The sequence below is a fragment of the Sporosarcina sp. NCCP-2716 genome (genome assembly GCF_023707985.1).
In the GTDB taxonomy this organism is placed as follows: Bacteria; Bacillota; Bacilli; order Bacillales_A; family Planococcaceae; genus Sporosarcina.
Genome location: NZ_BRCF01000007.1, coordinates 56,452 through 113,032, shown reverse-complemented (window position 1 = coordinate 113,032; position 56,581 = coordinate 56,452). Strand labels below are relative to the sequence as shown.

Below are 56,581 nucleotides of genomic sequence, written 5' to 3'. Positions count from 1 at the left end.
CGGGAATTCAGAACCTTATTGAGCTACTAACGTCTCATAGGGAAGCAAGACAACTAACTGGGTGCTCACCAAAGTATCGCAAGGGGAACCGCTGCAGTGAAGACTTACTTATCACATCAGGAATCAGGAGGAGTTGTATTGCAGAATAGTACGAAAAAAGAAATCATGTCTTGGGTGAAACCGATGGCACTAGCAGTTATCTTGGTCGTCATTTGCCGGCAGTTTCTATTTAGCCCGGTTACGGTGCATGGAGTTTCCATGGAGCCGACGTTCGACAACAATCAACGGGTCATCGTGAGCAAAACCAGTTCGGCGGAGCGGTTTGACATGATTGTATTCGGGGCACCGGATGCACCGGGAAAACAGTACGTTAAACGGGTCATCGGCCTGCCAGGCGACCGGATTGAAATGAAAGACGACAAGCTGTATGTAAATGGGGAATTTCAAGAGGAACCTTATGTAAACAGGATAAATGACCTTGGAGTGAGTAAAATAACAGGTGATTTTACGCTGCAAGAACTGACAGGAGAGACAACCGTACCCGAGGGAACCCTGTTTGTTCTAGGCGACAACCGATTGAAAAGCAACGACAGCAGAGCCTACGGTTTTGTTGAAGCTGACTCGATTTTCGGCGTCGTAAAACTTCGAATTTATCCGATTAAAGAAGTGGGTATTCCTCGATGACTGGATCAAGTGCGGACGAAGAAGGGGGTTATTAGCTCAGTATATAGGAATGGAAACGAATCAGGACGGAAGATTGCAGATTCCAATTATAAAGAAAGCACTGCCGGGGGATGGCAGTGCTTTTCTGTGTTGTCATCCAGACATTGACAATTAGCCGACTACCACCTCTATACAATTACCGGACGGATCCTCGGTAACGTAAGAGTCATTTTTTTTGCTGATCGGTACACCGATGGTTTCGAGCTGTCTGATCACGCGTTCTCGGGCTGCTTCGTCAGGATAACAAATGGAATACGACTGGAGCCCGGCACTCGACGCGGAAGGCGCTGGGGCACCGATTCCAGTCCATGTGTTAACAGCGATATGATGATGATAGTGGCCATCTGACAGAAATAGCGCTTGAGATCCCAACCGGCTGACTACATTGAATCCGAGACCTTGGCAGTAAAAGTGCTCTGCCTGAGCCAGATCGGATACGTGTAAGTGGATGTGGCCCATGAGAGTAGCGGCAGGGAGACCATTCCAAGAGTGTTTTGGTTCAGCAAGCAGACTGGCGAATTGGAGTGGGTCTGTCGTCATCACAACTTCCCCGTTGTTCCACTCCCAAACAGATGGGTCACGATCGATGTACAGTTCGATCCCATTCCCTTCAGGATCCGAAATATAAATCGCTTCACTTACCAGATGGTCAGCAGCACCGAATTGGATGCCAAGCGAATCCAGATGCCTGACGACAGCGGCTAAATCTGAGCGTGTCGGCAGCAGCAGGGCAAAGTGATATAAGCCTGTAGTGCCCGTCTGTTTCGGGGACACATTTTCAGGTTGTTCGAGGGTGAGTAATACATTTTTCCCGTCAGCCGTCAGAGAAGCCTTTTTAGGCGATTGACTTGCCACTTGAAAGCCGAGTACATGTTGATAAAACTCTAGGGAACGTTGCATGTCTGTCACCTTCAAAGCTACGTGGCTTACAAATGTGATCGGTGCTTGGTGGAAGTGCATGGACTCATCTCCTGTTAACTAGTACTTAATTTATGACAAGAAGTTAACTTACTTTATGTAAGTAAGTATAGGTGATTTTGGAATGTATCGTCAAGATTCCAATCTGCCTGGTGCTTCCTGCACTTGGTGGCGCCTGTGCGATACACAACTTAGACACGGTTCAGAATTGTGTCCGATTTGTGTGGCGCACAGGTACCGATGTTTAACCTGTGCCAATTGGTGATACCTACTTTATTAGGAGGTCGATACAGATGGGTATTGATTACAAAGATCATGGCAAGGAACCGTATGTGTTGAATATTGAAGAGGCGACGCTGCAGAATGATAACTATCGGACGACAATCTGGACGGGCGATAAAATCCAGGTGACGGTGATGAGCATTGCACCGAATGATGATGTCGGGCTGGAGATCCACCATGGCATCGAGCAGTTCCTGCGTGTGGAGCAGGGCGAGGGGCTGTGCCAGATGGGTCCGTCGGAGGACAACTTGAATTTCGAGCGCCATGTCACGGACGATGATGTGATTTTGGTTCCTGCGGATACGTGGCACAACGTGACGAATACAGGGGATACGCCACTGAAGCTATATTCGATTTACGGGACGCCGGATCATGTGAAGGGCACCGTGCACAAGACGCATGAAGACGCAGAGAATGACCCGAATGAACAGTGAATGATAAAACCAGGCCGATTGGATGGCCTGGTTTTTTGTGTTTTTGTGACATTATTGCTTGTGCAATGAACAATCGGACTGTTCGCGGGAGTAATCGGACAAATGGCGTGTGGAATCGGCCAGATGGGCAAGTTAATCGGCAGACGGACACAATTCCAAATTGTGTCCGAGTTGTGTGACGCACAGGTACCGGTTTCCCCAGGCGTCGGTTCCCCCCCCGGCAATCCCGGCATCCTCAGAATTTCTCGTTCTTCGGGCTTTTCAGTACGCTGCCGATCCAGTTTTTCCGCTTGAGGTAGTAATACAGCCCCCATGTGGAGACGAGGATGATGAGGAGGGAGGCGACGTAGCCGTATCTCCAGTTCAGTTCGGGCATGATTTTGAAGTTCATGCCCCATAAGGCCCCCCAGGCTGCGACGGGGGTGAAGAGCATGGTGATGACGGTCAGGGTCTTGACGATTTCGTTGCCGCGGTGAGAGGAGATGACGGATTCCAGGTCGATGAGTTTCCCGATTTCATCGTCGTATTCCCTGATCGTCTGGCGGCAGCGCTGGATGCGGCGGCATGTGCGGTCGAAGTGGGGGCCGTTCCGTACGGCGCTGCCGAATGCTTCCTGTACCGCTTCCCGTATTTCGATGATGGGGATGAGCAGGTTCTTCCAGACAAGGATCTCGTGGCGGCTGTCCATGATCTGTTCGAAGACAGGTTCATCGTTTTTTGCCTTGATGCGCCAGAGGAGGTCGTGGGTGCGGTCTTCGAATCCATCGATATTTTGCAGGAACGAAGCGGTGATTTCGCCGAGGAGCACCATGAATCCTTCGATTGCGTTGTCCGCATGCTGCATGTTTTTCTGCAGATGCTGGGCGGAAAGACGCGGGGTGACGGCTGCGTCGATGCCGAACGTCAACAGTGTACTCGCGGAGACGTAGTAGTGCAGGATGGTCTGTTTGTGACGGGACTCGACATCTTGAGAATAGATGAAAGAGCCCCACATCGACTCGCTGCCCGCCTCGTCTGTTTCCATTTCGAGATTGCTGTTCTGCTCTCCGTGGAGGGCCTTCGCCCAGCGCCTGCTTGCAGGAGACAATTCTCGGAGTTCAGCGATATCATGCGGGAAAGCTCCATCCAGACGGATCCATGTCCAATGTTCGTGTTGAAATGCAGGTTCAATCATCCGAGATCCTCCCTTTTCTTCTACCTTGTCTCATGTGAGCAGAATTTAAACGTCCGGACCTGGGAAGAATGGCGGTACAAGGGAGGGCGGAACATAAGCATGAAAGATTTTCTCTTCATTCTTCTATACGGGGTGATCGTTGGGCTGGTGATCGAGATGGCGGTCGTCCTGTTTACGGCGACCGGTTTGAAAAAAACCATAGCGAGATTTCAGGTCATCTCCATGCTCACGGGAACCGGTTTTACGACAGATGAGTCGTCACTGATCATTGACCACCCGATCCGGCGGAGACTCAGCGCATCTGTCATCCTGTTCGGCTATTTTTCCTTGGCCGTTATCATTTCATCGATTGCAACGCTGCTTGTCAACGACTTGAAGCTCCGGCTCCTCGTGCTCGTCATTGCATTTCTAATTGCCGTACAAGTATTGCTGAAAAACGGAGCAGTTTTCCGATACTTGGAGAGGAAGTTCGAACGCCGGATGGATGAACAGTTTGAACTCGAGGACTGGCCGTTGAAAACGGCGCTTGAACTCGGGGAGGAGGACGGGGTCGCACTGCTTGCGATTGAAGAGGACTGCGCCTTCATAGGTGGGAAGTGTCAGGGACTGCTTGACGATGAAGACGATATCCACGTGCTTTTCATCCGCAGAGGGGACCGTGTTCTACGGAAAAGCCTGTTTGAAGAGACGCTGCAAGCCGGAGATCAAGTGCTCGTCTTCGGAGACCGGGAACTGATCGACCGAAAATTTTCCGACATGCTCGCAGAAGAGGGTGCTGCCATATGAAAAGCCATTCTCCGCCGCTTGCTGAAAGCGGTTGGAGAATGGCTTTTCCATTTGACGTGACGCGGGTCATCCCTTGTTCAGGGTGTTGACGGTCTCGAGCATTTTCAGCGGATCGAACCCGGCGATCCACGTGCCGCCGATTTCCGTCTGAGGCACGGTGAAACGGCCGCGCTTCCCGATCAGCTTCAGCATGGCGACCGGGTTTAGGTCGACGTGGATTTCCTCGTATGGAAGTCCGGCATCATCCAGGAAGTCTTTCACCATGCGGCAGACGCGGCATGTACGTGAAGTGTAGACGGTAATGTCCGGCATCGGTGGCCAGCCCCTTCCTTGGAGGGTGCCTGTGTGTCACACAACTTGAACACGATTCAGAATAGTGCCCGAATTGTGTGACGCACAGGTACCGTTCGGTATGATAAAATGGTCTCATAAAGAGGTTGCAAATGTAAATGGAAAAGGTAAAGGAACAGAGGGGATACAGATGGATCAGAAGATGAGGAAGATTGTGGAGGCTAGCTATTTGACAGCGGATTCCGCCGCGCATTACCGGACGATCCTGCGGTTTTTCTTTCATCAGCATGAACGGATGCGGGACTATATACCGCCTGAAGAGATTTTAGTACATATGCGGTCGCATGCTGAATTCGGCGATTACAGCGAGGAACTGCTGCACCAGCAGCTCGCCCAGCTCGTGAAATGGAACAACCTCGCCGCACGGCAGGATATGACGAGCGCGAAGACGATCGAGGAATACAAGAAGAAGCGGTTCCGCTACCAATGCACGCCGCTCACGGTGGAGATCGAGCGGATGCTCATCCAGCTGGAGAAGATCGGCGAGAACTTCCAAGGGTCGCTCGAGCGGTCCCAGTTCGACCGGCTGCTTCAGTCGCTCGCCTCGCTGCAGAAGGAAATCGGCGGTGAGCTCCGGCAGCCTGCGGAGGAGTACATGCGCATGTGGGAGGATATCTTCCGCTATTTCCAGACGATCCGTGCGAGCACGGCCGACTATATCGCGTATATCAACAGCGAAGAGACGACGCAGCGGATGCAGACGGACGCATTCCTCATTTACAAAAACCAATTCACTGCCTATTTGCGGGACTTCATCATCTCCTTGCAGAAGACCTCCCTGCAGATCCAGCAGCGGCTGCTCGAAATCGGGGCTGCTGATCTGGAGCTGTTTTTCGGGAAACTGGCGGAGCATCGCCGGGCCATTCCGCGGCTCGAGGACGCGTCGCTTTCTGAAGAGAATTGGCTCGTGGAGTACAGGGAGTATTGGAGTTCACTCAGGCAGTGGTTTCTCGGTACGGACTCACAGGAGAGCGAGCTCGTGATGCTGCAGTGGCAGACGAACGAAATGATCCGGCGGATGACGCGTTATGTGCAGCGGATCGGGGAGCGGCAGCAGCATTTCCGGAGCCGGAAGAAGGATTACCTGCATCTGGCGAAATGGTTCACGGACTGTCTGGACTTGGAGGAGGCACACCGTCTGTCGTCTGTCGTGTTCGGGTCGATGACAGTGGCGCAGATCCAGCTCGAACGGTTCGGGACGGACAATCTCCATACGGATGTGTGGGAGGACGAACCGGAACAATTGGTCATCAAGCCGAGGACGAACCGGTATAGGGAAAAAACGAAGCCGAGCGGATTCAAGTCGAATGCGAAGCAGAAGCAGGAGCTGCGGGAAGCGTACTTGGAACAGCGCCGGCAGGAGAAGCACTTGCTGGATACATATGTGGATCAAGGGAAGATCGTCCTTTCTGCGACAGGTACGGTGGAGCCGTTCGTCCGGAAAGTGCTGCTCGGCTGGATCGGCAAGTCGATGGCGAACGAACAGCGGATCGTCAAGACGGATTACGGGCAGCGGGTCCGCGTGACACTGGATCCGACGAAGGAAGTCACTCTTTCATCAGAGGACGGGAAGCTGACGATGCCGGATGCGATTTTTGAATTTATGACGGAAGGGTGATTCGATGGAGACAGGCCACTTGTTCGACGGAAAAGCGGTGCAGGCGCTCGATCTGCTGCTGCACCGGTATTGGATCCTGCGGTCGGAGGAGCCTGAACTGTATCAGCTCGTGCGGGAGCGCGAGAAAGTGCTGCGCCGCTACATTGACGAAAAACTGGGGCTCCGGCTGCTGATCCACCAGCATTTCGTCAAGCTTGAAAAGATCCCGGCGGAACCGGAGCCGTGGATGGGCATCCAGCTGTTCCAGGAACCGCTCGATTACGCAATTTTCTGCTGTGCGCTCTCGTACATCGAAGGCAAAGCGGTCGATGAGCAATTTCTGCTGTCCGAATTCTGCGAAGAGATCCAGAACGATTTCCCGGGGGACTACCCGCTCGACTGGACACTCTATGCGCATCGGAAGTCCTTGATCCGTACGATGAAAGGGCTGCTTGAGTTCCGGCTCCTCCGTACGATCGACGGCGACATCGGCCGGTTCGACCATAACGAAGAGCAGGAAGTGCTGTATGAAGCGACGCCGTACAGCCGCTATTTCCTCAGGACATTCCCGGAGGATTTTTCGGCGTATGCCAAGTGGGAGGAGCTGCTCGAGGATGAATGGAAAGCGAATCAGGAGGATGAACGGCGGAAGCGTGTGTACCGGAAACTGTTCTTCTCGCCCGGGCTTCATCGGAATGATATCCAGGATCCCGACTTCCTCTACATCCGACAGTTCCGGAACCGGCTGTCCGAGGACATCGAGCAGCATAGCGATTACCGGCTGCAAGTCTATAAGAACACCGCGTTCCTCGCGATATCGGAACCGAAGCAGCACCATCGGGTTTTCCCGGATACGAAAAGTTCAACGGACCTGCTGCTTCAGCTTTCGGATGAACTTCACTCCGATCCTGAGCGGTACGTACCGAACGAGCGGGGTGAGCTGCTGTTCACGGAAGGTGAATTCGACCAGCTCATCGACAAGCTGAGGGCGGACCACGGCACGGGATGGGCGAAGCTGTACCGGGAGAAGAGCACAGGTGCCGTACGGGCGGACCTGTTGGAAGCGCTCGGCAGCTGGATGATGGGCGACTTCGATTTGGATGGGTCTTTGATCCGCATCAAGCCGCTTCTCGGAGTACTGACCGGAGCGTATCCGGCTGATTATGAGCAAGGGGGCGAAAAATCATGACAAACGATAGATGGAGCATGAACCGGGCGGGGCTGCTGAACTTCTGGTACTACGATGAAGAGATCTTCAGTTTTGCAGACGGGAAATTGCTGCTGCGCGGGACGAACGGCTCCGGGAAATCCGTGACGATGCAAAGTTTCCTTCCCGTTCTCCTGGACGGCAAGAAGACGCCTGACCGGCTCGATCCATTCGGCTCGAAAGCGCGGCGGATGGAAGACTACCTGCTTGGCGAAAAGGACGTCGTCGACCGGGAGGAACGGACTGGCTATCTGTTCCTCGAATACAAAAAGAAGGGCACGGGCCAATACATAACGACCGGGATCGGCATGCAGGCGAAACGCAATAAAGGCATCAAGTCCTGGTATTTCGTCATCACGGACAACCGGCGGATCGGTTACGACTTCGAGCTGTCCCACAGGCACCAGGACGAGTCGGTGCCGTACTCGGCGAAAGAGCTCGAGAACCGGATCGGCGCCGGTGGTCAGGTCGTCCATACCCAGCGGGACTACATGGCGCTCGTGAACAAGCACGTATTCGGCTTCCAGTCGATCGAAGCGTATGAGGATCTGATCAAACTGCTCATCCAGCTGCGGAGCCCGAAGCTGTCCAAGGATTTCAAGCCGACCGTGATCTATGAAATCCTCGAGTCGGCACTGCCGCCGCTGACAGATGATGAACTCCGGCATCTGGCGGATACGATCGAAAGCATGGATCAGGCGCAGCAGCAGATCGAACAGCTGGAACGTGAGCACGACTCCGCTCAGCGGCTCGTCCGCCAATATGATCTGTACAACCGGTTCGTCGTCGCGGAGCGGGTCCAGAAATGGAAGGAAGCCGCCGAGCGTCACGGACAGGCGGTTTCCCGCTCAGAGCAATTGAAGAAGGAAGATGACGAACTGGCGGAAGCCATCCGCGCACTGGAAGAAGAAAACGGAGTCATGGAACTCCAGCTCGAGCAGATGCGGGACGAAAAGGCGCGGCTGGAGAAGCACGAAGTCTGGAAGCTCGAAAGTGATAAGAAAGCGATGGAAGAGTCGATCCGTAAGCTGCAGGCTGCTGTGGCCGCGCTGCAGGAGAAGTGGGACAGCCGGAGTGCGTCGATCCGCAAAGACCGTGCCGCCCTGCAGCAGGACGAAGACCAATTCGAGGAGCAGAAAAGCCGGCTCGATGATCTGCTGGAGGAGCTGGCAGTTGACGCAGAAGAGGCGTCATTCCACCAGCACTCAGTGAACGAAGGCGATTTCAAACGCCATGACGGCTATGGATTCGAATTTGCGGTGTGGCAGAAAGAAGCGAGGGCACATGAAGAGCTTCTGCTTGAGATGAAGGCGGTCGCTGAACAGAAAGACCGGCTGATGACGGAACATGATGAACTGCAGCAGCTGTCCTCGGAACAGCTGCAGAAAGTCGACAAGACACGGGGGAGTCTCCGTGATCTCGAGAACTGGTTCACCGAACAGCAGCAGACGCTGACCGATGACGTGTTCCGCTGGATGGAATCCCACCCGAATCTCGTCTTTTCTGACAGCCGGCAGCAGGCGGTCCTGCGTGCACTCAGCGGACTGTATGACGACCACCGGTACGAAGAAGTGCGGGAACAGCTGATGGATTCCCTGAACGATTATGCGAGTTTCGTGAAGTCCAATGAAGAATTCGCGAAGAGGGAACTGGCCGCAAAACAGGCTGAACTGGCGCAGGCAGCCGCCGAGCAGCAACGGTGGCGGACCATGACGATGCCGCAACCTGACAGGCCAGCCGATACAGAGGAATTCCGCCAGCGTCTCGAGCGGCAAGGCACTGCCTACATTCCTTTATACGCAGCGGTCGAATTCAGGGAGGGTCTGTCGGATGAACAGAAATCCCGTGTGGAAGCGGCCCTGCAGCATACGGGACTGCTGGACTGCCTGCTGACGGAAGATGGCAGTGTCCAGCCTGTCCATGACCGTTTGTTCCGCCCTGAACCGCAGCTTCTCGGTCATACGCTGGCGGATTATCTGCGCCCGGATATCGCGGAAGACAGCGGGATTTCAGCGGCCTTCATCGACGAAGTGCTGCGGAGCATTCCACTCGAACAGGCAGGCGGAGGCCTGCAGATCGATGAGGACGGCTCCTACGCAGTCGGCGGCCTGATCGGCCATGCGCCGGAGGAAGGCCCTTCGAAGTTCATCGGCAGGACATCCAGGAAGCGTTTCCAGCAGGAGAAGATCGAAGAATGGGGTCGAATCGCCGGAGAGCTGAAGCAAGAAGCCGATGCGATTGAAGACAGCCTGCTGAACTGGCGGGACGAACAGCTCCGTGTGCAGGAGTGGAAGGCCTCGATACCTTCGGACAAGGCGCTCGCTGACATCGACGCGGAAATCCGGGAAATGGTGCGGGATCTCGCGGCTCAACAGGAACAGCTGAACCGAACCGACGCGAAACGGAAGGACGTCCATCGTCAGCTGCAGGAGGCGGAGCGGGTGCTGCGCCGGAAATCGGAAGGCCTTAACATCGGACTGACGGCGGAATCGCTTACGGAAGCCGTCAAAGCCGCCGGGAGCTATAGCCGGTTTTTGTCGGACCTGAAGGAGACGACACGGGAGTGCTTCCATTTGCAGAAGAACATGCAGACGACTCAGCAGCGGATCCGGGAGAAGGAAGAGGAACTCGATGAAGTGAAGGGCGAAGAGAACAGCCGGACATCTGAAATCGGGAAAGCCGCCGCTGCCATCGAATCGATCGACCGGCAGCTGAAGCTGAAAGGGGTCGACGAAATCCGGGCCAGGATCCGGGAAGTCCAGCTCCTTCTCGCGGAAGCGGAAGACCGCCTCCGAACGATCTTGAAGGAACTGCCGGCCCGTTCCGAAGCGAAAAAGACAGTGCAGGCCAAGCTGGCGGAGGCCGAAAAGAGCCGTCAGTTCTGGCTGCGGATGTCGGAAGAATGGCAGGATGCGGTCAGCAGGGAAGCGGCGCGTAACTTTGTGGAAGTCGGAGAGATGGAACCTGTCGTCCTCTACGCGCAATATGAACCGCTGCTGAGCAAATATGACCGTTCCAAGCTCCAGGAACAGCTGACGAAGGCGTTTGTGAACGAACAGTCCGATTTGACGGAATATCGGATGTTCGAATCGGCGGAGGAGACGCCTGTGCCCGACTGGTTTGCCGAGGACTGGGGCGATTACTACGGACCGTTCCTGGATGAATGGCGGCAATTGCGGACGCGACGGATCATCCACATGGAGTACCGCGGCCAGCGGGTGAGCCCGTATGTCGTCCTCGATTCGCTCGTGGACGAACTGGCGAACCAGAAAAGCTGGCTCGACGAACAGGACCGCCAGCTGTACGAGGACATCATCGTCAACCATGTCGGCATCATTCTGCGCCACCGGATCCAGCGGGCCGAAAAGTGGGTGAAGGAAATGGATCAGATCATGAAGAACCGCGACAATTCGTCGGGGCTGACCTTCTCGATCACGTGGAAACCGCTGACTGCTGAGTCGGAAGACGAGCTGGATACGAAAGACCTCGTCCAGCTTCTGCAGCGCAACAGCAAGTTCCTGAGTGAAGAGGACCTGAACCGGATCACCCGCCACTTCCAGTCCCGTATCACGCGCGCAAAGGAACTCATCCAGCTGCGCAGCGAAGGGTCCACATTGCAGCAAGTGCTGCAGGAAGTGCTGGATTACCGCAAATGGTTCACGTTCGTACTGTCGTATACCCGGACGAACGAACCGAAACGGGAATTGACCAACAATGCCTTCTTCCGCTTCAGCGGCGGGGAAAAAGCGATGGCGATGTACATCCCGCTCTTCACTGCGGCGTATTCGCGCTATAAGGAAGCCGGGGAGATGGCGCCGTTCATCATCACGCTGGACGAGGCGTTCGCCGGAGTCGACGAGCAGAACATCCGTGACATGTTCGAAGTGGTGGAACAGCTCGGATTCGACTATATTATGAATTCCCAGGCGCTCTGGGGGGATTATGATACGATTTCGAACCTCGCGATCTGTGAATTGATCCGTCCGAAAAACGCGAGCTTCGTCACCGTCATGCGTTATTTGTGGGACGGCAGGACGCGGACCGAAGTGAAGGACGGTGATTCGGATGAAATAACGGATGATAACGCGGAAAGTGACGTGAGAGCCGATGAAATCGCGCATTGATGAGCTGCGGAACGAGCCGGGGATCGTCAAGCTGTTTACATTGTTCAAAGGAAAGTATGAGTCATTCGGCAGTGTGAAGGGTACCGTGGCGCTGACCGGTTTCACTGACGGGGAATTGGATGCGATCGCCGGGCTGATCGGGGAGACGCGGGACCAATTGCGGTCGAAAAACCGGCTGCCGCTGCGCGCGTTTGAAAAGGGGCTCGATGGTACGGTATTCGCCGGCATCCCTCTCCTGTCGCTGATGGAAGACATATTGGGCGAGACGCTCGTGACGAAAAAGGAAGCGGCAGAGCAGGGAGTCGAGGCGGAGCAAGCCTTCCTCCTTTCCATGCAGGAGGAATTCCCGGAGCTGGACTTTTGGTGGGCGCGTCTCGGTTCGAAATCACCCGACACCCGCTGGATCTGGTCACTGTACCGGCAGAGGGAGAAGGAACTGGCGGAAGCGTGTACGCAAGTGGGCCGGGCATTTCTCGCGCTTCCTGAACCGGGGGAGTACGTCCGGATCCCGCTGTTCGCCCAGCGGATCACCGGCAATCCGCACAGTTTTGATCCTCAGCAGACGGCGGGCAGGCTGCTCGTCCACTGCCTGTATGCCGACCAGGTGAGGAGGGGGCTGACCGAAGATCCTCCGCCCCGAGGATCGGAAGCGCTAAATGAGCTGTTCAGTGAATACGGACTGCTGCGGGACGACCTGTGGAGTTTCATCACCTGCCAAGGGCTGCTGGCGGACAATGATCAAGGCGTCCATCCGGTGTGGCAGGCGGCAGTGGAGACGCAGACAGTGATGAACGTGCCCTTCAAGGAAGTGGTCAAGGTTACTGCGGCACGGCCGGCGCATGGCCGCCGCGTCTGGATTGTGGAGAACTCGAGTGTCTGTTCCACGCTGTGCGACAGTTGTCCGGATGCGCCGGTCATCTGCACGCACGGCCAGATCCGGACGTCAGGCTGGGTATTGCTCGACTTGCTTGCGGCCGGCGGGAGCATCCTCTATTATTCAGGAGACTTGGATCCGGAAGGGCTCGTGATGGCACAGCGGCTGAAAACGAGATACCGGGACCAGCTCGTCTTCTGGCGGATGGACGCGGAGTCGTATGCTGCGACGATGTCAGACGAAGACATCACAGCCAGGCTGCCGCAGCTCGGCCTCGTGCACGACGCCGGACTTGCGGAAGCTGCTGCCGCTATGCAGAAGTACCAAAAAGCCGGCTACCAGGAAGGCCTGATCGACCAGCTGACCGCTGATATCCGTGAGAACTGAACTGAATAACTGGTGCCTGTGCATCACACAATTCGAACACAATTCAGAGTTGTTTCTGAATCGTGTGGCGCACAGGTACCATCAAGTTAGATAAGAAAGCCCGACTGCAGCGGATTTAATTCCGATGCAGCCGGGCTTTTGCAGTTAGACACGTACGCGCTTGACGAAAAGGGAGGCGATGAAGCCGCAGCTGGCGAACACGGCGATGAAGATGAATGCGTGTTTCGTGCCGACTGCGAGCGATTCAGCGACTGACGCATCCGGCGATTGTGCGAGCAGGGCTTGCTGGCCGCTCAACAGCAGCGTGATGGCAAGCGCTGTTCCGGTGGCTCCGGCCATTTGCTGAAGTGTATTCATCACAGCGGTCCCGTCTCCGTACAGTTCACGCGGCAGCTGGTTCAGCCCGTTTGTCTGCGCAGGCATGATGATCATCGAAATGCCGATGAACAGGATGAGGAAGGCCAGCACAATCTGCCATACCGGTGTCTCCGCAGAAAGGATGAAGGCGAACAGGATGCAGGAAACGGATGCCAAAAAGAAACCGAGCGGTAAAAACATCCTCGCGCCGAAACGGTCGAACAGTTTGCCGATGACCGGTGACAGGACGGCGTTCATCGCGCTGCCCGGCAGCAGGACCAGTCCCGCCATCCCTGCACTCAGCAAGAGAGAGGTTTTCAAATACATCGGCAGCAGGATCGCAGTGGACAGAATCAGGAACATGCCAATGAGCAGCAGGATCGCGCCCAATGTGAACATCGGATACGTGAACACCTGCAAGTTGATCATCGGTTTATCCATCTTGAGCTGCCGGCTGACGAACAGCACGAGTGAAATGATCCCGACCAGCAGGGGGATGAACACGTGGGGAGACGCAATCGACTTTTCAGCGAGTGTGCTGAAGCTGTAGATCACGCCGCCGAATCCGAGTGTCGACAGCACCACCGACAAGATGTCGATGGCAGGTTTCGTGATGACCGATACGTTATCGACTTGCTTCATCCCGAAGAAGACGAGCACGACATAGAACAGCAGGCTGATCCAGAAGATGAACGGCCATCCGAGCGTATCGACGATCAGCCCTGACAAAGCGGGACCGACGGCAGGGGCGGTCGTAATGACGAGTCCCATGACGCCCATCACCGCTCCGCGTTTGTGGATCGGGAAGATCAGCAGCATGACATTCATCATCAGCGGCAGCAGTATGCCTGTTCCGACTGCCTGCACGAGCCGCCCGATGAGCAGCACAGGAAAGGCAGGAGCGAGCGCAGCAAGGATCGTTCCGGCGATTGAAAACGCGAGGGAGGCCGCGAGCAATTGCTTCGTCGAGAACCATTGGATGAGCAGGGATGACACAGGGACCAGGATTCCGAGCGTCAGCAAGTAGCCTGTTGTGAGCCACTGTGCGGTCGCCGACGTGATGGAAAAGTCACTCATAATATTAGTAAGGGCCATATTCAGGGCTGTTTCACTGAACAGCCCGATGAACGCACCGAACATGAAAGCGAAAGCCATAGCTTTCGGCTTGCGGACTTCTACGATTTGTAAGGACGACAACACGAACTTCCTTTCCGGATTGCATGATTGACCAGTCTATATAAAAAGAAGTGAGGCCATCACTTCATCGAAAGGAGGGCGGGGATCAGTTCGCGGATCTGCAGGAGTGGCCCGTTCGTGTTCCGCGTCAGACTGAGGGTGACGCTGCCTTCGATGAGAGCGATCATCGATGTGCTGATCACGCGGGCCCGCTCATCGGAATAGCCGCATTGGAGCAGCTTGCCGATATACAGGGACTCCCACATGCCGAACGTCTCCTCGCACGTCTGCCGCAGGTGTTCGTTCACTTGGGCTGTTTCCGCTGCCAGTAAACCGAGCGGAACCGTAGGAAGCTCGAGGAGTCCGTCGATCCGTTCGAATTGCCCTGCGATGAATTGGATAAGCTGCTGGAATGCTTGTACAGCATCTTCGTACTTGTCCAAGTGGACGCGGATATCGCCCGCAATGAGCTGGCCGGACAGTTGGATGGCTTCTGCTGCAAGCTGTTCCTTCCCGCCTGGAAAGTGGTAGTACAGCGATCCTTTCGGTGCGCCGCTCTCCTGCAGGATCTGATTGACCCCCGTAGCATGGTAGCCTTTCAAATGGAACAGCCGCGTTGCCGCCTCCAGCATCTTTTCCCGTGATTGAACTTTACTCATTCATTCCTCACCTCCAAATTATAACGATTGGTCTATATATAAAATAATGCAGCAGCCCCCCGCTGTCAACCTGAATCGGAAGTTCGGTACCTGTGCGTCACACAACTTCGGTGCAATTCAGAATAGTGTCTGAGTTGTGTGACGCACAGGTACTGCAAAAAACTTAAGTATCGTGTTGACATATCATAGTTACAATAATATACTATGTAGTATAGTTAGTAACAAATAAAAACTAAGTAAAGGGAGTGAGCGGGATGAACGAGCGGTTGAAGGGGTACTTGTCACAGTGGTCGGTGTTTGAAAAGGTGTGGATTACGCTATTTACGGGGATCACCGTCTATTTGTATTTCGCGTTCGAGGATACATTGCTCGGACTGGTAAGTTCGATTGCGGGCATGCTGTGCGTCGTGTTGGTAGCGAAGGGGAAGGTTTCCAACTATCTGTTTGGAATTGTTCAGACGGCAACTTATGGGTTCATCGCCTACGGGTATGGATTGTATGGAGAGTCCATGCTGAACTGGCTGTTTTACTTCCCAACACAATTCATCGGGATTTGGTTATGGATGCGTCATTCAAAGAAAAAGGAAGAATCCGAACACGGGGAAGACGTGTATGTCAAACGGCTGACTCCAAAAGGGTGGGCGGTCGTCATCGGTTCCTTCATCGCCGGGGCGCTGATCTATGCGGAGCTGCTGACATGGCTGTCCGCCCAGCAAGTCCGGATCGACAGTATGGCCGTTGTCCTGTCCGTCATCGCTCAGATTCTGATGGTCCAGCGCTATGCAGAGCAGTGGGTCATTTGGATTTTAGTCAATGTCCTGACGATTACATTATGGCTCGTGACGTTGATACAGACGGGCGGTAATGACTGGAACATGGTCATCATGTGGACAGCATTCCTCGTGAACTCGATCTATGGGTATGTGAATTGGGTCATGCTGTCGAAAGTGCAAAAAGCGGAAGGGGGACGGGTATCATGAAGACAGTCGGACATTACGGAGGCAAGTTCATTCCGTTCCATAAGGGGCATTTATATGCGATCACAAAAGCGGCAGCTCAGGTAGACATACTTTACGTCGTTGTCAGTTACGACGAAGCCCGTGACCGCAGGCTGTGCGAGGAGGCGGGTCTTGCATATATCGATTACCGCCGACGGCAGCAATGGATCATGACGAGTGTGAAGGGAATGCCGAATGTGAAGGTCATTGCGGTGGAGGACCCGCCGTGGGTGGATGAAACGCATATGTGGCTTGAAGGGGGGCGCCGGATGATCGAGGCGATACCGGAACCGATCACGCATATCTTCAGTTCTGAGCAGGCGTATGATTCGTGGTTCAGGCAGATTTACGGAGACGACGTCCGGCATGTCGTCATCGATGAGGCACGGGCGATATTTCCGATCAGCGCGACGAAAATCCGCAACGAAGGGGTGTTTGCGAATTGGGATATGATTCCGGAGGCAGCGAAACCGTATTTTACAAAGCGGATTGCGGTTGTCGGCGTGGAATCGTGCGGGAAGTCGACATTGGTTCGGAATCTGGCACAGCTGTTCGGTACGGAGTACGTCGAGGAATACGGGCGCACGGTCAGCGAGGAGATCGGGGACGGCAGCTCACTGCTGACGGAGGAGCATTATCAGGAAATCGTGTACGGCCACAAACATATGGAATTCCGGAAACTGAAGAAAGCGAATAAGCTGCTGTTCATCGACAGTGAGGCGGTTGTCTCCCAGTATTACGCGAAGATGTACTTCGGGCGGGACTTGGATTTCATCGAAGGGGCCATCCGTTCGCAGAACTATGATCTGTACTTGTATTTGGAGCCTGACGTGGAGTGGGTGGCGGATGGGTTCAGGACGTTCAGCGAACCTGCAGTGCGGCAGGAGACAAACCGTCTGCTGAAGCGGATGTTCGACGAGCGGGGAATTCCATACGTCTGCATAAGCGGTGACTATGAAGAACGGCTGGACCTTGCGATCGAGGAGATCACAAAGCTTATTGCTCACTGACAGCAGCGCTTGGTGCATAACTTGTCTTCACCGCCTGTTACGGGTAAAATGCGGCTAAGTCAACCGTTCGAAAGGAGCAGGAGGCAATGGACGAACACCAATTGCAAAATCTCGATGAACAAGAATTCATCGAACAGTACCGGCGGACGGAAAAGGACCGGTATGAGAAGCCGTCAATCACGACGGATATGGCCATTTTCACCGTCGCGACGGAACAGGGGAACGACAAACGGAAAAAGCCGGAAAAGGAGTTGCAAATCCTGCTGATCCGCCGAGGGGGGCATCCATATAAAGGTCATTGGGCGCTTGCCGGCGGCTTCATGGGAATTGACGAGGACTTGGACACTGCAGTCCGGCGGGAGTTGAAAGAAGAGACAGGCGTCGTGGGGGTGTATGCGGAACAGCTGTACACTTGGAGCGCCGTGGATCGCGACCCGCGCATGCGGATTGTCAGCGTCAGCTATTTGGCTCTCGTTGACCAGAGTAAACTGCCGCCCCTGCAGGCGGGGGATGATGCGGACGACGTCAAATGGTTCACCGTCCGGGATACGATATTAGATGTGCGCGATGAGGTGATAGGAGGAGCTGCAAAGCGGATAGAACAGATCGAATTGCTGCTGACATCAGACGATATCACCGTCACGGCAGCAGTCGAGCGGACGACTGTGACGGAAGGTGCCAATACACAGACGTCGCTGACCGTCACCCGGCAGGACGGACTCGCCTTCGATCACGCGGAGATCATCCTCTATTCGCTCGAGCGGCTGCGCGGCAAGGTCAACTACACGAATATCGCCTTCAATCTTGTCGAAGACGAATTCACGCTGCCGGACCTTCAGCAAGTGTATGAAGTGATCCTCGGCAGGCGTTTGAACAAAGTCCAGTTTCGCCGCTATGCAGAAGAGATGGTGATCGATACAGGGAAGGAAATCCGGACAGGCGCATACCGGCCGTCGAAGTTGTACCGCTATAACCCGGCATGGGTGCAGGACCGGTGGAAATAGGATAACCGGTGCCTGTGCATCAAACAACTTGAACACAATTCGGAATTGTGTCTGACTTGTGTGGCGCACAGGTACCCTTAGAAAAATGGGGACGCAAAAAACCGATGAGGAACAGAGTCCCCAACGGTTTTTCTGGCTGCACGGCATACTCAGCTTGGCAGGACACGGCGGGCCGCACAAGAATCCCGTAACTGGATGTCCAAGATTTGAAAGAGCCGTAATCGTTAATCGTTGAGCTTTGAAGGATAAGAGCTTTAACGCTTGAGTTTTACAGCTTTGACGCTTGAGCGTTGAACTTTTCCGTCCTGTCAACTAATTATGAATTAACGTTAAGTTAAAGTAAGTTGTCCGGTTTTACTTATTGACCCAAAGAAAGTCCGGTGAAAAGAAGGGTCTTGTAGTTGCCGTTTTCAAGTACCCATGCAGGCGGGCGGATCAGATGGTGATTTGCGTGAGAGCATTCGATTCGGAGAGGACCGCATCGACGTCCGTCTTGAAGGCGGAGATGCGTTCTTCGAGTTCCTCGATGCGCCTGTTGAGGTGAAGCGGGTCGATCAGCACGAATTCGTTCCGGTCCAGGAAAGCCTTCGTATGGAGCTCGACGTCCTCTTTTTTAGCATTCTCCTTCTTGCCGAGAATTTCCGCCAAATAGGCTTCAAGCCGTGCAGGCAGTGTGTCGTTTTCGACGGTGAGGCGGTTCACGGCTTCCCGGCGTCTTGTGATCATCATTGCAAGCAGCTGTTCCTCCAGCTGGATGGACGTCTTCCGCTCAATTGCCTTCGCTACAGTCATCGTCACACCGCCAACGGTCACTTGTGTAACTGCGTTCGACTGGACGATCGCCTCTTTGATGAGGTTGCGTCGTTCAATGAGGGAAACGGCTTTATCAAACCCGGCCTGGATGGTTTTTTCATAGTCTTCGATCGGAAGGCCGTTCACTTTCTCGGCTGACTTGCGGTCTGCTGCGATGAAGTCGGCACCCATGACCGACTTTTCGATTCGGTCGTTCAGCGTTTTCAATTCTGCCAGCGCCCGGTGCACGGACATGGTCTGGTTCGTTGTCATGCAATCTCCCCCACTTTCTATAGTTTCCAGTTTATCACTGGTATATTGTCGCAGGCAACTTGCAGGACGGTACCTGTGCATCACACAACTTGAACACAATTCTGAAATGTATCTGAATTGTGTGACGCACAGGCACCGTTTTTTCATGGTAGGATGGGAGGCGGATGAGGGAAATCGGAATGGTCGGGAGGCGGTGAATCATGAACGGACGCAGACGGAAACAGGGAAGACCGGCATGGGGGCTGTATGCGATCCTGCTCATTATCTGTGCAGGCTCCCTATACGCCGTCCATCACAATCAGACGCTGTATGACCGGCCGATTGCAGAAGTATTGACGGCTGACGTGACGGAGCAGGAAGAGACGACGGATGTGCATAGGAATACGGACGTCGTAACGTCGCAGATGCTCACAGCGGAGTTGAAAAACGGCGAATGGAAAGGGCAGGAGATCGAACTGCTGAATGACTATTCGAAGTCAGGTGTGTATGACCAGAAGTATGCCGCCGGGGATGAAATCTTCGTGACGATCAGTGGGAAACGGGCAGAAGACGGGAAACTTACAGGAGAGGCGGTCGATTTGAAGCGGGATGGGTATGTTGTGCTGATCGGGTGGCTGTTCGTCTTCATCCTCCTGCTGATCGGCCGGCGGAAGGGGTTGTTTGCACTCATCAGTTTTGCGGTGAACGTGCTGCTGCTGACTGTTGCGCTCGATCTGTATGTCGATCATTTCCCGTCCGGCCTGCTGGTGATTATCGGATTATGTGCGGTACTGTTCACCGCCGTTTCCCTGCTGCTCGTTAGCGGGTTCAACGATAAAACCTATGCAGCGATCATTGCGACTTTGATCGGGACGACGGTGTCGCTCGCGATTGCGTGCCTGGTCATCTGGCTGATGGAAGGAAAGGGCCTGCGCTATGAAGAGATGCAGTTTTTGACGCGGCCCTATCATACGGTGTTCATCGCAGGACTGTTCATCGGTTCCCTCGGGGCGATCATGGATGTATCAATCACGATCTCCTCGTCGCTGTTTGCCTTGTATGAGCAGAATCCGGATATTGCGGACAGTGAGCTGCTTGCTTCCGGGCGGGAAATCGGAAAGGATGTCATGGGCACAATCACGAGCATCCTGTTCTTCGCGTACTTGACGGGCTCGCTGCCGATGCTGATCCTCTATTTGAAGAATGCAGCGCCGCTCAGTTTTGCGCTGCCGATGAATCTGTCGCTTGAAGTGGCAAGGGCACTGACGGGCGGGATCGGGATTGTGCTGACGATCCCGGTTGCATTGCACACCGTGATGTATTTCATCAGAAGAAGGGGGGCGGCTGCATGAATGTCATCATGGTGCTTGCGGCAATCCTGTTTGTGCTGATGGCGCTCGTTGGCGGCAGCAAGGGGGTGCGCTCCTTCTTCGCGCTGTTCCTCAACTTCGGGGTATTGGTGTTCATGCTGTTTTTCATGACCAATCCCGATGTCAATCCTGTCATTGTCACATTTTTCGCGAGCATCCTCGTCTGCTGCATCGGGTTGTTCTTCATTAACGACGTGAACAGCAAGACGGTTATCGCTTTTGTGTCGACGATGATCGTGATCAGTGTCCTGCTGTTTTTCATCGTTAAGCTGTCGGACGGCATGATGATCCAGGGATTCGGGGAAGAGGAGACGGAATCGCTCAGCGGGCTGTCGCTCTACGTAGGCGTGGATTTTGTGAAGGTGGGGGCCTCTGTCGTCATCATCAGTACGATCGGAGCGATCCTGGATGTAGCGATTTCGATCACATCCTCCATGCAGGAGATGCACCGGCGGAATCCGCGGCTCCAGCGGGATGAACTGGCGGCAGCCGGGATGGATGTCGGAAGGGATATCCTCGGCACGGATACGAATACACTGTTCTTCGCATTTTTCGGCGGCTACTTGGCGCTTCTGATCTGGTTCAAGGATCTTCACTACAGTGTCGGAGAAATCATCAATGCAAAGGTCTTCAGTTCCGAAGTGCTGCTCGTTTTCAGTGCAGGGATCGGGGTGGCGCTCGTCATCCCCGTCGCCTCCTGGCTCAGCGCAGCCTATTTGGTGAGAAAGCGAGCATCTTGAAGGTGCCCGCTGCCCCTTGAAGGTACCTGTGTGTCACACAACTTGAACACAATTCAGAATAGTGTCCGAATTGTGTGGCGCACAGGTACCTTTTTGCCATCTCTTCGCGGACTCTACGGAGCGTTTGTTGCCCGGAGGCGCGGTTCAGGGGTACGATGAAGTCATCAGGGAGGAGAGGTCAGGCGATGGATGTGAAAAAAGTGGGCGGTGTCATTCTGCAGCTGCGGAAAGAAAAAGGATGGACGCAGAAGGAGCTGGCAGACCGGCTGCATGTATCAGACCGGACCGTTTCCAAGTGGGAACGAGGCGCAGGTTTTCCGGATGTCTCGCTGCTGACAGAGCTGTCCGCCCTTCTTGGTGCCAATATCGAAGACATTCTGGACGGCGGCCTGAACGCCGGCGATTTCACAGGAGGAAATATGAAAAAATCCACTTATTACGTTTGCCCCTCATGCGGCAACATTACAATCAATACAGGCAATGCATCCGTGTCATGCTGTGGCAGGAAACTGGAGCCACTTGAAGCGAGGAAAGCAACAGACGACCATGTGCTGAACTGCGAACTGATAGACGGGGAACTGTACGTCTCGAGCGATCATCCCATGGAGAAGGATCACTACATTTCCTTTGTCGCCTTTGCGACAGGAGATCAAGTACAGCTGTTTAAACAATATCCCGAATGGGCACTGCAAGCACGCATTGCCAACCGTCGCCATGGGATGCTGCTGTCTTATTGTACAGAGCATGGGTTGTATTACCAGAATGTGTGAAAGAGGGCGGGGCAGTGAAGAAGCATAAGATCTTTACGATGCCGGTAGCGGATGTCTACCCGCATTATGTAGCGAAGGCAGAGAGGAAAGGACGCACTCGGCAAGAGGTCGACGAAATCATCTTTTGGCTGACAGGATACAAAGATGAGCAGCTCCGAGACTTGCTGGCAGAGAAGACGGACTTCGAGTCATTCTTTGCAGAAGCCCCCTCTCTGCATCCGAACCGCCGTCTCGTAAAAGGTGTCATCTGCGGTATCCGCGTGGAGGACATCGAGGAACCGTTAATGCAGGAGATCCGTTATTTGGATAAGCTGATTGACGAGCTGGCGAAAGGAAAGAAAATGAATAAGATCCTCCGCAGTTCGGACTAAGAAAAAAAGACACTCGAGCCTCTCCTTTCGGGAGGTGCAGAGTGTCTTTTTGGCATGTATTGATAAATTGGGAAATGGAAGTATCAGGCTCCTGCAAACATAGAAACGAGCATATAAACGGATGAGACGATTGTAAGAATGGAGATCAAAAGTTTCAACTGCGGGAGTGGTACTCGATTGGCGATTCGCGTGCCAAACAGAATACCAATTACAGTTCCGACTAAGCTGACAACGATCAGGTAGGCTGTGGACTCCAGATTGGCACGGGCGAAGTAGCCTGCCATAGAAGGAATGGCAATGATAACAGAGTTCAATAGGCTCACACCGACGGCGACCCGTATATTTACTCCCAGGCTAGCTAGAATCGGTACTAATAAGATGGGCCCCCCTGCGCCGGTCAGTGCGCAGATGGCAGCAGTCAGAAATCCAAGCAGTACAACAAAAAGACGGTGCTGGAGCAGCGGGGATGGCTGCTGTGCCCCCTCAGGCTGGCTCTTTTTCAGCAAGATGGAAATCCCGGCGAACAGAACAAACAAGTAGAGGAAAAGTTTCACGAGGAAGTCGGAGGTGACTACATTGATCTGAACACCGAGCAAGGCACCTGGAAGGCTGCCGATACTTAACAGTACAGCGAGTTTGATATCCATCTGCTTCATCTTCCAGTAAGATAGTGCACCGAGGAGCCCGGAGACAGCAAATGCCAAAAAACTCAGAGCGAGGGAATCATGTACAGGAAGATGTAAAAATCCAACATAAATTAACGGCAATAAAAATCCGGCTATTCCTGAAATACCCAAAAATATTCCAATTACTAAGTTAGCAAGTAATACGATACTGATAAGAAAAATGGACATGTGTTACCCCTCACTTGTTCGTAACCCTGACTGAGTTATCGGATAGCATGGCTGAAAAGACTCTCCATTGCCAGTTTGCTATCATACATTATTTTTTCTTCATCCATAGTTAGGACCTGTCTATCTTTCATGAGAAGTCTCCCGTCAACGACTGAATGTGTCACATCCTTCGCACTAACGGCTTCAATGAGTGTGTTGACTAAATTGTGTGTCGGTTGAATATGAGGCTGATCAATATCGATGAGGATGAAATCTGCCTTTTTCCCCACTTCCAATGTGCCGATCTGATCGTCCTGAAGCATCGCTTTGGCACCGCCGAAAGTCGCCATCTTCAACAATGACGAGGAAGGCATGATGACAGGATCACCGTAAGGAGCCCCATAGGAAGCACGCATCAGCGATTTGAACACGCGCATTTGCTCGAATAAGCTTAATCCTGTATGACCAGCACCGTCTGTACCGAGACTTACTGGAATGCCTTTCTGCAGTAGGTGTGGGGTGTTCGGAACGCCTTTTCCAGAATTGCTGACAGGACAATGGACGATATGACAATGGCGTTCCTTCACAATATCCATCTCGTTTGCAGACATAAAAATACTGTGTGCTCCTAAAAAATGATCGTTCAGGACACCGAGCGTATCCAAATATTCATAGGGACGCATCTGATAGTGTTCCAAGCAGTAGTTGATTTCATTTGTATATTCGTTCATATGGGCCTGCATGCCGGTTGCACAATCATTGGCTGCTTCAAAAACTTTCTCGATGAGCTCGGGTGTACAGGAGAGGAGAGAACGCAAGGAAAACCAGACGTTCAGCCGACCTTCTCCAGCTCCCTGATACTCGTTGAATAATTGCCGGTTTCGACTGATATTTTCCTCAATGCTCTGTTTCATTGCCGAGACGATCTCTGGTCCGCTATCCATTGTGGAACAAGAAAGGACTGCCCGCAAGCCGGATTCCAGAACGGCTTCTGCTGTCTGGGACATATGCTGTCCGCCTGCATCGATGAAAGAGGTTGTGCCCGACTTGATCATTTCCAGACAGCTTAACTGGGAGCTGATACGGACGTCTTTTTCTTGAAGGCGACTTTCATAAGGAACCATGATCCGTGTCCAGATCATCGGCAGTTCATCGGTGATCCGTCCGCGCAACAACTGTTGGGACGTATGGGTGTGGCTGTCAATCAGCCCGGGCATCGCAAGCTTCCCCTTCGCATCTACTGTGACTTTTGCGGAATAAGCAGCCGACAGGGCGGAGGTATCACCGAGAGCGATCAACCGATTATCGTTTACTACGATTGTTTGATCATGCACGAGTTGAAAGTCGGAAGTCAATAGGGTGCAGTTTTTTATGAGCAGACTTGCGTTTTCAGTTTTGGGTATCATAAGAGCCCTCCGTGTTCGTTAGTAGAAAAATTAGTTACCTGCATCAGTCATATGTAAAAACAACTCGGCAAACGTTGCTTGGATCAGGAAAGTTCCTGTAAACACTAAGATGGCGACAATGACCATTTTCCAACTTTGGCTAATGAATGACTTGAAGTCAAGACCGATGCCCGCAAGCGTGCCAACAATTGTTATAGGCGCCATAAACGAAATTTTTGCAGTCGAGTCGATAATCGGTTGTGCGATAGGAGATATAGGACTTGCCACCAGCATTCCTATGAGCACGACAAATACGATTGGTGGAATCTTTAACGGGATCACTTTTCCTAAGGCGATGCCGGTAAATGCAATTGCAGATAACCAGAGAACACCTGGTATGGATTCTGTAATGGATACATGATTGCCAATCAGATTAGCCAGCAACATCGTGATTACGGACGTAAAGACAAGGGAAAGCGTCCAGTTTTTCATTGTCATCGCCATGTTACACATCTCCTTCGTACTTAAGACGTTTTCGGAACGAAAGCTTTGGCTCCAAGAAAGCGTATAGCTTTTTTGTAATTGGCAGCGAGATGAAAAGCGTGAAGTAGATGCCGACAATCGCAGACAGCATATCGCTCGCTCCTGCCAGCATGACGATCTGATCTGCATATTCTGGATAGATGGTGGCAAGTGTTCCGGAGGCAGCTGCCATCATCACGCCGCTTCCAATTCCGCAAGCCATGGCGAGTGCCAGCGGGTGAAAGAACTGGAACGATGCTACGAAACTTGCTAAAAAGCCGATATAGACCGTCCCGATCAAAAACCCGATGATATAGATAGAGAGGGCTCCTCGTGCTTCAGGCGATTCCGATCCATACAGATGGCAGATCAGTCCATAATCCTTATCCCGGCAAGTCGAGCTCGTTGCGCCAATCGCTTCTTTTTTTATGCCGAGGAGCAGGGCTACCGGCAGAGCGAACAAAATCGTCCCAATGTGTCCGATTTCCTGGAAAGCAAGCGCAGGTCCGACATTGACAAGCTCAGGCAGATTGGCACCAGCTAATACACCTACTTTTGCCATGAACGGCGTGATGGCCACAAGCACAAGTGAGGAGGCTTTTTTGGTTTCTTCTTTTGTGAAGAATTTTACAATATCTTTACCAAGTACAACTCCGATGACAATGGCGAAGAGCATAGGATAGATGACGATTAAGGCTGGACCCGCATTGAATTTCTTCATGCCGATCAATTCTGCGATAAGAACAATGAGAAAGGCTGCCGCATACAATCGATAATTTTCTTTTACATGTCCCCAAGCTGTTTGCTTTGGATGTACCGTACTTGCTGAACTTTTCAATGCACTCTCCCTTTCCGACGATCCAATTTTCAATTCTCCTTATAAAAATGGAAAAAACTCTAGTTGGGTAACTAGAGTTTGACAGGTGAATCGACAGAGAAAACGAAGAGAAGGCAAATAGAGCACCTGGTCTGCAAGTGCGATCGCTAGTTCGTTTTGTCGTCATTCATCGTAGTCAAACTATTTACGGTAGTTTGGTAGAGACTTTTGGACCTTATTTCCAAGTTTATACGAGAATTCAAACACGAATGTTAATTATATTTAGTGATAATTCGTTCGTGTATTGTCTAAATTAAACCATTACACGCCGATTGTCAAAGTTTTTATGGATGAAAAAAACATTAAAAAAGGTGAATTTTAAAATAGTTCATACTACCTTACTCCGTCCAGGTACCTTACCATTGACAAAACTTTTCTGACAACATATACTATGAGTAACAAATGAACAATTACTCATATGTTCATATTAAAGGATAGGTGATGATGATGACGGAACAGGAAGCAATTCATGATACAGAAATGCTTGATAAGGAAGTTGAGCAGGATGTAGCAAATTTGTTTAGTGCACTGTCTAGTCCGACACGTATTAAAATCCTTTTCCTGCTGAAACAACAATCGCTCACAGTAACACAGATCTGTGACAGATTGGATGTGTCACAGAGTGCCGTTTCCCATCAACTGCGGGAATTGAAATTTGCTCGGCTCGTGAAAAGTCAGAAACATGGCAGGGAAATGATTTACCAACTGCATGATATCCATGTTCATGAAATTTTTGAAGTGGCAATTGAGCACGTAAAGGAGATTTATCATTATGAGTGAACACTCGTTGAATCATCGAGCGTCTTCTTGCAGCCATAATCATGACCACGATCATGACCATGCCCACGGCGGAAATAAGGCTGCCGTTCTCTACTTTGCCGGACTGGCCGCATTCCTGGCAGCGCTCTTCGTCTCTTCCGACCTCTGGAGTGCTGTGCTGTTCATCCTGACCCTTGTCCTTTCCGGCTACCATATAATCATCGAAGGGTTTTCCGATACGTACCAGCAGACGCGGGCCAAGCGGAAGTTCACACCGAACGTCCATATACTGATGACGCTTGCAGCGATCGGCGCGGTCGTCATCGGAGAATACCGGGAATCCGCCCTTCTGATCCTCATCTTCGCGGGGGCACATTTCCTCGAGGAATACGCGGAAAAGAAAAGTAACAAAGAGATTACGAGCCTGCTGAAGCTGAATCCGACCACCGCCCGCCGGATCAAATCGGACGGGGAGGTCGAAACGGTGGAAGTGTCAGAGCTCCGGATCGGCGACCGGCTGTCCATCTTGAACGGGGATCAGATTCCGACAGACGGTGTTGTCCTGTCGGGCACTTCATCCGTCGACCAGTCGTCCATCACAGGGGAGAGTATGCCGATCGAAAAACGTGAAGGCGACGAGCTGTTCGGCAGCACGATCAACGGCGTCGGCACGATGACGATGGAAGTGACGAAAGACAGCGCCGACACGGTGATCTCGAAGATCATCCAGCTCGTGAGTCAGACGCAAAACAATGTGTCGCGCACTGCGGCGTTCATCAAACGTCTTGAACCTGTCTATGTGAAAGTGGTCCTGCTACTGACACCGCTGTTCTTCCTGCTCGGCTACTACGTACTGCAATGGGGTGCATACGGCAGCCTCTACCGGACGATGGTGTTCCTGATCGCGACTTCGCCGTGTGCGCTCGCTGCAACTGATATACCGGCAACCCTTTCGTCGATCAGCAACCTGGCGAAGCGCGGCGTGCTGTTCAAAGGCGGTTCGTACCTGTCGAACCTGGCCGATCTGAAAGCGGTCGCCTTCGACAAGACGGGTACGCTGACGACGGGGAAACCGGTCGTCACCGATACGTTTTTCGCCGATGAGGTTCCTGTCGCGGAACAGGAAGCGTTCATCCGCTTAATTGTCTCCATGGAAAGCAAGTCCAATCATCCGCTGGCGCAAGCAATTCTGATCCGTTATGAGGACGTGAAGCCGCTTGACTTGGAAGTGGAGAACGTTATCGGCGTCGGCCTGCTTGCTGAGTCGGACGGTGCGGTCTATAAAATCGGGAAACCGACTTCGTATGTAACGATTTCCGACTCTATTCAGCAGCAGACAATCCGTTATGAGGAAGAAGGGAAAACGGTCGTGTACTTCGGGACAGACGACCGGGTGCTCGCTCTGCTCGCCATCCAGGATGTACCGAAAGAAACATCGCTCGAAGCGATCCGCTACTTGAAAGACCAGGGCATCCATACGATGATGATCACAGGGGATGCCAAGCGGACTGGCGAAGCGATCGGTCGGAATCTAGGTATTGACGAAGTGCGCGGAAACGTTATGCCCGATGAAAAAGCTAGTATTATTAATGAGTTGAAGAAAACCTATCCAGTCACTGCGATGGTCGGTGACGGCGTAAATGATGCGCCGGCCCTCGTCGCTGCTGATGTTGGCATCGCGATGGGAGAGGGGACGGACATCGCTATCGACGTGGCAGATGCCGTGCTCATGAAAAACGACCTGACGAAGTTTTCCTATACCTTGCAAGTCGCGAAGAAACTGCGCCGCCTCGTCGTCCAGAACATCGTCGTCGCGCTCGCCGTCGTCCTGTTCCTCGTCATCGCCAACATCACCGGCAACATGAACATGACGGGCGCAGTCATCATCCACGAAGGCAGCACACTCGCAGTCATACTCAACGGCCTGCGCATGCTGAAGAAAGTTTGAATTTGGTGCCTGTAAATTTGGTGCCTGTGTGTCACACAAATTCGGAACGATTCTGAATCGTGTCTGAATTGTGTAGTGCACAGGCACCTTATTTCGTCAGGGCGTCTTTGAACAGACGATCCAAGGGCTCGGTGTCGGTGATGTTGCGGTTGCATACGGCGCTGTCCGTGCAGATGAGATTGCCGATCGCCCTGTAGTAATCAGGATTGTTCGCCTTCCTTTCTTTCGTTACAGTAGAAAACATCGTGACCTGTTCCTGATGATGGCATATGGAGCAGGTGTTTTGGATGAAGTTCGGGGAGAATGTACATTCAATCCCTTCCATCCTTCCGTCCCATACATACAGCAAATACATCCGGTTGGATCGGCTGTCCACCCAGCTGAGGTATGTCGTACGCTCCAAATCCGAATTAGCCAAGGCAGGCAGCTTCAGCTTTTTCCGTTTCGGGAAGAGCTTCTTCAGCTGCGGTTCCGTTACTTCCGGAAAAGACAGCCGGCAGGAGTCTAACCGGGACAATGCCTGGTCGTATTGATCATTCGTCCTCAGCGAACTGAAATCCAGCAGTTGTTTCTGCTCCTCTGACAGTCGGGGGATGCAGGTCATGATGCGTTCCGCACAAAGCGCCAGAAGCGACTCTCTCACGGCCGGGGTCAGATGCTGTTGTGTACTCTGACGCATGAGGGCGGCTTGTTTGCTGATGTAGTTGTAGTGTTCGTTTCTGATGAAGTTCTCCGTCATGGGATTTGCGCCTCCTGTTCGTTTCTTCTGCAAGTGTACAAGAATCCCGCCGGACAGACTAGGGAAAGAATAGGTCGGAAAAGTTTTCAGCACAAAAACCCTTATCCAGCTTTTGTTGAACAGCTGGATAAGGGGTTGGATATCTACTTACGAATGTAGACGATCTTTTTAATGGTTTCTGATGACAGGCAATAGGCAGTGGCCAGCTCCCCGATAGCAGCTCCGTCAAAAAAGCGGCTGCGGATCTGCTCGTTGCGTTCATCCAAAGAGTGCCTGCTGCCGGTAGCCGTCCCCCATTTCAGGCGTTCCTTATTACGCTTCGGAATATAGAGAGTCTCACCGTGAATATATTGCTGAATTTCTGCCAGCAGTTCATCAGGTAAGATCTGTTTTGCATTGACATAATTCATAGGTGACCGCTCCTTATTTTGTAATGGAATAAGGGAGCAAAGCCATTCGTTCAGAGTAGAAACCTAGCGATGAAGTAAATTGGTCAGCCCCATGCAAAGTATCGCCTTTCTGACTTCAGGCTTTGCATGAGTGGGAGCGGTATCAGACAATCGCAACGGATTCTCCAACGATATGCACCTCCTTAGGCTAAAAAGCAGCCTATGAGTAGTAGACCTCCATTGTACTGTGGAATAGCAGCTGGAATCAACTTTTTATTTGCAGGCTTACACGTTAAAAGCTGCAGGCTGATTTGGATTTAATGGAAAGCACACCGAGGATAAGGGTGAAAGAGCTCCAGGGAAGAAGCGCTATCATTCCGTTTCTCACCGAAACGGAAGAATCAAGCGCGAGCGATGCGCTGCGGCTCATTTTCATTATATTAAAACAGAGCATCCTTTCGCTGGATTGGTTATAGACAGAATAGTGGGTTTACGGAATGGCATTCTGGGAATACACCAACTAAGCTCGCTGAACGACAGAATCCCACATTACTAAGGAGGAATTTCAGAATGGCTAACCGTAAAGACGATGACCGCAATCGAGAAAACGATGGCAAGATGACATTGGAAGAAGCTGGCCGTAAAGGCGGAGAAGCGACTGCAAAGAATCATGACAGAGAATTCTACGAAGAGATCGGACGCAAAGGCGGCGAAGCCACAGCTGAGAACCATGGCCCTGAGTTCTACGAGGAAATCGGTCGCAAAGGCGGAGAAGCAACGGCTGAAACACATGGCAAGGAATTCTACGAGGAAATCGGACAAAAGGGCGGAGAAGCCCGCGTGGAACAGAGCCGCAACAGCAGCGGGAACGATGACAAGATGAGTCTTGAAGAAGCCGGCCGCAAAGGCGGGGAATCCCGTTCCAAAAACAGCAATAGCAGTGACCGTGAAAACAGCAATAACGGCAAGATGAGCCGTGAAGAAGCTGGCCGCAAAGGCGGAGAAGCCCGTGCCAGAGAAACGAAAAAAGACAATGATCGTAAATAAGTAGTGGACAAGGGCGGCCAGTCCGCCCTTTTCCATCCCATGAAGAGGACATCTTCGAATCGACTTAAGTGATTCGATGATCTCCTTTTTGTTATGCATTCATTCCGGGAAAAGGAGAGGCAATCTGCGTTTTTTTCATAACGCCTTACCGGGTCTCCCTTGTTTACTTACTAGATTGTCAGGGAACAGGGAGAAGGATAGGATGCATGGGTGGAGGTACATAGAGCCCGGTAGCGAATGCAATCGGGAATCGCAGTGACCGGCACTCACAAAAACTCGACAATCAGGAGGATGATGATCGGTGAAGAAGGACAATGAAAACAACCAGAACATGGACGCGAAGGACGAGCAGCTCGGACAATTCCGCCACCAGAATACGGGTGAAGGCAAGCCGATGACCGAAGAGAGCGGCATGAAAGTCGCCAATGATCAAAAGACACTGCGTGCCGGCAAGCGCGGACCGCTCCTGATGCAGGACTTCCATTTCTATAAGAAACAATCCCATTTCAACCGGGAACGGATCCCTGAAAAAGTCGTCCATGCACGCGGATTCGGCGTCTATGGCGATTTTGAGCTGTACGAGTCGATGGAAGAGTACACAATGGCGAAATTCCTCCAGGAAGAAGGGAAAAAAACGCCTGTTTTCGTCCGTTTTTCAAACTTCGTCGGGAACCGGGGATCGAAAGACACAGCAGTGGATATCCGGGGCTTCGCAGTTAAGTTCTATACCGAAGAAGGCAACTACGACTCGCTCGCCCTGCAATTCCCTGTATTCCTGCTTGCGGACGCCATGAAGTTCATGGACGTGACGCATGCCGCGAAACCGAATCCGAAGACCCATATGCCTCAGGCTACTGTTGCCCACGACAGTTTCTGGGACTACGTTGTCAACAACCCGGAATCCGCCCATATGGTCATGTGGCTCATGTCCATGCGCGGGCGCCCGAGAAGCTGGCGCATGATGGAAGGGTATCCGGTCAATACATTCCGTTTCGTGAACAAGGAAGGGAAGTCGACGTTCGTCCGGTTCGTCTGGAAACCGAAACTCGGTGTCCACTCCCTCCTGCTCGACGAGGCGAATATCATCGGCGGGGTCGATCCCGATTTCCATCGCCGGGACATTGTCGAGGCGATTGAAAACGGTGCGTATCCGGAGTATGAGCTCGGCGTGCAGATGATCGAGGAGAAGGATGAATTCAACTTCGACTTTGATATTCTCGATGATACAAAATTATGGCCGGAAGAGGTCGTCCCTCCGAAATTCGTCGGCAAAATGACCTTGAACCGTCTCATGGACAACTTCTTTGCAGAAGAGGAGCAGTCTGCGTTCAATCCGAGCAACTTGGTGCCGGGTATCGAATTCTCGAATGACCCTGTCCTGCAGGGCCGCTCGTTTGCCTACCGGGATACGGAGCTTTACCGTCAGAACTCCGCCAACTACGAAGAACTCCCTGTCAACCGGCCGATCGCCGATGTACAGAATAACTACCGCGACAGTTACGGGAAATACCCGATCGAGACGGATGAAGTCCACTACCATAACAATTCCCTGGCGGACAATACACCGGCCGAAACTCCGCCGGAACAAGGCGGATATGAAAACTATCCGGGCAAAGTCGAAGGGCATGTCACTCGGGAACATCCGAGTGATTCATTCGAAGATTACTACACGCAGGCCCGGATCTTCTGGAACAGTCTGTCGGCGCCGGAGAAACAAGACCTCGTAGAATCGTTCAGCTTCCATATCGGCAGTGTGAAGGACAAGACGATCCGCCAGAAGAACGTAGAACTCTGGGGGAATGTCGATACCGAAATGGCCACAATGCTTGCAGAGAACATCGGTGTGGAACCACCAAAGACGAAGCACGTCGACGTGGACACGAGCTATGCATCCCTGAGCCAGCTGAACTCGCCGCACTCTGCGATGACGATGAAAGTGGGCGTCCTGCTCGGAGACGGGTTCGACGGGAAAGAAGTGAACGCAGCACTCAAAGCATTTGCGGAAAACGGTGTACTGTTTGAAACAATATCTGAAAAACAGGGCATGCTGACAGGGAATGACGGTACCGAGCTGGAAGTGCTCAAGTCCTTCCTGGCGGTCGACCCGACTCTCTACGATGCTATCTACGTCGTAGGCGGCAAATCACCGATGCAGATGAAGTTCGACACCCACCTGTTCGACTTCGTCCGCATGCATTACTCGCACATGAAGCCGATCGGTGTCGCATCCGGCGCGGGCGATTACATCATCAAGAGCGAATTGAACAATATGGACGGAGTCATCTTCGCGGATGATAACAAGGACTTCACCGGCCAATTTATCGGTGCCATTGCGCAGCAGCGCTTCTGGGACCGCAAGTGACTGTTCACCAGCCTCCAGAGGAACAGGCAAATGCAGAACTGCATTTGCTTGTTTCGCATCCACGTGACTACATGACAGGGAGGATATCCAAATGCCATTGAACGTTACCCAAAAACTGATCAAAGACCATCTGCTGTCCGGTGAGATGACACCGGGAAGCGAAATCGGCCTGAAGATCGACCAGACATTGACACAGGATGCCACTGGCACGATGGTCATGCTGGAACTTGAAGCGATGGGCGTCAAGCGTGCCCAGACAGAAGCATCCGCACAGTACGTCGACCATAACGTCATCCAGGTCGATAACAAGAACGCGGATGACCATCTGTTCCTGCAGAGCGCAACGCAGCGTTTCGGCCTGTATTACAGCCGTCCCGGCAATGGGGTGAGCCACCCGGTGCACATGCAGCGCCTCGCGATCCCCGGAAAGACCCTGCTCGGTTCGGACAGCCATACGTGTGCGAACGGCTGTATGGGAATGCTCGCCATGGGCGCAGGAGGCCTCGACGTGGCGCTTGCGATCGCAGGCAACCCGGTCTACATCAAAATGCCGCAAGTGTGGGGCGTCAAGCTGACCGGTCGACTGTCCGACTGGGTGAGCGCAAAAGACGTTATCCTCGAAATGCTCCGCCGTCATGGCGTGAAAGGCGGAGTCGGCAAGATTATCGAATATTACGGGCCTGGCCTTGAGAACTTGAGCGCGATGGACCGCCATGTCATCGCTAATATGGGGGCGGAACTCGGTGCGACGACGACTGTCTTCCCGTCGGACGGCGAGATCCGCCACTTCCTCGCGACACAGGGACGGGAAGCCGACTGGGTGGAACTGCAGGCGGACGAAGGGGCGGAGTATGACCTGTACGAGGAGATTGACCTCTCCGCGCTCGAACCGCTCATCGCCAAGCCATCCAGTCCGGGCAATGTCGTGCCCGTTTCGGAAGTTGCCGGCACCCCGATCTACCAGTCCTACATCGGTTCTTCCGCCAACCCGGGATACCGGGACTTTGCGGTCGTCGCCGAAATTGTCAAAGGCAAGCGGGCGAAGGAAGGTGTCTCCTTCGACATCAACCCGACATCCCGCCAGCTGCTGACAGACCTCGTGAAGGAAGGTCATATCGCATCACTGCTGCAGGCCGATGCACGGCTGCATCAGGCGGGCTGCAACGGCTGCATCGGGATGGGGCAGGCTCCGGCGACGGGCCGCAACAGTCTGAGGACGACACCGCGTAACTTCCCGGGACGCTCGGGCACACTCGAAGACAGTGTGTTCCTGTGCAGCCCGGAAACTGCTGCCGCTTCCGTTCTGACCGGTGTCATCACCGATCCGCGCACGCTTGATATGCCGTATCCGCAAGTACATGATCCTGAAGAACCGACAGTCGACACGAAACTGCTGACAGAGCCGCTGCCATACGAAGAAGCGCAGCAGGTAGAACTTTACAAAGGGCCGAATATCGCTCTTATCCCAGACATGGATCCGCTTCACGATGCCATGGAACTGCCGATCCTGCTGAAGATGGGCGACAACATCTCGACGGACGAAATCCTCGCCGGCGGGGCGCGTGTCCTGCCGTTCCGGAGCAACTTGCCGGAAATCAGCAAATTCGCTTTCGAAAATGTGGACCGCACATACTATTCACGGGCGAAGGCGACACCAGGCGGCCATGCACTCGTCGCAGGCTCGAACTATGGACAGGGGTCGAGCCGTGAACACGCAGCGCTCGCTCCGCGATATCTCGGACTGCGGGTTGCGCTTGCAAAGGACTTTGCACGGATCCACTGGCAGAACCTCGTGAACTTCGGCATCCTGCCGCTCACCTTCAGTGACCCGTCGGAATATGACCTGCTCGAGAACGGGGACATCCTCGAACTGACGGACGTGCGTGCGAAAGTCAAGTCAGGCAAGCCGTTCACTATCGGCATCAAAGGCAGCAATCGGGAGATCCATGTGGAGCATTCCATGTCAGGCCGCCAGATCGACGTAATGCTCGAAGGCGGCATGATCAACTGGGCAAAGGCACGCCAAGACGAAATCGAAGCATGAGGAGGAACTGAGATGATCGACCGCGAAGCGACTTGCAAAGCTTGCGAAGGGACAGGAATGCTGGCTGATGATGAAGGCTGGCAGTACGGCTGTACGATCTGTGACGGTACCGGACAGCTCGGATCGCGGAACAGCAGCGGGAACGGTCCCCTGATGGACACCGACGCGAACAACCGGCTGCTCGACTGATGAACTGACCGGATCCATGGACAGCATAACGAAAACGCCCTTCCTCCTGTTAAAGGGGGAAGGGCGTTTTGCTGTGCATAAAGGATCATGGCTTAAGGATGACTTTGATGCAGCCGTCTTCATGATCATGGAATTTCTGGTACGCATCCGCAGCTTCATCGAGCGGTACGACGTGTGTGATGATGTCTGTCGGATCGATCTTGCCGGAGGTCACCTGATCGAACAGCAGCGGCATGTTATGGATGACCGGAGCCTGTCCCATCTTCATTGTGACGTTGCGTTCCCAGATCTTGCCGAGCGGGAATGCATTGTACAGCGAACCGTATACACCGGTCAGCTGGATTGTGCCGAATTTCCGGACCGACTCCAGGCCGATTTCGATGGCACTCGTCGTCCCGCCCTGCAGCTTCATCTTCTGGCCGACTGTTTCAAAGATATTCTTCTTGCCATCCATGCCGACACAGTCGATGACGACATCCGCGCCGCCGCTCGTCAATTCTTTCATGTGGCTGCCGATTTCATCGATCTCCGCGAAGTTGAACGCTTCCACGCGGTTCGTCCGGACGGCATGCTCCAGGCGGTATGGTTCGTGATCGATCGCGATGACCCGCTTCGCGCCCTTCTGCCAGGCGAACTTCTGTGCCAGCAGACCGACCGGACCGCAGCCGAGGATGATGACCGTATCGCCCTGCTTGACCCCGGCGTGTTCAACACTCCAATAGGCGGTCGGCATAATATCGGACAGGAACAGCAATGACTCGTCCGGCAGCTCACAGCTCTCCGGAACGACGAACGGCGTGAAGTTGCCAAACGGGACCCGGAGATACTCCGCCTGGCCGCCCGGGTAATCACCATACCGCTCGGTGAACCCGAGGAACCCGCCTGTATCCACGTGGGGATTCGGATTGGAATTGTCGCACTGGCTTTCCATTTCGTGACGGCAGAAGAAACACTCGCCGCACGAGAGGTTGAACGGGATGATGACCCGGTCGCCCTTCTTCACATTCACAACTCCCGGCCCGATCTCTTCGACGATGCCCATCGGTTCATGGCCGATTACATAGTCCTTATGCGTCGGCAATGCGCCGAGGTAAATATGCAGATCCGAGCCGCAGATCGCGGTGGACGTAATACGGACGATGATATCATCGGGCTTCTCGATCTTCGGGGCCTGCACCTTTTTCACTTGAATGTCTTTCGCGCCTTGAAATGTCACTGCTCTCATTGCTGTCCCTCCTCATTATCAATAAGGTTTCCGCATTTCCCTTATCTATACACTCAAACAGGCAAGGGGAAACCTGACGCCTGCCGAGAGGGCCGCCGTAAAACCGGGAAAACCGGTACCTGTGTGTCACACAACTCCGAAACTATTCTGAAAAGTTCCTGAATTGTGTGACGCACAGGTACCTAAAAAACAGGATCCGTCTGCACGGATCCTGTCCCGGTGATCATCTCACCATATATCCCCAATGCATCGCGAACAGCGTCCCGAAAATGGTGACGAGTCCGACGAACAGGGCATATAAGATATTCAAATACAGTGTTTTGCTTTCGGCATTTTCCTTTACGTGCATGAACAGGAAAAGCTGAAGGCCGGCCTGCACAAGTGCTGTGACGATGAGGATCGTGATGCCTGCAGTGAACGACAAGTCGAACCAGACGACAACGAGCGCGATGAGTGAGAGCAGCAGCGAGAACAGGAAGCCCATGACATGCTGAGCCGGAAATAGCTGTTTCATCATCCCATCAGTCCTTTCAGGTAGACGAAGCTGAAGATGAAGATCCAGACGACGTCAAGAAAGTGCCAATATAAAGAGAAGATGAACGCCTTATTCGACGTTTCAGGCGTGAAGCCGCGTTTCGCGACTTGCGCAACGATGGCGCCGCCCCATAGCAGACCGAACGTGACGTGCAGTCCGTGTGTGCCGAGCAGGGTGAAGAGCGCTGACAGGAAGCCGCTCGTCTGGATTGTCGCGCCTTCGCTGATGTACGTGACGAATTCATATACTTCGACACCAAGGAATCCGGCGCCGAGCAGCAAGGTGATTCCGAAGAAGGTCATCATCGGTTTTTTCAGACCGAGCCGCATCGCATGGATGCCAAGCCCAATCGTGAAACTGCTCGTGAGTAGAAGGATCGTTTCAATCATGACCGGGCTCAGGTGGAACAGGTCTGTGGCGGAAGGTCCGACTTTCGTATTGCTTTGCAATGTGAAATACACAGCGAACAAAGTAGAGAAGAGGGCGATCTCCGCCCCGAGGAAGATCCAGAAACCGAGGATCTTCATCTTGTTCTCTTCAGTGCTGTATTCCATCGGCACTGTATGATCAATTTTCATGCTGTTCACCTCGATATGCATTTTCTGTACGTTCAATTTCTTCGACAGAGATGTAATGACCGTGGTCTTTCTCGAATGACCGGTATGCCATCAGAGCGATAATGACCGCGAATGACAGAATCGCAGGGATCCACCAGCTGAATACCATGAAGAAGCCCCAGAAGAAGAACAGTGCCCCCATGATGACCGGCAGACCGCTGTTATTCGGCATATGGATCGGCTCGTACACCGTATCCGCCAATGGTTTTCCTTCTTTTTTGGCGAACCAGTATGCATCCAGGCGGTTCACCTGCGGAATCACCGCAAAGTTATATTCCGGTACTGGACTGTGCGTGCTCCATTCGAGCGAACGCCCGTCCCAAGGGTCGCCGTTCGTATCGCGCGGACTGTAGCGGACACTCCAGTAAATGTTGTATACGAGGATGATGAAACCAATCGCAAGACCGACAGCTCCTACCATGGACAGCATGTTAAGCGCGCCATAGCCCGTGCTTGCCGAATACGTATACATCCGGCGTGTCATTCCGTTCAATCCGAGGATGAAGAGCGGGAAGAACGTCACGTTAAAGCTGACGATGATGAACCAGAACGCCAATTTCCCGAGTTTCTCGTTCAGACGGAAACCGAATACTTTCGGGAACCAGAAGTGGAATCCGGCAATGACCGCAAAGACGGTACCCGGAATCAGTACGTAGTGGAAGTGGGCGACCAGGAACATTGTATTGTGGTACTGATAGTCAGCGCTCGCCATAGCAAGCATGACACCTGTCACACCACCGATTGTAAAGATCGGAATGAACGCGAGCGAATAGAGCATCGGAGTCGTGAAACTGATCTTCCCTTTTCGCAGCGTGAACAGCCAGTTGAATATTTTAACACCGGTCGGTACAGCAATCGCCATCGTTGTAATGGAGAAGACGCTGTTGACCATGACGCCGTGACCCATTGTATAGAAGTGATGGGCCCAGACGACGAATGAAAGCAGTGAAATGGCGACCATACTGACGACCATCGATTTGTAGCCGTACAGGTTTTTTCGTGCAAACGTGGCAATGATCTCGCTGTAAATACCGAAGGCCGGCAGAACAACGATGTAAACTTCAGGATGGCCCCACACCCAGAACAAGTTGGCCCAGAGCATATCCATCCCGCCGCTCTGCATGGCGAAAAACTGTGTGCCGAACTGACGGTCGAGAGTCATAAGTGCAAGCGCAACTGTCAATACAGGGAAGGCAAACACGATGATGACATTGGTGATCAAAACCGACCATGTAAACATCGGCATCTTCATGAGTGTCATGCCTGGCGCACGCATTTTCAGAATCGTGACGAGGAAGTTGATACCTGTCAGCAGCGTACCGATACCGGCAATCTGCAGTGCGATGGCATAATAGTTATTCCCGACGGTCGGGCTGAATTCAATGCTCGCAAGCGGGAAGTACGCCGACCATCCAGCATCAGGCGATCCGCCGATGACAAACGAAATATTGAACAGCATGGCACCCGCGAAGAACAGCCAGAAGCTGACTGCGTTCAGACGGGGGAATGCAACGTCGCGCGCACCGATCTGGAGCGGAATAACGACGTTCATCAGTCCGATGATGAACGGCATCGCCATGAAGAGAATCATGATGACCCCGTGTGTTGTAAAGATTTCATTGTAATGCTGGCCGTCCAACAGGCCATTATCAGGAACTGCCGTCTGTGCTCTCATGAGAAGCGCGTCAACGCCTCCGCGGAACAGCATCAGCAGGGCGGCGAGGATATACATGACGCCGATCTTCTTGTGATCGACCGTCGTCAGCCAGTTCGTCCACAGCCAATTCCATTTTTTAAAGTAGGTGAGCGCAATCGGGATCGCGAGAGAGACAACGACGATACTGACCATCGCTGCATAGATCATCGGTTCTCCGGTTACGAAAAATTCGTCCCATTTCATAGCGTTGAGCTCCTTTCGATAACTGGCGAAACTGCAGAGAGAGGCATGCGGCTGATCATTTTAATGTCCATCATGCTGTCCCTCCATATCCATATCCATATCCATGTCCATGTCCATATCGCCTTCATCATCCATACTGCCGTGGTGATGGCCGCTGTTCTTGCCTTCTGGGGCAGGACGGAAGCTCAGGTGGTTCGAAGAATATGTTTTGCGGCCGACGTGTTCTGCTTTCAGCAGGCTGTCGAACTCACTTTCAGTCAATGCAGGTGCTGTCGCTTTGACGTCACGTACCCATTCTTTGTAGTCAGCATCAGTCAGTGCCTGTGCTTCAAACTCCATCTTCGCAAATCCTTCCCCGCTGAAGTTCGAGTTTTTCCCCATGAATGAACCAGGGACGTTCGCAGACATGTTGATCTTTGTCACCATGTCACTCATCGCATATTTCTGTCCCGCAAGCTGAGGGATCCAGAAACTGGTGATTGGCCCGTATGAATAGAGACGGAACTCGATCGGACGGTTAGCCGGGAAGTTGACATAGTTCACAGTCTCGATCCCTTCCTCCGGATAGCTGAAGTGCCATTTCCAGTTCGAAGAAGACGCATAGATGACAAGCGGTTTCTGATCTGCGTAGACAGTGGACTTCTGTTCCACTGAACTTGTGGAAGTGACCGTCACGACAGACAGGATGATGACGATGACGACCGGGATCGCTGTCCAGATCAGTTCAAGCCATTTGTTCCCTTCCTCGTGCGGAGGCTCGTATGATTCATCCTGCTTAGAAGCGCGATATTTCAGCAAGACGACTGTGTACAGAACGTAAACGACTAGCAGGATCCCCGCCATCATGGCAATGGAGAATAGGATCGTGCTGGAGATCGTCTCCGCCTGAGGACCTTTCGGGTCGAATATGAGCAGCGGATTATCACATCCGGCAAGTAAAATCGAAGTTACAGCAAAGAGCAAAAAAGCGGCCCGTTTCTTCTTCATGTCGGTACTCCTCTCAAATAAATTAGGTTAGCCGGCACCTTAACTGTTTGAAAGTCAAAGTATATTCAAATAGCTATAGTTTTCAATTAAATGTAAAATACCGGCTTCATGAAATCTATAATAGTCCCCTGAAAAAAAGATTACAACAGCTGAATATCCATGTCACAAAAGGTTCTTATCTTGTTTTTACCGGTGAGCATAAGATTTCCCGGCGCGGAGCAAATGGTGCTATCATGACTATATACATAGCTTTTAAGTTATTAGAAATATAAGGTTTTAAGAATAGGAAGAATTAAATATGCTCTGGAAAGGATGATGACATGAACATCGGGGTTATTGGGACCGGTGCAATCGCGGAATATCTGGTGAGACAGGTGAATGGGGATGAAAGGGATAATATGCGGATCATTGCGATATTCGGACGGAATCCTGAAACGGGCCGCCGCCTCAGCAGCAGGTTCGGCGTGGAGTTCGATACGGATATCGCGGAATTCCTCGCGAGACCGCTTGACCTGGTCGTCGAGGCGGCGAGTGTGGAAGCGGCCCGCCGCTATTCACTGCAAGTGGCGGACAGCGGAAAGGATCTGGTGATCGGGAGTATCGGCGCCCTGCAGGATCCAAAACTCCTCGGTGAACTGCAGGAAAGGGCGGCAGCCAACGGAACTTCAGTCCATCTGCCCTCCGGTGCAATCGGCGGCCTGGATCTATTACAGTCGGCGAACGCGGCAGGCGGTCTCGACAGTGTCCGGATCACCACCAGGAAATCCCCGGCATCCCTCGGTTTGGAGCAGATCACTCAGGAAACAGTGCTGTTCGACGGCAGCGCCAGGGAGGCGATCGTGAAATTTCCGAAGAACGTCAATGTGGCGATTGTCCTGGCTCTCGCAGGAATCGGGATGGAAGCCACACGCGTCCGGGTCATCACGGATCCGAAAGCAAGCCGGAACTCCCATACGATCGAAGCTGAAGGGACATTCGGGAGCATGCGGCTGACAGTCGACAATGAGCCCATGGCAGCGAACCCGAAAACGAGCCTGCTCGCCGCAATGAGTATCCTCTCTGTCCTCCGCCAGCAAAAGAAAAGCTTGAAAATAGGAAGTTAATTGAAAAAACGTGCTGTCCCTGTATAAGGGCCAGCACGTTTTTTCAATGGGTCCGTTCCGCAGTCTGCGAAACCGGTGCATGAGCGGGTTGGCGTGTTTTCACAGCCATCGACAGTGACACCGCTGCACAGACGAAAGCGACGATGACGATCGACCCGCCGACCGCCGGCATGCTTGTGACACTGCCGGTATGGCTGAAGGCGATCCCGCCGATGCCGGAGCCGAGCGCGATGCCGACTTGCAGCGCCGAGTTGTTGAAACTCTGATGGATATCCGAGGAAACCGGGTCGGCCTGGATGATATAATCCTGCTGCGCAGGTGCCAGCGCCCAGCTCAGTGCCCCCCACACCATCATGACGACGATGAAGACCGGCATTGCGGCAGTCGATAAAGGCAGGATGAACAAGCTGACCGAAAACGCAGCAAGAATGATCAGGATACTTCTCTTCGAACCGAGACGGGCCGCCAGACTTCCGCCGAACGCACCGCCGCCGACTGCAGCGATGCCGAACAGGAAGTAGAACACGCTGATCCAGGACGGATCGAGGTGCATCGTCGTCTCGAGGAACGGCGTGAAGTAGGCGTACACCGTATAATGGCCTGCCAGCATGAACATCGTTGCGAGATGAGCGAAGATGATCTTCTTGTTGGCGAGTGCTTTCAGCTGTTCGCTCAGCGGCTGCACGTCACCAGCCGGGATCTTCTCGAAGAACCGGCTGATGAGCACGATCGAACCGACCGTCAGCACAGCGATGCCGACAAAAACGGTCCGCCAGCCGAACGCATTCGTGATGACGATGCCGATCGGCACACCGAGGACGAGGGATGAACTGATCCCCATATAGATGTAACCGAGCGCTTTCGCCCGTTTGCTCGGGTGGGCGATGCGTGCGGTGATGGTCAGCGCCAGGACGATGACGAGCGCTGCACTGGCCGCTGTAAGGACACGGGCCGCCATCATGAGCGCGAAGTTCGGACTGAGAACGGTCATGACATTGCCGATGAAAAATAAGGACAGCGTGATGATGAATAATTTCTTTCGTTCGAATTTCGCAGTGAGCGACAGCAGGACAGGACCCGCGATGGCATACACGAGGGCGAAGATTGTAATGAGCTGCCCCGCAGTCGCGATCGAGATGTCCAGATCCTCTGCGATGACCGGCAGGATGCCGCCGACCACGAGCTCCACCAGCCCGACGGTGATGGCAGAGATGGCTAATAAAAGTATACGAAAGTCCAACTGATCTCCTCCTAAGACAGGGGCCTGACTGTTTTCTGAAAATAAAAAAATCCCGATTACAAATAGAAATTTGTAATCAGGATTTAACGGTTCCTGGTAGAGACCCTCGAACCATATTATCGAGGTTATACAGATCGGCCATATTTAAAAATTTTCTATTCACAACTATATCACATGATGAACGAACAGGCAAGCGAAGAGGCGGATGACGAAAAAAAAACGGATGGTATTCCGCTGTTTATCCGCAGAAGGGGATGGGGAATAGAGGAGCAACATGACATAGAAAGGGAGTTTGCGATGAGACGATTTATCCAGCTGGCCGGCATCGGAGTGGCAGGCGGAGCGGTTCTGGCAGCGCTCATGCAGCTGATCCATGCTATAACGGGAAACGACGCGTACATCCTGCTGTATAACGTGGATTACTGGCCAGTCATCCATGTCTTCCAGCATGTCCCTGGATTCGGGCTTGCCTTTCATTTCGTATTCTGCATCGCGAGTGTCATCGGGTTGTATTACGTGCTGGCGCTGTTCGGCTGGCAATACTCGATCTGGGCCTATGCCGCTGTCTACACGGCGGGCAGCGGCATCCTGTATTTCCTCACCCTGCTGACAGAACTGCCGCCTTCTGCAGATGATCCGGCTGCCTGGGCCTATTGGACAGCAAGCCATTTCGTATACAGTCTGGTCGTAGCGGAACTGATCATCCGGTTTGTCCGGACAGACGGACTGAAAGTGGGAGCCGTCTGACCTGCCGCCCTCCTTACTCCATGATACGATACAGATGGAGAAGTAAAGCATAAGCATAATCAGATGGAAAGGCAGTGGGCAGATGAATAAATGGCAAAAGCGATTTGACACCGAGGAATTCGTATTCGGCAAAGAACCGAATGAATTCATCCGGGAAGCAGAAGAACTGTTCGCGCCGGGACCGGACATCCTGGCAATCGCGGAAGGCGAAGGGCGTAACGCTGTCTACTTGGCTGGCCGCGGCAATCATGTAACAATCTGGGACTTTGCTGAATCCGGACTGGTCAAAGCGCAGCAGCTCGCGGAAGAGAATGGTGTGGAACTTACGACAGAACTGAAAGACCTGGCCGAAGCGGAATGGCCGGAAGACCGCTACGATGCAGTCATCTGCGTGTTTGGTCATTTCCCATCCGAACTGCGGAAACAAGTGCTCGAAGGTGTGCGCAAAACCGTGAAACCGGGCGGGCTGTTCATCACGGAAGTGTACGCAAAAGAACAGCTGACGTACGGGACAGGCGGACCGAAGGAAGAGGACTACTTATACAGTCTCAAGGATTTCGATGCCTTCGGCGGTTGGGGAACCCTCCGTCTTGAGAAGAAGGAAGTCGAGCGGCATGAAGGTTCCGGCCACAACGGCCAATCCTGTGTCATCCAGTACGCGGGACGGAAAAAATAAGTGAAAGACTGCGGCCCGCCTTGACGGAAGGTTCGCAGTCTTTTTTTACAAGGCTGCTCGCACGCGCTCGAACAGAACATTGTTTTCCAGATGCACGTGTTCAAACGTTTCCTTTTCGAATTGCTCGAGCCGCGCATAGACGAGGCGGTACGTGCCGCATGCCTCTGTGGGCGGTGTGAAGTTGTCCGTGATTTCGCGCAGTTCATGGAGAAGACGCCCGGCATTGTCATGCTCTTGTTCGAGTTCGGTGACGTGTGGCGCAAGCGACTCTTTTTTGGCGGCTGTCGGCGCATCGAGATAATCGAGGATCAGCGGGAAGACATTTGCATCTTCGTCATCCGTATGATCGATCAGTTCCGAGCGGAGCAGCTTGAAAATCTCCTGGACACGCAGAAGATGGGAATGATGATCGCCATGGACACGTGCCACCTTCGTAATATAAGGAGCGAGCAGCGGCAGCTCTTCGCGCAAGCCGGCATGATACTTTTCCTGGATGAAGGCGATCAGCGTCTTTTCTCCGAAAGAGGCAGGTTCGAGCTGCTGGCGGGTCTCCTGCTTTTCACTGACTTGCAAGACCTGTGCCAGCACGTCTTCCGGTTCGAGGCCGCGCTCAATGGCTGCCTTGCGAAGAGGGAGCTTGCCGCCGCAGCAATAGTCGATGCGCAGGCTGCGGAACAGATCAGCACTTTGAGGGGTTGCCGTGACGATATCAGAGACGTGTTGGTCGAGTGTGATGGTTGACATATAGATTGCCTCCTAGAAAATAATTGATAATCGTTCTCACTCACTATCGTACTCGGTATGCCGATGGATTCCTATAAGGGAAGTGCCTAGTTTATGTCCGCTGCTTGCAGCAAGTGGCATCGGACTTTCTGGACTGGCCGAAATTCACATGGATTTTGTCCAGCGTGTTCCTTATACTGAAAGGAATGGCAGGAAACCGGATCCGTTTCGCACGATATCCAGGAGGTCTTGCGAAAAGGAGAATGATAAAGATGGGACAAAGGAAAATACTGATCTTTCCTATACTGAGCCTTGCGGGAATTTTGCTGGCCAGCGGCTGCGCGGATGAGAAAAGTGAATGGATTCCCTATGCAGACCGTGAGAGTCTGAATGACATCTCAAGAGATTATCTGATCAACTGCCTCGACGACCGGGGCATCGAATTCAAGCTGGACAACGAGAAGAATATACTCATTCAGCAGCGGGACCTCGACATGGCCGCTGCTTCCTGTTCGTGACGAACTGCCTGCAGCTCTGTAAAGGGACGGAGCTGCAGGTTTTTTATTGGAATGTGAATCGGAATTACAGGGGGTTCCGTCTATAGAAGGGAAGGCAGGTGATCTTGGCTTGGACAACAGGACGATTGAACAGGTGATCGTGGAATACAGTGATTATCTGCTCCGCGTCGCATTCGTATATGTGAAAGACCAGAAGACGGCTGAGGATATCGTGCAGGACGTCTTCATCCGCCATTATCAGCATTCGGAGCAGTTCCGAAACGACAGCTCGCTGAAAACCTACCTCGTCCGCATGACAGTCAACCGCAGCCATGATCATCTGCGGAGTTTCGCGTATACACGGATGGTGCTCACTGATCGCATTACGGGTCTTGGCAGGCAGCGCAGTCCGGAAAGTCTGCTGGCGGAAAAAGAGATGTCCCATGACGTACTGAAAGCTCTTCTTGCGTTGAAAGTGCCGTACCGTGAAGTGCTGGCCCTGTATTATTACGACGAATGGACGACAGTGGAGATCGCTGACATCCTCGGCTGTCCGGAAGCGACCGTCCGGACACGGCTGCAAAGGGCACGCCGCCAGTTGAAGAAAGTGTTGGAAGAACAGGAGGGGTTCACACATGGATTCGATTGAAAAACGGCTGAAAGAAGACCTCGATTCGATTTCCTTTTCGGATGACCGCCGGACCGAACTGATACGGACCGTGAAATCCGCTTCGAAGAGAAGAGGAAAACATCCAGTTTGGCGCTATCGTGTTGTTTTTGCAGCGTCGATCCTGCTCGCACTGGTACTTGCAGCCGGCGGGCTTCGAAAGCCTGACTCCGCTGAAGTCCATCAGGCATCGGACAGCACAGCGGATAACCTTCTCCAGCTGCTCGGCTATGATTCCGTGAAGGCGGTTCTGCTCGTACTCCTGTTTATAAGCGTATATACTCTTGCGAAACGGAGCTTGAACAAACGGGGAAAAGGGCTGCCGGTCTGTCCGGAATGCGGGACAGTATGGAGCCGGAAACAAGCCTTGAAAAAGTATTGGAGAGGGAAAAAAGTGGACTGCCCGCACTGCGGCACAGCAGTTTTTCTGACGAGGAAGTCGCAGCGGGTGACAGCTTTTTTCAGTTTAGGAACACCGCTGTTGCTGGTCTTTTCCAACCTCTTTGAAAATAGTCTGTATGGTTCGACCTTGTACCTGATCTTATATTTCTTGCTCATGAATGTTCTTGTCCCGTACTATATCGACCTGCAGCTCGAGGATCCGGATAAGGAACCGCTGTGGTGATGGGTTTCATCACGGAGGATAACGAGTATACTAGCAATAAGAAGAAATGACGCAGCAGCAGGACTGCAAGGAGGGGGCAGGTACTATGAAACTGGCAGAGGCGCTGATTGAGCGCGCAGATTATCAGAAACGGATCGAGCAGCTGAAGAAACGGATCCATATGAACCTGAAAGTCCAGGAAGGTGATGACCCGTCGGAGGATCCTGTGGCGATGCTGTCGGAACTTGCGGAAATCAGGCAGGCGCTCACGACGCTTATCAAGCGCATCAACCGGACGAATTGCAATGTCCCGTTCGACTCGGAGCGGAGCCTTGCAGATGCTCTTACGGAACGTGATCAGCTGTTCGACCAGCGGCAGCTCCTTTCGAAAGTGGTCGAAGAGGCCTCGCTGCACATGGATCGGTACAGCCAGACGGAAATCCGGTTCATCAGCACCGTCAATGTGAAAGCGATCCAGAAGCAGGTCGATCAGCTTTCTAAAGCGTATCGCGAAATGGATACGAAGATCCAGGGGATGAACTGGACGATCGATCTGGAAGATTGAATAGAGAGCAGTCGGTAGCGGCCATTTGCAAAGGTGAGTGCAGACCCGCCAGCAGGGAACGCTGGACTTACGAAAAGCAGCGGGGCCTGCTTTGCGGCTTAAACCGCAGACAGCTGATGCCCAGTACTGTCACAACGGTACAAATGATTGTCATTGTCACTACCGCGCACTAATTTGCAAGGGCCGTGAGGGTGGGTTCGGGGACTGTATACATACAAAAACGCATCTGTGCACTTTCGCACAGATGTGTTTTGCTCTTGGGCCACATTACATGGAAAGCGAGAAGATCAGGGAAAAAACGACAATCATGAAGACGATATACAATGCGATGAAAATTCCTAGGATGATTGCGATCGTGCCGAATCCTTTCCAGGCGGAAAATCCATGGACGATACCGATCCCTTTGGACAAAATGACGGTACCATACACCGACAGCCCCATGATGATGAGCATGAGGAGCGGCCCGAGAAACAAGGCGGCTACGGCGTAAGAGGCAGCGAATCCAGACTCCGTGAATCGAAGCACTGTGAGTGACAGGCCGAGCAACAGCGAAAAAGGCATGATCCAGATAAGAGGCAGTGATCCGAGTGGGACAACCGAGAGCATCCGGGTAAAGGTGCCTGTGCCGCCGAGCCACTTGCCGACCCACGTATACAACGCTGTATACAACAGCCAGCCGGCGAGAGACGCGGCGAACAAGCCGAACACAGCGAAGAACACCACAGCAGCAACCGGAATTTCCTCGATGAACAGAAATTGGGCCGCCGATATCGGCGCCATTGCCAAAGAAGCTAAGGCAAGCAGCAGAAAGCTGTATGATAACGTTTTGTGATTGAGCACATAGCGGATGGTTTCAGTGGGGCGGCCCCAAATCGATAAAAACGGGTTCATCTTCAATTATTTCCCCTCCAAAAAAAGTACGTCTGATTAGTGTACTCGATTAGGAAAATGAAAGATTCATATATTCGGTTTTTCGATCGAAAGGCCTGCAGCACGTCATCAGTAAGAGGGAGGAGAGACATATATGCAGAAACAGCCGCATCCCACTCGGTTCGCATGGGATGCGGCTGTTTGACTAGTTCTTGTTCGATTGCTGGTTCTTGTCATGGTTTGTCTTGTTATTTTTATTCTTCACTTTCGCATCGAACTCAGAAGCGAATTCCGTATCCGTGTTGTCGAGTGGATTGTTGCTATTGCTGTTCGTTGCGTCAAGATCTTTGTGCTGATAAGCATCGAATGGGTTGTGTGTCCGCTCATTCATCGTTTTAGGGTTGTTTTTGCTGCCCATCGCATATCACCTCCTAGAAGGTAAGATGCGTGAGGGAGTGGAAATTATACAGGTAACGGGAAAGTCAGGGAAGGAGCGGGCATTTTCCAGCTGTGATAGGGGATCAGCTAGGCCCGCTTTTTCAAGTTGAATAATTCACGATCATGTTCCATCAGTTTGGCTTCGATGTACTGCAAGTCATCTTTTGTGGCAGTGTTCTCCAATCTTACGACAGTCTTTTCCTTGAACTCACTGAGGAAAGCGGTCTGTTCAAAGATAGTCTCTTGGCGTGCTTCGATTCGGTCCGCCTGGCTTTGCAGGTCTGTGATTTGTGTCTGCATGGAATCAATCTGCCCCTGCATACCGTTCATCTGAGTCTGCATGGAATCAATCTGCCCGTGCATACCGTTCATTTGAGTCTGCATGGAATCGATCTGTCCCTGCATACTGTCGAACCGCTTATCCATAGCATCCAGCCTTTTATCGATGCCATCAAACCGTGCGTCCATTGCGTTAAGCCGCTCATCGATCGTGTCGAATCGTTTTTCCGCCCGTTGCTGCCCCGTTTTGACATCTTTCAATTCGGACAGGATCTGCTGTAACAGTACTTCACTCACTCGTCTCACCTCCTTTTGTGCATATTTCAAGTATACCATGTTTGGACAGTGAACGGACAAACTCCCATGAAGCCGAGATGCCGATATTCCAGAGCTCTCGCGACGGGAAAAATGGTACACTAACAGGAAGAAGGTTCAAGTTAAAGTGGTGTGAAAACCGCAATACAGACGACGGGGAAGGGGAACAGGAGAACATGTATGATCCGACCATATTTGACAACTTGAAAGTTGCATTGGAAAACCAGTTGTATGACTACGAGGCGATCGAAGAGATGATCGAAATCCATGATCGGGAGGACGTCATGGACTTTGCTGTTCTTGCCCGTAAATTTGTACTGGTCTTTGTGCTTAAAGACAAGCCTGAGATCGAAGCCTCCCTCATCTTGCGCGCCGGGGTGAAGGACCTGGCGGGAGAAATCATGGACCTTCCGAATTCACAGCCTGGTTGTACGCTTGCACTGCGCTTTACGAAAGCGTGCGCCAATCCTGATGATGAGTGCCCAGCGATCGAGCACGTATTCGGCTCGATCTGGGAGGGCGAAATCGAACTTAGCCAGACCGTCAGCTATACATTCGGAGAGCGGCCGCACAACATGCAGAATACGATCGATGCCGTTTTCCAGAAACGGCTGACCGAAGAAAATATGAACGAAATGCCGGTTTTCCTCCAGCATGTCATGGATACACTGCACGTGCTGAACCGTCTTCAGGAAGGGGCATGACTATGAATGGAACGATTTTTGTCGTGGAGGATGACGAGGCGATATTCGGCTCCCTGAAGGAACATCTGGAACAGTGGTCCTACCGTGTGGAAAACCCGCAGACGTTCCAGGACGTGATGACTGATTTCCTTGAGATCCAGCCGCAGCTCGTCATCTTGGATATCCAGCTGCCGGCATATGATGGGTTCCACTGGTGCCGGGAAATCCGGGCAGTGTCGAATGTGCCGATTATTTTCCTATCGTCGCGCGACCATCCGATGGACATGATCATGGCGATGAATATGGGCGGGGACGACTATGTCCAGAAACCATTCCACATGGATGTCCTGCTTGCTAAGATCCAGGCGTCCTTGCGGCGGGCCTATGCGTACAGCGAAATCGATGAAGCGGCAGACAGTCTGCTGTGGAACGGGACGGTTATCGACATGAAGAAAAGTGTGATCAGAAGGGACAGTCAGGAAGTGGAGTTGACGAAAAACGAATTCTACATCCTGACCATCCTGGTGGAATCCGCGGACACGATCGTTCCGAGGGATGAACTGATCCGGCGGCTCTGGGACGACGAGCGGTTCGTCAATGACAATACGCTCACCGTGAATGTCACCCGGCTGCGCCAGAAACTCGGGGAACTGGGGCTTGGTGAGGCGATCCTCACGAAGAAAGGGATGGGCTACATGGCAGTCACGGTCAAGGAAGGGCCGGCATGCTGAACGGCTATATCCGTGACCGTGCCGGCTGGATCGGTCTGTATGCCGGTTCCCTGCTGCTTGTTGACCTCCTTCTGTTCCTCGATGCAGGGCTCGCTCTCCCGATGACTTCCGTGCTGTATCTGAACGGGCTGCTGCTTGTGGCGTTTTTCCTCTTTTTCAGCTGGCGTTACCGTAAAGAGACTGCATATGTGCGGGCCCTGCAGGAACTGACCCGGGAACTGGAGGAAGACTGGCTGGAGAAGCTGCCGGCTGCCCAGTCGAACGGGCAGACGGTGATTTCCGATCTGCTCCGCCGGCTTGACCGGACTTATATGGAGCAGGCTGCCGGGCTACAGGCAGCTGTCCGAAGCCGACAGAATGACACGGCAGCATGGGTGCACGAAGTGAAAGCGCCCCTGACGGCCATGAAGCTCGTCATCGATGCCAACCGAACAGATGACGCAATGCGCAAAGTGGAGGCATCGTGGCTGCGGATCAGCCTGCTGGTCGATCAGCAGCTGTACTTATCACGGCTGCCGTCGCTCGAAGCGGATTACGTACTGGAAGAGGCGGACATCAAGCGGCTGGCGACGGACGAGATCCGTCATCTGATGCCGTGGTGCCTGGAACACAACATTGCGATCGATCTCGCAGATGAGCCGGGGAATACTGTCACCGACGCAAAGTGGTGCCGGTTCATCATCAGGCAGCTGCTGACGAATGCCGTCAAGTACAGCCCGCCAGGCGGAACGATCTGGATAACGGCCGTACATGACGATGCTGGCCGGCTGAGTCTCCATATCAAAGACGAAGGACCCGGAATCCCGGCACACGAACAGCCTCGGATTTTCGACAAAGGGTTCACAGGAAGTGCCGGACGGATCCATAACGCCGCGACCGGGCTCGGGTTGTTCTTGGCAAGGCAGTCAGCCGAGAAGCTCGGAATCCAGCTGCGCGTGCAGTCCGATTTCGGCTTCGGCACCGAGATGATCATGACGTTTCCTATGGAAAATGAGTTCGATGCGACGCGCAAGTGACAAAATTGTAAGGTTGCCGTCCGGGTTTGTCATGCAAATCGAACGACCCTTCTGTTTTTCTGCCGTAAAGTGAATATATAAGAAAAACAGGGAGGCACGAACATGACACAACTACAAACAATGCTGCATGCGGAATCCCTCCGCAAGTCATTCGGGACCCGCAAACAGATCCAGCACGTCTTGAAAGGGATCGATCTGCGCGTGATGGAGGGGGAATTCGTCGGAATCATGGGTCCTTCAGGGGCAGGCAAGACGACACTCCTGAATGTGCTGGCGACGATCGACCGCCCGACAGAAGGGTCCATCACGATCGGCAGCACGCCGATATCAACTATGAATGACCGGAAGCTGTCCCAGTTCCGCCGGGATCAGCTCGGGTTCATCTTCCAGGATTACAACCTGCTCGACACGCTGACCATTAAAGAGAACATCCTGCTGCCGATTTCGGTCGGCAAGGTCAAGCGGGTCGTTGCAGAAGATCAATTCAAATCGATTGCCCGTATTCTCGGCATCGCTGATCTGGCGGACAAATATCCGAATGAGATTTCAGGCGGGCAGAAACAGCGGACATCTGCCGCGCGGGCGCTCATCCATGAGCCGTCCATCGTGTTCGCGGATGAGCCGACGGGTGCGCTCGACTCGAAATCAGCCGCTTCCCTGCTCGGTACGCTTGAGCAGGTGAACCGTGAGCGGAACGTGACGATCATGATGGTGACCCATGATCCTGTCGCATCGAGCTATTGCAGCCGGGTCGTCTTCCTGAAAGACGGCAAGATCTATTCCGAACTATATCGAGGGGATCAGACGAGACAGCAGTTCTTCCAGGAGATCCTGAAAGTCCAGGGGATTCTCGGGGGTGACAGCGTTGACGCTCTTTGACCTGGTCGTCCGCAGTATGCGGAAGAACCTGAAACATTACTATCTGTATTTCTTTGCGATGATCGTCAGTGTGGTGCTGTATTTCGTCTTCGCGTCACTGCAGCATGACGGGAGCGTGGCGGAACGGACAGGGGCGTCGTTCAATATGGCTGCGACGTTCAAGGTCGCGGGCATCCTCCTGCTGTTCATCTCCGGAGTTTTCGTCCTCTATGCAAATTCAATCTTCCTGAAGCGCAGAAGCCGGGAAGTCGGACTGTATCAGCTGATCGGCCTTTCCAAGTTCACTGTGAGCCGGATGCTGATCATGGAAAATCTGCTCATGGGTATCGGGGCACTGGCTGTCGGCATCGTCACAGGGCTTCTCGTCTCCCGTATCTTCCTGCTGCTGCTCATGAAGCTGGTCGGCGTCGAAGGTGTGCTGACCATGACGTTTTCGGGGGCTGCGGTTGTCCAGACGGCTGTCGTATTCCTCTTATTGCTCATCCTCACCTCGCTGCAGATGGCATTCGCCGTCAAGCGCAGTACGCTTATCTCCCTGTTCAACAGCGAACGGACGGGGGAAGCTGTTAAAAAGCCGAAGCCCGGTATTTCAGCGATTCTTGCCATACTCGGAATCCTGCTGATTGCGTTCGGCTATTGGCTGTCGGGGCGCATGCTGAATGCGCTGCTGTTCGTCAACATGCTGGCTGTGCTCGCCTCCGTCATCCTCGGCACGTATCTCCTGTTCCGGGTGACGATCGGCTGGCTGCTCTACCGGATCCGGCTCGCAAAAGGAGGTCATCTCGGCCTGACAGACAGCCTGTCGCTTGCCCCGCTCATGCACCGCATGAAGTCGAATGCGAATTCGCTGACGATCATCACCGTCCTGTCCGCGATGACACTGACGATGCTAGGCGCTGCCTATTCGCTCTTCTACTCCGCTGAAAAAGAGACACGGCTGATGGAACCGTATGATTACATGTTCGAAGACGATGCTGCCGCAGCTGATCAGTTTCGGGAAGCACTCAAGAAGGAAGGCATTTCTTTTGAAACTACAGATGTCGAAGAGCTTTATATAGATGGACTCTACGACAAGGCGCCTAACCCGATCTTCCTCGATGAAACGGTATCGCTCCGCGTCGTCAGTGAGCGGCAGATGAAAGAAGCAGGACATCCCGTATCCCTCGTGAGCCCTCAGTCAGGGACCGTGCTCGACGGACCGCTGTACTGGCTGCTAAAAACGGCAGAAGTGCCGGCTGCTCTGACAGTGGCGCCTGGCAGTGTAGACGAGACGGTCCAAGTGGAGAAGTTCGCAGAAGGGAACGCGTTCAATACACTCGATTTCCATGAAACGCTCGTCGTCAGCGATGAACGGTTCGAAGCGCTGAAAAAGGTGGCGGGGGAGCCGCTGAAGACGGCTTCCGTTTTCCGGCTTGACAATTCCGATGACTTGGAAGCCGCGACGGAACTGTATGGAAGCATTCCGAGTGACGGAGCGAAAAATGACTACTATACGCAATATCACCAATCCATCCAGTCGAGCGGCCTTATGATCTTCATCGCCGGGTTCCTCGGCCTCGTCTTCCTCATTTCGACGGGCAGCATCCTGTATTTCAAACAGATGACAGAAGCGGATCAGGAGAAGGCAAGTTACACAACGCTCCGCCAGCTCGGTTTCGGCACCAGTGAAATCATGAAAGGGATCGTGAAGAAACAGCTGTTCGTCTTCGGGCTGCCGCTGATGATCGGTCTTCTTCACTCGATCTTCGCCATCCGTTCCGCGTCGTTCCTCTTCATGTCGGATATCACTATTCCGACCGTGATCGCCATGGGCCTGTATATTGTGATCTACCTGATCTTCGCCTTCCTGACCGTCGGCTACTATAGGAAAACGGTCCGTGGCGCATTGTAAGCAGATCGCCTGCTGTCCACCCCTTGGACAGCAGGCGTTTTTATCTGAACAACCTTGCAATGCGATGTACATTGCAATAAGATAGTAGATAAGAACACCCTTGCATTGCGAGGGTGAAGGGAAAACTGGGAAGAGGTGATTGGAATGGATCAGGAAATGATGAAAGGCAGCGTCGACTTGCTCATCCTGTCTCTGATCGGCCGCCGCGATATGTATGGTTATGAGATGGTTAAGGTGCTGAAGGAACTTAGCGAAGATACGTATGAGATGAGCGAAGGAACATTGTATGCCGCCTTGAAGCGACTGGAGAAAAAGACATGGGTGACGTCTTACTGGCAGCAGACGGAAAGCGGCCGACGGAAATATTATCAGCTGACGGACGAAGGGACCAAGGCACTTGCTGAGAAGAAAGAGAATTGGGACTGGATGAATGCGCTCGTCCACAAAAGTTCGGAAGGTCTGCTATGAATACGGCGTTTGAACGGTTCGTCAAAGCGGTTGTACATGAGACGGACTGCAGCCGCGAAGAGCGTGAGGATCTGTTCGAAGAATTGGTCGTCCATCTGGAATGTGCGGCATCCGACTATCAAGAAAATGGGTATTCCGAGGAGGAAGCAGCTGAAATGGCAATGACGCATTTCGGAGACGGCAAGTACGTAGGGAGGAAGCTGCAGCATGCCATGTATCCGTATCGTCGTGAAATGCTGCTGACACTCAGCATCATGTCCTTGCTGATGACGTACGGACTCTACTTGAGCCAGCTCTTCGTCATGGGAGACTGGCATTATGGGTGGCTGCTGCTCGGCGTGGCGACGAGTTCGGCACTTTTGTTCCTGACATTGCGACCTGTCGTTCTGCTGAACCGCCGGGCGGTCATGAACACGCTGCTCGTCCTTCACATCACCGTCATGGGGGCGGGTCTGCTGCTCGCGCTGGATCTGATACCACCCTATTCTGCGGTGTTCGGTATCTGGATAGCGGCTGTCCTTCTGCTTGCTGTCGTCCTAATCTTCCGTACGACGATCTATGACGTTCCGGCAACGGCAATGAACGTGAGGACGGAGACGAAAATAATCCATTATTTCAACTTGTTCATGGGGATCGTGCTCGTCTGCGGCACGCTATTCTTCCTGTATATGTTTCTAATCTTCGCATCGGAAGGCTATTTGCGGCTATGGATACTCGCTATACCGGCTGCCGTCTGGGGAATCGTCTATGCACTTCAGTTGATACTGCTGAAGCGCGGCCGGCAGTGGCCTGCATACGTGATGGCGGCGCTGCAGCTCGCCATGCCGTTCCTGCTGTTCGGCTTATGGATACTCACCGTCAGAGGAGGCGCCCAGCAATGAAAAAACTTTATGTATCCGCGGCGGCTATCGTGCTGGCAACCGCCGTCTGTGTGTCTCTCGGTTTCAGTTATGAGGTACCGGATGATGAGAAGCAGCAAGGGCTGACAGGTGTATACGATGTTGCGGACTCCGGCGCAGTCGGTTACGTGACCTATGAAGATGGCAAACCGACAATCTATGTGAAGGCAGACAAAGAGACACAGGCCGCCCAACTGCCAGCCGATCAGTCAATTTCGGATATCGTCATGCTGCCGGGAGGGAAAAAGCTGTTCTATGTAAGCACCGACAAAACAATGACTGATGGAAGCGGCAGTATTGTGCATGAAGTCGATATCATGGAGGGTACGGATGTTGTCTTGTTCGAAGAAGACGCAATCATTACAGAACTAGCGATGGATGAAGGGGAGCCCAACCGGTTATTCTATTTGCAGGCAGGAGTTTACACGAACTACTCACCTGTGGCGGCCGAGTATCCCCATGAATTTGATATTTTCACGTACGATATCGCAAAAAAGAAGCATCACCGGCTGACTGAACTGCAGAAGTACAGTATGGCATCACTGCAGGTTTCGGGTATAGAACAGGCGGTCTATG

56 protein-coding genes, 1 pseudogene and 2 riboswitches (1 of these 59 cut by a window edge) are annotated in these 56,581 nt (G+C 53.0%); of the genes and pseudogenes, 35 read left to right on the top strand and 22 right to left on the bottom strand.

Annotation, left to right across the window (positions count from 1 at the left end):
• Positions 1 to 138 precede the first annotated feature (138 nt).
• Entirely contained in the window at positions 139 to 684 is a 546-nt protein-coding gene (gene lepB / locus NFU03_RS11230; RefSeq protein ID WP_251638730.1) for a signal peptidase I, read from the top strand.
• Between the two features lie 150 nt (positions 685 to 834).
• Here the strand turns inward: lepB and NFU03_RS11225 are convergent, their stop codons facing one another.
• Entirely contained in the window at positions 835 to 1,683 is an 849-nt protein-coding gene (locus NFU03_RS11225; protein WP_251638728.1) for a VOC family protein, read from the bottom strand.
• 257 nt (positions 1,684 to 1,940) lie between these two features.
• Here NFU03_RS11225 and NFU03_RS11220 point away from each other — a divergent pair.
• Positions 1,941 to 2,357: pseudogene (locus tag NFU03_RS11220) on the top strand (cupin domain-containing protein); the annotation flags it as partial.
• A gap of 235 nt (positions 2,358 to 2,592) precedes the next feature.
• Here NFU03_RS11220 and NFU03_RS11215 read toward each other — a convergent pair.
• Complete coding sequence (locus NFU03_RS11215) at positions 2,593 to 3,531, bottom strand: magnesium transporter CorA family protein (RefSeq protein WP_251638722.1); 939 nt, start codon at positions 3,529 to 3,531, stop codon at positions 2,593 to 2,595.
• A 99-nt stretch (positions 3,532 to 3,630) separates the two neighbouring features.
• On the opposite strand from NFU03_RS11215, the gene NFU03_RS11210 reads away from it, so the two are divergent.
• Positions 3,631 to 4,317, top strand: coding sequence for a TrkA C-terminal domain-containing protein (locus NFU03_RS11210; protein ID WP_251638720.1), 687 nt, complete (start codon positions 3,631 to 3,633; stop codon positions 4,315 to 4,317).
• 66 nt (positions 4,318 to 4,383) lie between these two features.
• On the opposite strand, the gene NFU03_RS11205 is transcribed toward NFU03_RS11210, so the two are convergent.
• Complete coding sequence (locus NFU03_RS11205; protein ID WP_251638719.1) at positions 4,384 to 4,629, bottom strand: glutaredoxin family protein; 246 nt, start codon at positions 4,627 to 4,629, stop codon at positions 4,384 to 4,386.
• 169 nt (positions 4,630 to 4,798) lie between these two features.
• Between NFU03_RS11205 and NFU03_RS11200 the strand changes: the two genes are divergently transcribed.
• The 4 genes from NFU03_RS11200 to NFU03_RS11185 are packed head-to-tail and all read left to right on the top strand — an operon-like array spanning position 4,799 to position 12,857.
• Positions 4,799 to 6,286 (top strand): TIGR02677 family protein, encoded by a 1,488-nt coding sequence (locus NFU03_RS11200; RefSeq protein WP_251638718.1) that lies wholly within the window; start codon positions 4,799 to 4,801, stop codon positions 6,284 to 6,286.
• A gap of 4 nt (positions 6,287 to 6,290) precedes the next feature.
• A complete protein-coding gene (locus tag NFU03_RS11195; RefSeq protein ID WP_251638717.1) occupies positions 6,291 to 7,454 on the top strand; it encodes a TIGR02678 family protein in 1,164 nt (387 codons plus the stop codon).
• On the top strand, positions 7,451 to 11,596 hold the full coding sequence (locus NFU03_RS11190; protein ID WP_251638716.1) for a TIGR02680 family protein: 4,146 nt from the start codon (positions 7,451 to 7,453) through the stop codon (positions 11,594 to 11,596). Before NFU03_RS11195 ends, NFU03_RS11190 begins: the two co-directional genes overlap by 4 nt.
• Positions 11,580 to 12,857: a TIGR02679 family protein gene (locus NFU03_RS11185; RefSeq protein ID WP_251638715.1), complete on the top strand. Its 1,278-nt coding sequence runs from the start codon at positions 11,580 to 11,582 to the stop codon at positions 12,855 to 12,857. The genes NFU03_RS11190 and NFU03_RS11185 overlap by 17 nt, the downstream gene beginning before the upstream one ends.
• Positions 12,858 to 13,001: 144 nt before the next feature.
• Here NFU03_RS11185 and NFU03_RS11180 read toward each other — a convergent pair whose 3' ends face one another.
• Together NFU03_RS11180 and NFU03_RS11175 are read right to left on the bottom strand one after the other, a co-directional pair.
• A complete protein-coding gene (locus tag NFU03_RS11180; protein WP_398290281.1) occupies positions 13,002 to 14,369 on the bottom strand; it encodes a DHA2 family efflux MFS transporter permease subunit in 1,368 nt (455 codons plus the stop codon).
• 101 nt (positions 14,370 to 14,470) lie between these two features.
• The gene (locus tag NFU03_RS11175; RefSeq protein WP_251638713.1) at positions 14,471 to 15,049 is read right to left on the bottom strand and encodes a TetR/AcrR family transcriptional regulator; all 579 of its coding nucleotides are present in this window, start codon (positions 15,047 to 15,049) and stop codon (positions 14,471 to 14,473) included.
• Between the two features lie 254 nt (positions 15,050 to 15,303).
• Between NFU03_RS11175 and pnuC the strand changes: the two genes are divergently transcribed.
• The 3 genes from pnuC to NFU03_RS11160 all read left to right on the top strand — a co-directional run bounded on the left by pnuC (position 15,304) and on the right by NFU03_RS11160 (position 18,061).
• Entirely contained in the window at positions 15,304 to 16,029 is a 726-nt protein-coding gene (gene pnuC, locus NFU03_RS11170; RefSeq protein ID WP_251638711.1) for a nicotinamide riboside transporter PnuC, read from the top strand.
• Positions 16,026 to 17,057 carry a multifunctional transcriptional regulator/nicotinamide-nucleotide adenylyltransferase/ribosylnicotinamide kinase NadR gene (gene nadR / locus NFU03_RS11165; RefSeq protein WP_251638709.1) on the top strand — a complete coding sequence of 344 codons (1,032 nt, stop codon included), beginning with the start codon at positions 16,026 to 16,028 and terminating at the stop codon, positions 17,055 to 17,057. Before pnuC ends, nadR begins: the two co-directional genes overlap by 4 nt.
• A gap of 86 nt (positions 17,058 to 17,143) precedes the next feature.
• Positions 17,144 to 18,061, top strand: a complete 918-nt coding sequence (locus NFU03_RS11160) for an NUDIX hydrolase (protein WP_251638707.1) — start codon at positions 17,144 to 17,146, stop codon at positions 18,059 to 18,061.
• A 435-nt stretch (positions 18,062 to 18,496) separates the two neighbouring features.
• Here the strand turns inward: NFU03_RS11160 and NFU03_RS11155 are convergent, their stop codons facing one another.
• The gene (locus NFU03_RS11155) at positions 18,497 to 19,126 is read right to left on the bottom strand and encodes a hypothetical protein (RefSeq protein ID WP_251638705.1); all 630 of its coding nucleotides are present in this window, start codon (positions 19,124 to 19,126) and stop codon (positions 18,497 to 18,499) included.
• A 200-nt stretch (positions 19,127 to 19,326) separates the two neighbouring features.
• Here NFU03_RS11155 and NFU03_RS11150 point away from each other — a divergent pair, with 200 nt between their 5' ends.
• The 4 genes from NFU03_RS11150 to NFU03_RS11135 all read left to right on the top strand — a co-directional run bounded on the left by NFU03_RS11150 (position 19,327) and on the right by NFU03_RS11135 (position 22,356).
• Positions 19,327 to 20,457, top strand: a complete 1,131-nt coding sequence (locus NFU03_RS11150) for a YibE/F family protein (RefSeq protein ID WP_251638703.1) — start codon at positions 19,327 to 19,329, stop codon at positions 20,455 to 20,457.
• Positions 20,454 to 21,215 carry a YibE/F family protein gene (locus tag NFU03_RS11145; protein WP_251638702.1) on the top strand — a complete coding sequence of 254 codons (762 nt, stop codon included), beginning with the start codon at positions 20,454 to 20,456 and terminating at the stop codon, positions 21,213 to 21,215. The genes NFU03_RS11150 and NFU03_RS11145 overlap by 4 nt, the downstream gene beginning before the upstream one ends.
• Positions 21,216 to 21,400: 185 nt before the next feature.
• Positions 21,401 to 21,985 (top strand): helix-turn-helix domain-containing protein, encoded by a 585-nt coding sequence (locus tag NFU03_RS11140; protein ID WP_251638699.1) that lies wholly within the window; start codon positions 21,401 to 21,403, stop codon positions 21,983 to 21,985.
• 14 nt (positions 21,986 to 21,999) lie between these two features.
• Positions 22,000 to 22,356 (top strand): DUF2200 domain-containing protein, encoded by a 357-nt coding sequence (locus tag NFU03_RS11135; RefSeq protein ID WP_251638698.1) that lies wholly within the window; start codon positions 22,000 to 22,002, stop codon positions 22,354 to 22,356.
• 83 nt (positions 22,357 to 22,439) lie between these two features.
• On the opposite strand, the gene NFU03_RS11130 is transcribed toward NFU03_RS11135, so the two are convergent.
• From NFU03_RS11130 to NFU03_RS11115, 4 genes are read right to left on the bottom strand one after another with little or no spacing between them, the layout of a single operon-like run.
• Positions 22,440 to 23,210, bottom strand: a complete 771-nt coding sequence (locus NFU03_RS11130) for a sulfite exporter TauE/SafE family protein (RefSeq protein WP_251638696.1) — start codon at positions 23,208 to 23,210, stop codon at positions 22,440 to 22,442.
• A gap of 35 nt (positions 23,211 to 23,245) precedes the next feature.
• A complete protein-coding gene (locus NFU03_RS11125; RefSeq protein WP_251638694.1) occupies positions 23,246 to 24,595 on the bottom strand; it encodes an amidohydrolase family protein in 1,350 nt (449 codons plus the stop codon).
• 30 nt (positions 24,596 to 24,625) lie between these two features.
• Positions 24,626 to 25,078 (bottom strand): hypothetical protein, encoded by a 453-nt coding sequence (locus NFU03_RS11120; RefSeq protein ID WP_251638692.1) that lies wholly within the window; start codon positions 25,076 to 25,078, stop codon positions 24,626 to 24,628.
• Between the two features lies 1 nt (position 25,079).
• A complete protein-coding gene (locus tag NFU03_RS11115) occupies positions 25,080 to 25,934 on the bottom strand; it encodes a DUF3100 domain-containing protein (RefSeq protein ID WP_251638689.1) in 855 nt (284 codons plus the stop codon).
• 152 nt (positions 25,935 to 26,086) lie between these two features.
• Positions 26,087 to 26,188: riboswitch (purine riboswitch) on the bottom strand.
• A 229-nt stretch (positions 26,189 to 26,417) separates the two neighbouring features.
• On the opposite strand from NFU03_RS11115, the gene NFU03_RS11110 reads away from it, so the two are divergent.
• Positions 26,418 to 26,753 (top strand): ArsR/SmtB family transcription factor, encoded by a 336-nt coding sequence (locus NFU03_RS11110; protein ID WP_251638687.1) that lies wholly within the window; start codon positions 26,418 to 26,420, stop codon positions 26,751 to 26,753.
• Complete coding sequence (locus tag NFU03_RS11105) at positions 26,746 to 28,680, top strand: heavy metal translocating P-type ATPase (protein ID WP_251638685.1); 1,935 nt, start codon at positions 26,746 to 26,748, stop codon at positions 28,678 to 28,680. Before NFU03_RS11110 ends, NFU03_RS11105 begins: the two co-directional genes overlap by 8 nt.
• Positions 28,681 to 28,768: 88 nt before the next feature.
• Here NFU03_RS11105 and NFU03_RS11100 read toward each other — a convergent pair whose 3' ends face one another.
• Positions 28,769 to 29,419: a FusB/FusC family EF-G-binding protein gene (locus NFU03_RS11100; RefSeq protein WP_251638684.1), complete on the bottom strand. Its 651-nt coding sequence runs from the start codon at positions 29,417 to 29,419 to the stop codon at positions 28,769 to 28,771.
• A 143-nt stretch (positions 29,420 to 29,562) separates the two neighbouring features.
• Positions 29,563 to 29,859: a CD3324 family protein gene (locus NFU03_RS11095; RefSeq protein WP_285835442.1), complete on the bottom strand. Its 297-nt coding sequence runs from the start codon at positions 29,857 to 29,859 to the stop codon at positions 29,563 to 29,565.
• 519 nt (positions 29,860 to 30,378) lie between these two features.
• Here NFU03_RS11095 and NFU03_RS11090 point away from each other — a divergent pair.
• From NFU03_RS11090 to NFU03_RS11075, 4 genes are all read left to right on the top strand, one after another.
• Positions 30,379 to 30,855 carry a KGG domain-containing protein gene (locus NFU03_RS11090; RefSeq protein ID WP_251638680.1) on the top strand — a complete coding sequence of 159 codons (477 nt, stop codon included), beginning with the start codon at positions 30,379 to 30,381 and terminating at the stop codon, positions 30,853 to 30,855.
• A 331-nt stretch (positions 30,856 to 31,186) separates the two neighbouring features.
• On the top strand, positions 31,187 to 33,217 hold the full coding sequence (locus NFU03_RS11085) for a catalase (RefSeq protein ID WP_251638856.1): 2,031 nt from the start codon (positions 31,187 to 31,189) through the stop codon (positions 33,215 to 33,217).
• Positions 33,218 to 33,308: 91 nt separating this feature from the next.
• A complete protein-coding gene (locus tag NFU03_RS11080) occupies positions 33,309 to 35,261 on the top strand; it encodes an aconitate hydratase (protein ID WP_251638678.1) in 1,953 nt (650 codons plus the stop codon).
• A 12-nt stretch (positions 35,262 to 35,273) separates the two neighbouring features.
• The gene (locus NFU03_RS11075; protein WP_251638677.1) at positions 35,274 to 35,450 is read left to right on the top strand and encodes a hypothetical protein; all 177 of its coding nucleotides are present in this window, start codon (positions 35,274 to 35,276) and stop codon (positions 35,448 to 35,450) included.
• Between the two features lie 85 nt (positions 35,451 to 35,535).
• Here the strand turns inward: NFU03_RS11075 and NFU03_RS11070 are convergent, their stop codons facing one another.
• From NFU03_RS11070 to qoxA, 5 genes are all read right to left on the bottom strand, one after another.
• The gene (locus tag NFU03_RS11070) at positions 35,536 to 36,675 is read right to left on the bottom strand and encodes a zinc-dependent alcohol dehydrogenase (RefSeq protein WP_251638676.1); all 1,140 of its coding nucleotides are present in this window, start codon (positions 36,673 to 36,675) and stop codon (positions 35,536 to 35,538) included.
• Between the two features lie 223 nt (positions 36,676 to 36,898).
• Entirely contained in the window at positions 36,899 to 37,189 is a 291-nt protein-coding gene (gene qoxD, locus NFU03_RS11065; RefSeq protein WP_251638675.1) for a cytochrome aa3 quinol oxidase subunit IV, read from the bottom strand.
• Positions 37,189 to 37,788: a cytochrome aa3 quinol oxidase subunit III gene (qoxC, locus tag NFU03_RS11060; protein WP_251638674.1), complete on the bottom strand. Its 600-nt coding sequence runs from the start codon at positions 37,786 to 37,788 to the stop codon at positions 37,189 to 37,191. The genes qoxD and qoxC overlap by 1 nt, the downstream gene beginning before the upstream one ends.
• Entirely contained in the window at positions 37,778 to 39,727 is a 1,950-nt protein-coding gene (gene qoxB, locus NFU03_RS11055; protein ID WP_251638673.1) for a cytochrome aa3 quinol oxidase subunit I, read from the bottom strand. Before qoxB ends, qoxC begins: the two co-directional genes overlap by 11 nt.
• Positions 39,728 to 39,787: 60 nt before the next feature.
• A complete protein-coding gene (gene qoxA / locus NFU03_RS11050; protein WP_251638672.1) occupies positions 39,788 to 40,714 on the bottom strand; it encodes a cytochrome aa3 quinol oxidase subunit II in 927 nt (308 codons plus the stop codon).
• A 320-nt stretch (positions 40,715 to 41,034) separates the two neighbouring features.
• Between qoxA and nadX the strand changes: the two genes are divergently transcribed.
• A complete protein-coding gene (nadX, locus tag NFU03_RS11045) occupies positions 41,035 to 41,817 on the top strand; it encodes an aspartate dehydrogenase (protein ID WP_251638671.1) in 783 nt (260 codons plus the stop codon).
• A gap of 43 nt (positions 41,818 to 41,860) precedes the next feature.
• On the opposite strand, the gene NFU03_RS11040 is transcribed toward nadX, so the two are convergent.
• Positions 41,861 to 43,057 (bottom strand): MFS transporter, encoded by a 1,197-nt coding sequence (locus NFU03_RS11040; RefSeq protein ID WP_251638669.1) that lies wholly within the window; start codon positions 43,055 to 43,057, stop codon positions 41,861 to 41,863.
• Between the two features lie 53 nt (positions 43,058 to 43,110).
• Positions 43,111 to 43,210, bottom strand: a riboswitch (purine riboswitch).
• A 144-nt stretch (positions 43,211 to 43,354) separates the two neighbouring features.
• Here NFU03_RS11040 and NFU03_RS11035 point away from each other — a divergent pair.
• Together NFU03_RS11035 and NFU03_RS11030 are read left to right on the top strand one after the other, a co-directional pair.
• Complete coding sequence (locus tag NFU03_RS11035; RefSeq protein WP_251638666.1) at positions 43,355 to 43,804, top strand: hypothetical protein; 450 nt, start codon at positions 43,355 to 43,357, stop codon at positions 43,802 to 43,804.
• Between the two features lie 82 nt (positions 43,805 to 43,886).
• Positions 43,887 to 44,480: a class I SAM-dependent methyltransferase gene (locus NFU03_RS11030; protein WP_251638664.1), complete on the top strand. Its 594-nt coding sequence runs from the start codon at positions 43,887 to 43,889 to the stop codon at positions 44,478 to 44,480.
• A 45-nt stretch (positions 44,481 to 44,525) separates the two neighbouring features.
• On the opposite strand, the gene ric is transcribed toward NFU03_RS11030, so the two are convergent.
• Positions 44,526 to 45,224: an iron-sulfur cluster repair di-iron protein gene (gene ric, locus NFU03_RS11025; RefSeq protein ID WP_251638663.1), complete on the bottom strand. Its 699-nt coding sequence runs from the start codon at positions 45,222 to 45,224 to the stop codon at positions 44,526 to 44,528.
• Between the two features lie 251 nt (positions 45,225 to 45,475).
• Between ric and NFU03_RS11020 the strand changes: the two genes are divergently transcribed.
• The 4 genes from NFU03_RS11020 to NFU03_RS11005 all read left to right on the top strand — a co-directional run bounded on the left by NFU03_RS11020 (position 45,476) and on the right by NFU03_RS11005 (position 47,536).
• The gene (locus tag NFU03_RS11020) at positions 45,476 to 45,721 is read left to right on the top strand and encodes a hypothetical protein (protein ID WP_251638662.1); all 246 of its coding nucleotides are present in this window, start codon (positions 45,476 to 45,478) and stop codon (positions 45,719 to 45,721) included.
• A gap of 109 nt (positions 45,722 to 45,830) precedes the next feature.
• A complete protein-coding gene (locus NFU03_RS11015; protein WP_251638661.1) occupies positions 45,831 to 46,349 on the top strand; it encodes a sigma-70 family RNA polymerase sigma factor in 519 nt (172 codons plus the stop codon).
• Positions 46,336 to 46,992, top strand: a complete 657-nt coding sequence (locus tag NFU03_RS11010) for a TIGR04104 family putative zinc finger protein (protein ID WP_251638660.1) — start codon at positions 46,336 to 46,338, stop codon at positions 46,990 to 46,992. Before NFU03_RS11015 ends, NFU03_RS11010 begins: the two co-directional genes overlap by 14 nt.
• An 85-nt stretch (positions 46,993 to 47,077) precedes the next feature.
• The gene (locus tag NFU03_RS11005; RefSeq protein ID WP_251638659.1) at positions 47,078 to 47,536 is read left to right on the top strand and encodes a DIP1984 family protein; all 459 of its coding nucleotides are present in this window, start codon (positions 47,078 to 47,080) and stop codon (positions 47,534 to 47,536) included.
• Positions 47,537 to 47,803: 267 nt separating this feature from the next.
• Here the strand turns inward: NFU03_RS11005 and NFU03_RS11000 are convergent, their stop codons facing one another.
• The 3 genes from NFU03_RS11000 to NFU03_RS10990 form a co-directional block, all read right to left on the bottom strand.
• Entirely contained in the window at positions 47,804 to 48,427 is a 624-nt protein-coding gene (locus tag NFU03_RS11000; protein ID WP_251638854.1) for a YIP1 family protein, read from the bottom strand.
• 184 nt (positions 48,428 to 48,611) lie between these two features.
• The gene (locus tag NFU03_RS10995) at positions 48,612 to 48,824 is read right to left on the bottom strand and encodes a hypothetical protein (protein ID WP_251638658.1); all 213 of its coding nucleotides are present in this window, start codon (positions 48,822 to 48,824) and stop codon (positions 48,612 to 48,614) included.
• Positions 48,825 to 48,931: 107 nt separating this feature from the next.
• Complete coding sequence (locus NFU03_RS10990; RefSeq protein WP_251638656.1) at positions 48,932 to 49,420, bottom strand: hypothetical protein; 489 nt, start codon at positions 49,418 to 49,420, stop codon at positions 48,932 to 48,934.
• A gap of 194 nt (positions 49,421 to 49,614) precedes the next feature.
• On the opposite strand from NFU03_RS10990, the gene NFU03_RS10985 reads away from it, so the two are divergent.
• The 8 genes from NFU03_RS10985 to NFU03_RS10950 all read left to right on the top strand — a co-directional run.
• The gene (locus NFU03_RS10985; protein WP_251638654.1) at positions 49,615 to 50,142 is read left to right on the top strand and encodes a hypothetical protein; all 528 of its coding nucleotides are present in this window, start codon (positions 49,615 to 49,617) and stop codon (positions 50,140 to 50,142) included.
• A 2-nt stretch (positions 50,143 to 50,144) separates the two neighbouring features.
• Positions 50,145 to 50,852 carry a response regulator transcription factor gene (locus tag NFU03_RS10980; RefSeq protein ID WP_251638653.1) on the top strand — a complete coding sequence of 236 codons (708 nt, stop codon included), beginning with the start codon at positions 50,145 to 50,147 and terminating at the stop codon, positions 50,850 to 50,852.
• Entirely contained in the window at positions 50,846 to 51,868 is a 1,023-nt protein-coding gene (locus NFU03_RS10975; RefSeq protein WP_251638651.1) for a sensor histidine kinase, read from the top strand. Before NFU03_RS10980 ends, NFU03_RS10975 begins: the two co-directional genes overlap by 7 nt.
• A 102-nt stretch (positions 51,869 to 51,970) precedes the next feature.
• On the top strand, positions 51,971 to 52,747 hold the full coding sequence (locus NFU03_RS10970) for an ABC transporter ATP-binding protein (RefSeq protein WP_251638649.1): 777 nt from the start codon (positions 51,971 to 51,973) through the stop codon (positions 52,745 to 52,747).
• A complete protein-coding gene (locus NFU03_RS10965) occupies positions 52,725 to 54,638 on the top strand; it encodes an FtsX-like permease family protein (RefSeq protein ID WP_251638647.1) in 1,914 nt (637 codons plus the stop codon). The genes NFU03_RS10970 and NFU03_RS10965 overlap by 23 nt, the downstream gene beginning before the upstream one ends.
• Positions 54,639 to 54,782: 144 nt before the next feature.
• Positions 54,783 to 55,106: a PadR family transcriptional regulator gene (locus tag NFU03_RS10960; RefSeq protein ID WP_251638645.1), complete on the top strand. Its 324-nt coding sequence runs from the start codon at positions 54,783 to 54,785 to the stop codon at positions 55,104 to 55,106.
• Positions 55,103 to 55,987: a permease prefix domain 1-containing protein gene (locus NFU03_RS10955; RefSeq protein WP_251638643.1), complete on the top strand. Its 885-nt coding sequence runs from the start codon at positions 55,103 to 55,105 to the stop codon at positions 55,985 to 55,987. Before NFU03_RS10960 ends, NFU03_RS10955 begins: the two co-directional genes overlap by 4 nt.
• A protein-coding gene (locus NFU03_RS10950; protein WP_251638641.1) for a hypothetical protein crosses the window boundary here: on the top strand, positions 55,984 to 56,581 show its 5' portion. The gene runs 431 nt beyond the window's last position; 598 of the gene's 1,029 nt are visible here — the first part of the coding sequence; the start codon lies at positions 55,984 to 55,986; the stop codon falls past the right edge of the window. Before NFU03_RS10955 ends, NFU03_RS10950 begins: the two co-directional genes overlap by 4 nt.

What these genes read in the sequence shown, in the direction of transcription:
- NFU03_RS11200 (WP_251638718.1), top strand. Translation starts at nt 4,799, where the DNA reads ATGGATCAGAAGATGAGGAAGATTGTGGAGGCTAGCTATTTGACAGCG.
- NFU03_RS10955 (WP_251638643.1), top strand. Translation starts at nt 55,103, where the DNA reads ATGAATACGGCGTTTGAACGGTTCGTCAAAGCGGTTGTACATGAGACG.
- NFU03_RS11075 (WP_251638677.1), top strand. Translation starts at nt 35,274, where the DNA reads ATGATCGACCGCGAAGCGACTTGCAAAGCTTGCGAAGGGACAGGAATG.
- NFU03_RS11085 (WP_251638856.1), top strand. Translation starts at nt 31,187, where the DNA reads ATGGACGCGAAGGACGAGCAGCTCGGACAATTCCGCCACCAGAATACG.
- qoxB (WP_251638673.1), bottom strand. Translation starts at nt 39,727, where the DNA reads ATGAAATGGGACGAATTTTTCGTAACCGGAGAACCGATGATCTATGCA.
- NFU03_RS11030 (WP_251638664.1), top strand. Translation starts at nt 43,887, where the DNA reads ATGAATAAATGGCAAAAGCGATTTGACACCGAGGAATTCGTATTCGGC.
- NFU03_RS11020 (WP_251638662.1), top strand. Translation starts at nt 45,476, where the DNA reads ATGGGACAAAGGAAAATACTGATCTTTCCTATACTGAGCCTTGCGGGA.
- NFU03_RS11175 (WP_251638713.1), bottom strand. Translation starts at nt 15,049, where the DNA reads ATGAGTAAAGTTCAATCACGGGAAAAGATGCTGGAGGCGGCAACGCGG.
- NFU03_RS11110 (WP_251638687.1), top strand. Translation starts at nt 26,418, where the DNA reads ATGATGACGGAACAGGAAGCAATTCATGATACAGAAATGCTTGATAAG.
- qoxD (WP_251638675.1), bottom strand. Translation starts at nt 37,189, where the DNA reads ATGAAACAGCTATTTCCGGCTCAGCATGTCATGGGCTTCCTGTTCTCG.
- NFU03_RS10960 (WP_251638645.1), top strand. Translation starts at nt 54,783, where the DNA reads ATGGATCAGGAAATGATGAAAGGCAGCGTCGACTTGCTCATCCTGTCT.
- nadR (WP_251638709.1), top strand. Translation starts at nt 16,026, where the DNA reads ATGAAGACAGTCGGACATTACGGAGGCAAGTTCATTCCGTTCCATAAG.
- NFU03_RS11210 (WP_251638720.1), top strand. Translation starts at nt 3,631, where the DNA reads ATGAAAGATTTTCTCTTCATTCTTCTATACGGGGTGATCGTTGGGCTG.
- NFU03_RS11070 (WP_251638676.1), bottom strand. Translation starts at nt 36,675, where the DNA reads ATGAGAGCAGTGACATTTCAAGGCGCGAAAGACATTCAAGTGAAAAAG.
- NFU03_RS11195 (WP_251638717.1), top strand. Translation starts at nt 6,291, where the DNA reads ATGGAGACAGGCCACTTGTTCGACGGAAAAGCGGTGCAGGCGCTCGAT.
- NFU03_RS11125 (WP_251638694.1), bottom strand. Translation starts at nt 24,595, where the DNA reads ATGATACCCAAAACTGAAAACGCAAGTCTGCTCATAAAAAACTGCACC.
- NFU03_RS11190 (WP_251638716.1), top strand. Translation starts at nt 7,451, where the DNA reads ATGACAAACGATAGATGGAGCATGAACCGGGCGGGGCTGCTGAACTTC.
- NFU03_RS11160 (WP_251638707.1), top strand. Translation starts at nt 17,144, where the DNA reads ATGGACGAACACCAATTGCAAAATCTCGATGAACAAGAATTCATCGAA.
- NFU03_RS11225 (WP_251638728.1), bottom strand. Translation starts at nt 1,683, where the DNA reads ATGCACTTCCACCAAGCACCGATCACATTTGTAAGCCACGTAGCTTTG.
- NFU03_RS11180 (WP_398290281.1), bottom strand. Translation starts at nt 14,369, where the DNA reads ATGGCTTTCGCTTTCATGTTCGGTGCGTTCATCGGGCTGTTCAGTGAA.
- NFU03_RS10980 (WP_251638653.1), top strand. Translation starts at nt 50,145, where the DNA reads ATGAATGGAACGATTTTTGTCGTGGAGGATGACGAGGCGATATTCGGC.
- NFU03_RS11105 (WP_251638685.1), top strand. Translation starts at nt 26,746, where the DNA reads ATGAGTGAACACTCGTTGAATCATCGAGCGTCTTCTTGCAGCCATAAT.
- NFU03_RS11145 (WP_251638702.1), top strand. Translation starts at nt 20,454, where the DNA reads ATGAATGTCATCATGGTGCTTGCGGCAATCCTGTTTGTGCTGATGGCG.
- NFU03_RS10970 (WP_251638649.1), top strand. Translation starts at nt 51,971, where the DNA reads ATGACACAACTACAAACAATGCTGCATGCGGAATCCCTCCGCAAGTCA.
- NFU03_RS11215 (WP_251638722.1), bottom strand. Translation starts at nt 3,531, where the DNA reads ATGATTGAACCTGCATTTCAACACGAACATTGGACATGGATCCGTCTG.
- NFU03_RS11005 (WP_251638659.1), top strand. Translation starts at nt 47,078, where the DNA reads ATGAAACTGGCAGAGGCGCTGATTGAGCGCGCAGATTATCAGAAACGG.
- NFU03_RS11130 (WP_251638696.1), bottom strand. Translation starts at nt 23,210, where the DNA reads ATGTCCATTTTTCTTATCAGTATCGTATTACTTGCTAACTTAGTAATT.
- qoxA (WP_251638672.1), bottom strand. Translation starts at nt 40,714, where the DNA reads ATGAAGAAGAAACGGGCCGCTTTTTTGCTCTTTGCTGTAACTTCGATT.
- NFU03_RS11150 (WP_251638703.1), top strand. Translation starts at nt 19,327, where the DNA reads ATGAACGGACGCAGACGGAAACAGGGAAGACCGGCATGGGGGCTGTAT.
- pnuC (WP_251638711.1), top strand. Translation starts at nt 15,304, where the DNA reads ATGAACGAGCGGTTGAAGGGGTACTTGTCACAGTGGTCGGTGTTTGAA.
- NFU03_RS11120 (WP_251638692.1), bottom strand. Translation starts at nt 25,078, where the DNA reads ATGGCGATGACAATGAAAAACTGGACGCTTTCCCTTGTCTTTACGTCC.
- qoxC (WP_251638674.1), bottom strand. Translation starts at nt 37,788, where the DNA reads ATGAAAATTGATCATACAGTGCCGATGGAATACAGCACTGAAGAGAAC.
- NFU03_RS11010 (WP_251638660.1), top strand. Translation starts at nt 46,336, where the DNA reads ATGGATTCGATTGAAAAACGGCTGAAAGAAGACCTCGATTCGATTTCC.
- NFU03_RS11090 (WP_251638680.1), top strand. Translation starts at nt 30,379, where the DNA reads ATGGCTAACCGTAAAGACGATGACCGCAATCGAGAAAACGATGGCAAG.
- ric (WP_251638663.1), bottom strand. Translation starts at nt 45,224, where the DNA reads ATGTCAACCATCACACTCGACCAACACGTCTCTGATATCGTCACGGCA.
- NFU03_RS11140 (WP_251638699.1), top strand. Translation starts at nt 21,401, where the DNA reads ATGGATGTGAAAAAAGTGGGCGGTGTCATTCTGCAGCTGCGGAAAGAA.
- nadX (WP_251638671.1), top strand. Translation starts at nt 41,035, where the DNA reads ATGAACATCGGGGTTATTGGGACCGGTGCAATCGCGGAATATCTGGTG.
- NFU03_RS11080 (WP_251638678.1), top strand. Translation starts at nt 33,309, where the DNA reads ATGCCATTGAACGTTACCCAAAAACTGATCAAAGACCATCTGCTGTCC.
- NFU03_RS11000 (WP_251638854.1), bottom strand. Translation starts at nt 48,427, where the DNA reads ATGAACCCGTTTTTATCGATTTGGGGCCGCCCCACTGAAACCATCCGC.
- NFU03_RS10995 (WP_251638658.1), bottom strand. Translation starts at nt 48,824, where the DNA reads ATGGGCAGCAAAAACAACCCTAAAACGATGAATGAGCGGACACACAAC.
- NFU03_RS11155 (WP_251638705.1), bottom strand. Translation starts at nt 19,126, where the DNA reads ATGACAACGAACCAGACCATGTCCGTGCACCGGGCGCTGGCAGAATTG.
- NFU03_RS11035 (WP_251638666.1), top strand. Translation starts at nt 43,355, where the DNA reads ATGAGACGATTTATCCAGCTGGCCGGCATCGGAGTGGCAGGCGGAGCG.
- NFU03_RS11100 (WP_251638684.1), bottom strand. Translation starts at nt 29,419, where the DNA reads ATGACGGAGAACTTCATCAGAAACGAACACTACAACTACATCAGCAAA.
- NFU03_RS10985 (WP_251638654.1), top strand. Translation starts at nt 49,615, where the DNA reads ATGTATGATCCGACCATATTTGACAACTTGAAAGTTGCATTGGAAAAC.
- NFU03_RS11205 (WP_251638719.1), bottom strand. Translation starts at nt 4,629, where the DNA reads ATGCCGGACATTACCGTCTACACTTCACGTACATGCCGCGTCTGCCGC.
- NFU03_RS11185 (WP_251638715.1), top strand. Translation starts at nt 11,580, where the DNA reads ATGAAATCGCGCATTGATGAGCTGCGGAACGAGCCGGGGATCGTCAAG.
- NFU03_RS10975 (WP_251638651.1), top strand. Translation starts at nt 50,846, where the DNA reads ATGCTGAACGGCTATATCCGTGACCGTGCCGGCTGGATCGGTCTGTAT.